We start from the raw sequence: 57,671 nt of genomic DNA, 5'->3' as shown, positions 1-57,671 counted from the left end.
GTGCACCAACCATGATCACCAGCAAAATTGTGGCCTGCATAGTCAACACACCATAGGACAATCTAAGATAATCTCCGGCCAAAGTTCCTTTGTCAAAAACGGCTTTGATGATGAAGGTTAAAACCATTACTATGAGATAGGCAGACCCTACCGTCTTAAATATTTTAATGGTATCCCGAATGCCTGTCTGCCGAACAATACCTCGAAAGGTATCATAACATAAAAACATCAAAAGATAGACTGGCAATATAACAACAACTTTTTTCAACATCAATGCAATATCAAATACACCCTTGAAGTTGTTGACCACATAATTAGAAAATACGTAGCTTGCAAATACAAACCACATATCAATCATTAAAATGACCCATCTTGGATTGTCCTTTCTCAGGCGCTTTCTTAAATCTCCCAGAGAACCCATCATAGCTTTTTGTCTTAATTAATTAAAATGTTACTGACCGTGTCTGCGACAAACGAACACGATCTGATATGGCTTTATTATAATATTTTATATTGGAGATGCAAGATAGTTAAATTTTTACACCTAAAATACTCCTTTGATAAAATATCATTAAAAAAGGACCCTATTCATTCGATCAGTTTATCACCGTGGACTAAGCAACTATTATACCGAAACTGTTACATTGAAAAAAATGAGCATTAAAATAGTATAATTAAGAGTACAGGCTAATAAAAGAACAATTTGTTAACATCAACTTTCGAAACAATCTAATGGATAATATAGCTCTGAAGATACTAACGTCATTATTGGCATATTGTTTGCACTAAATAACAAATAGTCATGGAAAGGAATTAAAATTTTACATCTCCGCTTAATATAGACTGAAACGCCGCTCCTTAACTGAACTACTATGTACAACATAATTAATTTACATCATGGGATTTTTTAGCAACCTATTTGGGAAAAAGACTTCATCCATTCGATCTTTGGCACAGTTGGAATTTCTAGAAGTAGACATGCACAATCATCTTTTGCCTGGCATTGACGATGGAAGTAGTTCTGTCCAACAATCATTGCATAATATCCAAGAACTTCAACGCTTAGGCCTTAAAAAGTTTATCTGCACGCCACATATCATGTCGGGTGTCCATCAAAACACCAAGTTTAGTATTGAAAATTCGAGAGATTCGCTTATCGATGGACTAAAAAAATCGGGTAAAGATGTTGATATCTTTGGGGCGGCAGAACACATGATTGACGAAAATCTTCCTTTATTGATCAGAGAAAATGAGCTATGTGTGATGCCAGGCGGTTACGTTTTGATTGAGATGTCTTATCTATCCGAATCGAAAGCATTGTTTCATACCATTTTAGAGATCCAAAAATTAGGATATAAGCCAATTCTAGCCCATCCGGAGCGATATAATTATTACCATAGTAATTTTAATATTTATAAACAGATCAAAGATGCAGGCTGTTTACTGCAGCTAAATCTACTTTCTTTGAGTCGATACTATGGCGTCGATGTGAAAGCCATTGCCATGACCCTCTTGAAATCAGGTATGTATGATTTTGTAGGAACCGACCTTCACCATCAACGTCATCTTGACGCGCTGAAAAATATCGTTGAGAAATATCCTATCCGTGAGATGTTGAAAACTTCGCCCATCTTAAATGAAACACTTCTTGATCATATCAATCAACATAAAGCCCAAGTTATTGCTGGTTAAGTAATCGTAACGGATGCAAAACTTCCCTTATAAAAGTGTCTTAAAATACGCTATTGTCTTGGAGAGTCCTTCTTCAAGTTGAACTGTGGGACTCCAGTCTAAGCTTTTCTTAGCAAGCTGAATATCTGGCTTCCTTTGCTGCGGATCGTCTTGGGGTAAAGGCAAAAATTTAATTTTTGATTGTGATCCCGTTTGCAAGATAACCTGCTCCGCCAATTGCAAAATAGTAAATTCATTGGGATTACCGATATTGAGGGGTCCGATAAAAGACTTATCTGTAGCCATCATTCGGATCATTCCTTCCACCAAGTCATCTACGTACTGGAAACTGCGGGTCTGATTTCCTTCACCATAAATAGTAATATCTTTATTTTGTAAAGCTTGCATAATAAAGTTAGATACTACCCGTCCATCCTGGGGATGCATGCGTGGGCCATAGGTGTTAAATATCCGAACGATCTTTATCGCCACATGATGTTGTCGGTGATAATCCATAAAAAGTGTTTCTGCGCATCGCTTTCCCTCATCATAGCAAGATCGAATACCGACAGGATTAACATTTCCCCAATAGCTCTCATACTGCGGATGAACCTGTGGGTCGCCATACACTTCACTGGTAGAAGCCTGTAGAATACGAGCATTCACCCGCTTGGCAAGACCAAGCATGTTGATAGCACCCATAACCGAAGTTTTGATGGTTTTAATCGGATTATACTGATAATGAACAGGACTTGCTGGACAGGCCAGATTATATATTTCGTCAACCTCAGCTAAAAAAGGTACCGTTACGTCATGCCGTACAAGCTCGAAATAGGGATTATGCAACAGATGAACAAGATTCGATTTATCCCCTGTAAAGAAATTGTCCATACAGATAACTTCATTCCCATCCTTAAGTAAACGTTCACACAGATGAGAACCTATAAACCCAGCTCCACCTGAGACTAGTATTCTTTTTTTTAGGTTATACATAAATTTATAATATCAAATTTTTAGTGATTATCTATGGTATGCTCGAGCGGCACACAAAAGCCAAAACGGGATCCTCGATTTTCTTCCGACTCAAAAAAGAATGTTCCACCACCACGCTGGATAAAATGATAAACTATCCACAAACCTAAGCCTTTACCTTTCTCACGCATAGGGGTGATCTTACCCTCCTCCTTCATTTGATCCAATAGCTGACGCTGCGCATCCACACTCATTCCTACACCAGTATCAATAAATTCGACCATAGCATCATCCCCATCGCGAGATAAATTGAGCTTGATTAGCGAATTTTCGTGACTGAACTTCACAGCATTGATCAAAAGATTTCTTAATATACTTTTCATGATATCTGCATCAAAAAAGATCTGCAAACCTGGTTGTAATGTTAATTTTATTTCAATATTTTTCAATTTAGCTGTTGGTTGAAGTGTCTCCACCACACCTTTAATCATTTCATCAATCTCAATTTCCTGTGGCATATAGCTTAACACGCCCAGGCTATTTTTAGTCCATTTGAGCAAATTGTCCAAGACACTAAAAAGCTGTTCGGCAATATCATTACCTGTATTGACCATATTTCCATATCCGGTATTACGTTCTTCAGCACTCATGGTCAAAATATTTAAGATCATTTTGAGTGAAGAAATCGGACTTCGTAGATCGTGAGCAAGAATAGCATACATGCTATCGCGGTTTAATATCGCTTCCTGAAGCTGTGCTGTCTGCATTGCAATTGTATGGCCCGATTCAATAAGCTTGATTTGATGTTTGATGCGCTGAAGTAATTCCTTTTTATTGAAAGGCTTCGGAATATAATCTACACCGCCACTATCAAATCCACGTACCACATCATCCGGAGATTTTAAGTTCGTAATAAATAAAACTGGAATATGCTTATACAGCTCCATGGATTTCAGTTCCTTGGTTAGATCAAATCCGTTCGTATTCCCCATCATGACATCCATTAAAATAAGATCTATCCTTTGCTGTTGCAAATTTTCAAATGCCCCTTTAGCACCGGAAGCAGTGAATACGTTGAAGTGCTCACGTTCTAAAATCTCTTTTAACACAAAAAGATTAAGCTCAGAATCCTCTACGATCAGAATATTATACATTGAAAAATCGATTTCCATAGATCATTATTAGCTTGTTTAGACAATGCCTAAAAGGATGTTATTCCTTTTATAAAATTCATAAATCAATATTACAGGAATAATTGCTTCGATAATTTGTGTAGCAAAAATGTTATCTAACATCAATTTATTTTAAAATCAACCAACACAGGAAGATGATCACTATAGTCAACATTTCCTGTTCTGTAATTTATAGCCCGAATTTCGTCTCCAGAAAAGAATACAAAGTCAATGCGAAAGAGTTTCATTAAATTACTGTAAGTATATCCATACCCGTTACCTGCTTCGCGAAACGCATCCTTCAAATTTCCTTTAATTTTATGATAACTATATGAATTGGGACTATTGTTGAAATCTCCGCACATAAGCATCGGAAAAGGAGATTTATCCATCACGCTTTTTAGATGATCTGCCTGAGGGCCTCTTAATCTAAAATTTCTCGATAAGGTATTGAGAGCACCCAGCCAATTTGCCCTTCTGTTTTCCGCAGGAATTAGATCTCCTTTTACCTGATTCCAATTTGTTGTCTGCAGGTGGCAGTTGCCGATCCGAATTTTATGTTTCTTATAAGAGAGATCTGCAAAGATCGCACAGTTAGGGCGTTCATCAAATGAAATGGTCTGTACCGAGTCCAGCGGAAATTTACTTAAAATAGCAAGTTGATTCTGCCCTGATTTGCTCCCTGTCATTATGAAATATTGAAACTGGCCAAATGACTGCTTGATTTCCGACACGGAACAGTCGGCCGGAACTTCCTGTAAACAGAGTGTATTTATATGTTGTGATTCGATATAAGCTGCGATCTGCTCCATAGATGATAGATTATAAACCATTTTAAACTCACGAACATTATAGGTCGCTACACGTATATCCGTTGTTTCCTCCCATTGCTCCGGATTGTTTTGAACGATTTTTGTAAAATAATGAAAGTTGGCCAATATTGCTATGAACGGGCAAATACTATACCAACTATGTTTATACAATCCAATAATTAAAAATACGAGATTACAGCATAAAAGGGCAGGCAATAACACACCGACCCACTGAAAGAAAACGGTCGTCTGCGGCGGTATATACAAGGCCAAAAACGAAAATGAAGTGACGAGTGCGACCAATACAACAATGCATATCATCAATAATACCGAGATCTTGATCGGTTTATACGCTAGTTCTTCTGCCATATAGCAAAATTTATACTTGCTTGCCAATAGGCAAAATTATAATAAAAGTAGTGCCTTGTCCTAATTCCGACTCTACCGTTATCTCTCCATTCATCTGCTCAACAATACCTTTACAAATTGCCAGCCCCAATCCGGTACCCTTATCGAGGGCATTGATCTTATAAAACCGCTTAAAAATAGAATCTTGCTTTTCTTTAGCAATACCGATGCCGTTGTCTTTTACATAAAACTCTATATGATCTTCTCTTACTCTATAACCAACATGTATAATACCATCAGGTGGTGTAAATTTTAAGCTGTTATTAATTAAATTGACCAGGACCTGAATGACCCGCCCACGATCCAGCCAAACCACTAAATCCCTTTCGGGAATGTCAAAAATTATCGCTGGCTGCTCATCATTTGGCAGAAAACTCAATGATAATTCATTCAGTATTCCTTTGAGAGAAACATCTGAATTCTTTAGCCTGACTTTCCCTGCATCCATCTGCGACATCTCCAATACATCCGTTATCAACCGCAACAACTGATTACTATTTACATTAAGGAGCTCTCCATATTCCCTTCTCAATTCAGGATCTGTTGTTTCTGCAATAATACCTCCAAATCCAATGATTGCACTGAGAGGTGTCCTAATTTCATGGTTCATATTGGAGATAAAGGCAGATTTTAACCGCTCAGATTCTTCAGCAGCTTCTTTTGAACGCAATAGTTGTTCTTCATAGCGCAACTGATCCGAGATATCCCGCTTGATGATCCAGACAATATCCTCACCATTGCCATTTTTGATCATCAGAGCACTGCATTCTGAGCCGATAATATCCAATTCCGGATATAGGGTATCACAGCGGTATTGATAATAACCCGAAGCAGAAATGATTTTTTGCACCGATAAATCCCAAGCTTCTTGTGTGGTGAACTCACGCAGACATTCAAAGATCTTTAAGTCAGTTATATCTTCCTGTTCATTCAGACCATTTTGCTTCCGGCATGCTTTATTTGCAAAAGCCATATTACCATTTTTATGACATGCAAAAATACTATAGGGTGCATTATCAACTACCGCAAGCACCATTTCAAGTTCATTTCTATTTTTAATGAAATCACTTACATTTTGCGAAAAACCTTCTATTATACATACATTGTTTTCAAGGCGTTTGGCATATTTTGTCGCCCGCACATAGGTGATGGGAACATCAGATTGCTTTATACGGTATTCAAATGTACTATTCTCTATGGAATCATTATGTAGAAATGCCTCCATTCCTTTTCTGTCATCTGGATGGACATAAGTCAGTAACTCCGCCAAAGTGATCTTCTCAGGTGCTTCCAGATTTCTTTTGTGTAAATTAGAATAACCATTATGTATTAATTCTTGACGCTGTAGATCATAAGTCCAATGCCCAATCATGGCGACCTTACCCACCTCAAGTTGTGCGGTAAGAGCCGATTTAAGACGGTACTTCATGTTACTGCGCTGCGTAATATCCCGATATTGGCAAAGCAGATGTTCTTCGTCAAATTTATGAATGACGAACTTAAAATAGTACATTTGTTCGTCTGTGGGCAGGTCATAGTTTACATTCGAAGTCTCTCCTGTATGACGGCAAAAGGCAAGTTCCCGCTTAATAAGAGTCGATGTAGGCTGGGGAAATAGCGACAAAATATGTTGACCGATTACATCAATATTAGGATTTAAAATTGGATTATTTGTTTTCATAATCGCGTCCACACAGATATTATCATTATTGATTAATAATAATGTATCGCAGGTTATATTCAATACTTTTTCCAAGTATCCTAAATCATGTAATATTTTTTTCTCCGTCATATTTTTAAAACTATTTCCTTTGAGATTTCTCCCAGCCACCGATAAAACCTCTATTAAATAAGTAGTAAATACCCCGTATCACATTCATGTTCATAAACAGAAAGTAGTATGGGATATAAAATACTTTGTAACTATTCGGATCATCCTTCGTCGAATAACCTAAAACAGCACAAATATAGAAAAGGCATTGAAGCCAGAAAATGACATTAAATACATTTAGCAATGATGAACTCCAATATCCAAGAACTGCAGACAAAGGTAAAAGTGCGAATAGGGCAAAAGGAGTAATGGACCATCGTAACACGCGATGTGATATGTATTGAAAACTCAGCTTCCCAAATTTAAATCCATTTAGTAAAGGCAACAGTCTTCCAATCGACTGCCATCCCCCAGCAGCAATACGTCTTTTCCTTTTTCCTTCCTCTTCCATATTCAGCGAACCATATTCAACAGCATAAGCGTCAGCTGTGTATGCAATACGGTAGCCTTTTTGTGCGATTCGCATTGACAGCATAAAATCATCCAACAGAGTATCTTCTTCCATTGGAGCAAATAAATCCGTACGTAAAGCAAACAATTCTCCAGCGGCACCGACAGCAGAATAAAATTCAAAGTCTAGCTTTTTCAAGAGAGATTCATATTTCCAATACGCTCCTTCCCCTTTTGACGAAACTGTATCATCATCATTAAAAGCAACTCTTTTCTCTCCGGAAACACAACCGATCGATGGTTCGTAAAATTGGCGCGCAATAATCTTCAACGCATCTGCATTGAGTAAACAATTCGCATCACTAAAGACCACAATTGGAGTTCTCACATTTTCCATACCATGATTAACGGCGGCTGTCTTACCTTTCCTTAAGGGCGAACTAATAATTTCGACCATGGGGTACTGTTTTAACAACTCATGACTATGGTCGGTACTTCCATCAATAACCCAAAGAATTTTTAATTTATCTGGAGGATAATCGAGTTCGAGGCAATTCAGCATTTTCTCCGGGATGACTGCAGACTCGTTATAGGCTGTAATAAACAAAGTTAAAACAGGCAAGTGATCTTCTGCCGCATTTTGATCGTCCATCTGAACCTTATTCGGATATCGGAATAATTTGGCCAATATAAAAATTACTACCGCGTAACCGATATAAGTATATAGCACCAACAAGAGGGCACTCCAAAAGACAATATGCAAACTCATCTGTACTAAATAGATAACCTATTTTCTTTTATCACTGTTAATCAAATTCGAATCTTCGTCCCTATAGCTATCCGACTTGGAAAAAACTAACATTAAATTCTTAAACGCTTTTTTACAACGAACTTTAAAACTGTTAAATAAAGATCCGTCTGCTGCAAGTGTTCCATAGCCCGTTATTGCTTTCGCTTTTCTATTATGGACAAAAACAATCCGACCAAATTTTTTTAGTCCCAAGGCGAGGGATCCGTCTTCTCCCCGTATGATATCAGTCCGGATTCCAACCCTTTGAGCTAATGCTGTATGGTAAGCAAACACCAAACCCCGAACACTAAGTTCTGGCCTGTTTATCGATTGGATGAACAGAAAAATGTCGCGTACACGCTCATAAATCCATAGTGAAAATCGGCTATGAGTCTTATCTGGAATATAACCCCAGGAAGCGCTTGCTGCCACTACACCTTGTCGTTCTAATGCGCTTACCATTACATCCACATATCCGCTTGGATAAAGGGTGTCGGCATCGATATTAAGATGATACTTCCCTTGGGCATGATTCAATCCACATTGCCTCGCAAACCCACAGCCGCTTTGTTTCTCATTATAATATCGAATTCCTGCTTTCTTAAAAATTTCCTCCGTTTTATCCATTGAATTATTATTTATACCGATAATTTCAATAGGGTACCGCGATTTAAGATCACTTAATGACCATAAGCAAGCCCATAAGTTCTTATCTTCATTATAAGCGATAACAGCTACAGTTACTAAAGGCTCATTCGCTTCAAATCTTTTGAGCTGTTCCACAATCGTATTGATTGTAGACTGAGATACTTGATCCGGCTGCACCTGATAAACCGATAAATACTTCCTATACCATTCGTTATTCATAGCTAATCATTCTACTGGTCGTATAGATTCGAAAAGTTGCTGCCACTGTTTTGCTATATTTTCCAAATCAAACTTTCTCACATCATTTCTAGCATTTTTTCCCATTTCTTTTCTGCGTGCATCGTCTTCAATAAGTAGACAAATTCCGTCTGCCAACTGTTTAATATTACCATTTTCTACCAGTAATCCATTCTGCCCATCAACGATAATATCACGGGGACCACATGGACACATAAAAGACACGGGCGGAACACCATAAGCCATTGTTTCTCCCAAAACCAGTGGGAATCCCTCATATCTTGACGATAAAACAAAGATTGAACTTTCATCATATTTTTCAGCTATTGAAGCAGTTCCATTTTCTAAAAAGCAACTTCCCGACAGCCCCAACTCTTTTACCATCGACAAATACATCGCCTTATCCCCCCCCCCATAGATTTTTAATATCCATTCCGGATGCTTTTTCGCCACCATTTCCCAAGCACTAATCAGTAAATCAAATCCCTTTTGATAAGTCATTCTTCCAACTGCAATTACTTGTTTATTATTGAGTAGAGCAGCTTTATCAGGATAGAAAGATAAGGGATTGGAAATAACCGAAATATTGTTAAGTTCATGCCAATATCCTGCATCCTCATTCGTTAGCACGACAAAAGCCGATAGCTTTCGCAGATTCTTGATGAGTTGTCCCTGCCACAATTTTGATATTCCTCTCTGCATAAAGCCAGGAAATCTTTTATCTGTAAACTGACGATAGACTAACCTATTAAAATGTAATTCGCCAACTTTCAAACTGCCGTCTTTTAAATCATTGATAAAATTGATGTCCCGTCTCAATAACGATACAGTAATATCGGGCTTTATAAGACATAATTGTTCTCCAAGTCTCGCTTTAAACAGTCGTTGCTTTTTCCGATAGCTTAAGGTTCGCTTCAATAAAGGTAAAGAAAATATACCGTCAAAGTTGATATCGAGGTGATGCAATTTTATTTTCTCATCTAAAGGATAATAGGGCTCTGATCCTTTTCCGTCAGTGACAAAAATATGAATTTCATAATCAAATTTTTTGACGAAATAGTTTACCTTTGCTGTGAGCACCCTTTCCATGCCACTGGGGTAAAACAGGCCCGGAATAATGTAAGCAAGCTTAAGTTTCCTTTTCATATTGTTTAATCACCTTTCGTATTTTTCCTAAAAGATTCAAATAGTTCTTTCCATTGCGCTGCGATATTTTCCATATGAAATCGAGCACTATTTAGCTGTGCTCTTCCTCCCATTTCCTTTCTCAGCAGATCGTCTTTTATCAAGCTACATATTCTTTTGGCCATCTCCTCAACATTTCCATTTTCCACTAAAAATCCGTCTATACCATCCCGAATTATTTCACTTGGTCCTGATGGGCAATCAAATGCAATACTAGGTAATCCACATGCCATGGCCTCAACCAATACCATACCAAAGCCCTCATACCGTGAAGATAGCACAAAAATAGAGCTATCACAATATTTCTCTTCAATCACCGTGGTACTGGGCTTTAATTTGCAACGCTCGGTTAAGTTAAGACGATCGATCTGATCTTGTAGCTCAGCGGGATTACCGTCGCCATAGATTTTTAAGACCCAATCGGGATAACTAGCATTCACGATAGACCAAGCCTCTATTAACAAGTCAAATCCTTTCTGAGGAACATATCTTCCAACCGCGATGACTTGCTTCGCTTGGCAAGTAGATACGCCTTTAGGTCTTAAAACTAAAGGGTTAGGTATCACGTGCACGTTTGAAAGCTCTGGCCAAAAACTCTTTTCCTGAGCCGTGAGAAAAACGACAGCATCCATCAACTTTAATTTTTTGAGTCTGACACGGTCTTTTCTTTCCCGTAAAAAGCGGCTCATTCCTTTCGGAAAATTGGGATGATAAAAATCCTTCGTTACATGCAACTCTGCCACCTTAATACTACCATCCTTCAGCAGTGGTAAAAAATTGATTTCCCTTCTAATTGTAGAAATTACGATATCGGGCATCTCCTGTTCAAGGATTTTTAGAAATCGATTTTTAAACTTTCGGTAACGAGAAGGGAAACGAAATAACTTAAGCAAGGGCGACTGATCAAATGGATAGTCAATACAAACATTTAAATCGATATGTTTCACATTTTCCGAAAGCGGAAAAAAGCTGGGCTTATTTAGCTGCTCCGATGTCACCAAAATAACTTGCGCATCCGGCAGATGATTGGCAAAATAATTTGCCTTAAAAACGATAATCCGCTCCAATCCACCAGAAGTATACAATGAAGGTAAATAATACAAAATTTTCATCTTCTCAAAACAGCTTTTTTAAAATCTGACGTTGGTAAAGATCTTCGTCATGTATCACAACCTGATCACCGCCAATCACTTCATTGACATATTTAGACGTTATATTAACTTTATGTTTAGCTCCCATCATTAACCATTCGTATTCAATATCAATATGCCCGACATCTATAGCCTGATAACCCAATTTGCACAGGTCATAAGCCAATACAGTCGCTGTGGGGCCCAAAGCGATTAAGATTAGACTATTTTTTGCTAATTTACACGCTTCCTGAAGGATCACATCGTACTGATCAAATGCGCCCTTGGACCGGCATAAGATTCGCCCAACACTTTCTACATTATCAAAAAGATCATTACCTATGCCTAAGCGACTCTTTTCTCCCTCTATAAATACGATATCACGCTTGCTCCAAATTTGTTTTAACAGGCTAAACCAGTAGACAGATTTTTTCCGGTCGCTGAAATCAATATAGGGCCTTGTAATAAAAGTATTTCCATACCTCTTTCCTTTCTTAAGATATTTATCCCATAAATCGCCATACAAATAAAAATGTGCCCGCCAAAAACGACGCGCCCGCCTATTGTATCTATCTAGGTCAACAAATGCATCCGAGATACACACGATGTGGTTTGTAAGATCACTTGTTAGTACCTCAGCCAATCTTTTAGAAAGCTCACCGTCATCATGCTGAAAACGTATTCCCTCTCCACCAATCAAGAGCATTTCACCGTCGCCAAACCGACTAACTGAAGACTTCTCGGAAATAATATGCTCAATAGTTTCTTCAATTGTCATAACCAATGGCTTCACACGCTGTTCCCTTCCTGTTAGAAGTTCCAACATGTTATACCATTCTATAATCACATTATAGCGAAACTTATCTTTAAATTTATGTAGGAATGATAGCATTAGCTTAAATTTAAATGATCAATAACTTTTTTCATTTGATTGCGCCAAGATAATTCATAAACATCATTTCTAATGCTCAATGGCTCCCAATCTACGGACGAACAATAAGATACAATCTGTTTGATATCAATAGGAGATTCATCTGGTTTGGCCTTCAATACATAAGGCTTATCTTCGAAATCAGAATCGATTTCTGAATACATAAAAGGTATCCCCCTAGCAGCATACTCCCTTGTCTTTAATGTTCTAATAAATGTTATCCCACTACGATGTCTTGCAAGACTTCCGATAGCGAAATCAGCTTGGTCAAACATTAAATCGAGCTTCTTACCCCATAGCGCACCATGCAGGAAAACATACTCCTGTACTCCCGCCGCTTCGATAGCCGAAAATATTTCATTTTGTTCCCTTGATCCACTCAGATTGCCAACGATGTTGAAGAAGACCTTGCACGCCGGATTTCCCTTATAATATATCCCTAAACCTTTTATAACCCGATCAAATCCATGCCAGAAATGGATTTCCGCTACCCCTAGCAAATGAATCTCATACTCATCATGAGTTTTTTTAACGCGTAAGGGAAGTTCATCCAAATCAATACCATTAGAAATTTTGATAGTTTTTGCACCGAAAATTTCTTCCTCTTCGGTAAATGTTACAATACCATCTAATACAGAAGCCATAGCTTTTCTAAAAAAACGATCGGGCACCTGCATTATCTTGTCTATCAAACGAATATATTCTTGATCATAAGGATAGGTCGGAATTTCCATGACAACTTTCGCACCAGTTTGCCTAAATTTACGCACGGCGTTAATCAAAAAAGGACTCGAGTTATGATAAGAACGCATGTATATCAGATCAAAACGTTCACTTGATACATAAGCAGTTAAGCCCCTAAAATCCCAGCGCTTTCTTGATTTGGCCCAGGGCCCTTTCCCCAAATCAGCAATAGTTTCGCCATCTACAATCCATGCACGATGCCCGCTGTCCAATACTTCGTAGTAACATAGTTTGACCTCAGCACCACATTGCCGGAGACCTTTAACCTGTCCAAATATCTTTTTACTAATACCATTATGGGCACTAAAACCATGAAAGACTAGAAATAAAACTTTTAGTTCCATATGCTCCATATCTCTAATTATTTCTCTTTAAATATAACGCTATATAAGACCTATATCCTGCAAGCCAAACAAAAGCGATAAAAAAAAGAGAAGATACAACGATCTTGACAAACAGTTTATGCCAGACAATTTCAGTCCTCAAAAATATTCCACACATATACAGCAGAAACGTCAACAATAAACCCGCCATAACTGGCTTTGCCAAAAGATAAAAAAAGCAAAGAAAGTTTCTGTTAAAGACCTTTGTATACATGATGGCATAAGTAAAGACAAATGTGATACAATTTGTTATGACAAGACATCCAGCGACTACGGAAATAGATTCAAAATAAAAAATCCCCAGCAATATACCACATACATTCAACAAGGCCGAAAGTAATCCGGAGAAAAACAAATATTTAGTATCTCCAGTGGTTTGAAAAATCGACCCTGATGAGGACAGAATAAGCTGTAGCCCCACATTAAGGCTTAGGATCTGAAATACAGGAACTGCAGGCCCCCATTGCGCTCCAAAAAATAGGTAAATCAGATCTTCGCCCGCAAAGTAAAGAAAGCTTGCAAGCGGAAATCCAATTAAAGCCAATAGTGCGATGAGTTGTTCCGTCGCAGCGATTAGCTTCATTTTATCCTCTTTTTTTAGACTCAATATGGGATGTATCACCGGTGTAATAACTTGTGTAATATTTTGCAGTGGTAGCGACATCAATTGATAGGCTTTATCATAATAACCCAAGATATTGATTCCTAGATATCTTCCGATAAGCAATGTGTCCGAATTTTTACTAAAGTAATTTACGATGTTGAATAGAAATTGAAAGGTAGAATAGCGCAAAATTGGCCGAATTGTATTTAAGGATATCCTCAATTTAAAAGGCAATGGAAAATGCACATAGGAAACGATAAAAAGAAGTATACTATACAGAATGGGATTAATTAGGAGCGCATATATACCAGCACCATAAAACGCAGCACTTATTGACACTGCCCCTAGGACAATCTGAATAATAAAGCTTCTGAGAGCAATAAATTTGAACATTCTTTCCCGATAAAATAAGGCATTGGGTATTACCGAGCTTGCTGTAAAGAATAGGCCAATCGCCAATAGCCTGATTATATTTCGAAGCAAAGGCTGCCCATAATAGCCGGCTATCAACGGAGCAATCAAGACAAGCATTAATGCCAGTATAAATCCTAAATAACAAGAAATAGAAAACAGATTACCGAGTTCATCTTTAGTCAAATTTTTATATTGGATCACGGCAGGAAAAAGACCGATATCTGCAATCAAATTCAAAAAAGCTATAATAACCATCGCCAGAGCAATTACCCCAAATTGCTCTGGCGACAAAAGCCGAGCAAGAACTGCAGTCACACCGAGGGAAATGACCAAGTTAGCATATTTTGCTATTGCGGTAAAAAAAACGCCTGATATAACCTGTTGTTTGGCATTTTCCATTAGCTCCCTGTATATTTTTTAAACAATAATACGAATAGTGTTTTTATCCTAACATATTTGCGCCAACTTCTTAAAGATAAGATAAGAATATAAATTCGATTTTTCCAGGGCATAGCGTAGGCTTTCCATACAACAGCATTGATAAAATAAATAAAGTTTCCTTTTGCCTGAGATATCCCTACATTTCTTGCTGCTGACGCCCCTCGATTTACTTGCGAAATAACCCGCAATCTATGATCTTTCGAAGCCCATTGCTCCAAACGGGATAAGCTACCATCCGTAGAACCATCATTTATTACTAATAATTCAAAATTTTCAAAAGTTTGGTCCAATATACTCTTTACTGCGCGATCAATATATGCTTCAGTATTGAAAACTGGCATTACTACGGTTATTTTAGGATAATTATTCATGATTTCTAATCCATTTTTTTTGCTGATCGTCCCATTTTTTAACCACTTTAGCCGGATTTCCGACCACTACAGAAAAAGGTGGAACATCTTTGGTCACCACTGATCCAGCACCCACAACACAATGCTCCCCGATAGTAATTCCGGCTAATATTACTGCATTTGCCCCTATCCATACATTATTATTTATCCTTACGGATGAGACTTCTATCCCCTGTTCTGCGATCGTTATATCAATATTTTCATATTTATGATTGAGCCCCGAAATTAATACATGTTGTCCTATTTGTACATAATCGCCAATCCATACAGGTCCTATTACTGTATTTCCAACGCCAATCCTCGAATGACTACCAATAATAAGATCGCCTACAGCATTGTTAATTAAGGAGTACGACTCCACCACAGTCCGAGCGCCGATTTGACATTTTCTAAATGGTACCAGATCTTTACGCACGCTACAATAGATCACAGCCCCACGTCCTTTATGTACATATAAAAACTGAAATAATCTTAAATACCATCTCGGACGCGTTCTTACAGGATGCATTAACATCCTATGCAGCAATTGCTTTATGCGTGGAGAACGCATTATTTTTTCCTTTAGCCCCATATTAACTTTGATACTTTAGCAACATACTGTTCAATTAATCCTCTTTACTTGGCGCAGTACCATGTTTCGTATGGATAAAAGTCGACCGTCCCGAACGAAAATGGATTATACTGCTTACCATCGCTAAAAATATACGTGGCAAGGTAAATATTGCCAGAAACAATTGCTTCGTATACATTTTTTTTGGAATGGCCAAAGCTAAGCTCATCATATACAAAGTAATTAAAAAAAGCCATTTTAGGGAAGATATATCGACGACAAAAAACGAAATCAACAAAAAGAGAGGAATAATACCAAGCATAATAATTCGCGGAGGCATAGACCACTGGAAAATTTTGTCGATTAAAGCCCAATTCCCGGACACAAGTGCATGTCGCGTCTGTTTAATCGCAAGACAGAAGATATCGATTTGTGAAGCGATCCAACGCCGACGTTGTTTCGAGAAATCGTCACTATATTGGATTTTTTCGTCTAAAATGACAACATCTTCCAAATATATCGTGTTTATGCGATCTAATAAGAGGAAATATTCTAAAAACTTATCTTCTCCCATCGATTTGATTGCTGCTATCCTTTGCTTAAACCAGTTAAAATCAAATGCCATACCCGAGCCAATCAACGCAGCAGGCAAACCAAGACGAGCATGTCCTAAACGAAAAATTGAATTATTAATTTCTTCGCTTACACCATCCAGAATTGCAGTCGCCGTTGTATTATTTTTAGCCGTACGATGGGTTTGAATAGCTTTCGCCCCAGAAGCAAAAGCATTATTGAGTTTGCTGAGAAAGTCAGGAAAAACAATATTGTCCGCGTCCATCACAACCACTACATCAAACAATTGTGTATCCAACCTAGACATTGCTGCTGTTAATGCTGCAGCTTTCGACCGCTGGCCTTCATCTGGATGAATAAGTGAAATACCCATTGCCCGAAGCTGATCGTTAGTACGATCTTCCATGGCGTCCGAAATAACTACGATTTCAAACTTATCAATAGGATAATTCTGTGCTTTAAAACGTGAAACGCTTTCCCTAATGACATTATCCTCTTTGTAAGCGGGAAATAATATGGCAAATCGCAGTGATGTAACGCTATCCGGGAAAATAATCTTTCTTCTTATTCGGGATGCGAACGCGAACAAAGCTACATAGCATACCCACAACGTGAATGCGAAGAAAAATAAAAAGTCAATGTACCAAAGGATTGTTATAAGCATAACAGAATATATTTATGAATGACTTACTACCATCAGCCAACGACAGGCAGACCAAACCCCTTTAACCATCGCCGCAGCCAGTTTGAACTTCAATTTAAACAAAAGTAAACACAAATGCATTGGAAAAGCCACCAAAATCAAATAACTAAGCGCTAGTAGCCGCAAACTATTTTTTCTTTGCCTATAGGCAAAAATTATTCTATTTCGCGTGATATAATAGGTTTTAAGGGGACTACCGATTCCAGTAGAAGCGCTCTCTAGATGAACGATCTGGGCTGCAGGGAAATAAAATAATTGAAAACATTTGGTAATGCTATTCGACCAATCCAACTCTTCATAATACAAAAAGTAGCATGTAGGCATGTTGCCAATCTGTTCAATCACAGTCTTTGGAACAAACATAGCGGCACCATGAAAATAAGGAATCTGAACAATTTGATCGTATTGACCATGGTCTATTTCCCGATGGCCAATTTGTTTATTCCTGATCGTAATCGGAGTCAATGGAGTACTTCCTGCAAACTGAATTAAATTACGGGGTGTATGATACAATATTTTGGGAGAAAGCCCACCTACTTTTGGGTTCGCTTCGCAAAATGAAATCATGGATTGAATTTGTAAAGCAGCGTCTTTAGGTAATAAAGTATCGTTATTAATAAAATACAAATAATCGCCAGAAGCAATTTCCAGTCCTTTATTATTTCCGCCCGCAAATCCCAAATTTTTCACCAAATGCGCTCCCTTCACCAAGGGATAACTGTGCCGAATCAATTGAAATTCGTCTGTATCCGAAGCGTTGTCAATAACAATGACTTCAAAACAAATGTTTCTGAGATTATCAAAGATTGTCTGCAACAGATTTATTGTATCAAGGGCACCATTAAAATTAACGGTAATAAATGAAACTTTAGGCTGAGATATTTGCTCCATTTTGTTCACTTTGTTGTAAATATGGGCACATCATCGCAATTGCCATTAAAATATAAATTGTCTCACCTGTTGGGAATTGATGCAAGACTTCATTTCCATAACCGGCTAACATCATCCCTGCTATACCTGCCGCCGCAGCGCTACAAAATCCGCGAATCATGGAATCCTTTAACTTGAACCAAACAAGGTAAAAGCAAATCGCCAAACACGAAATCCAAATCAACAAATAGAGTACCAACCCAATTATACCCGTCTCTACCCAGATAAAAACAAAAGAAGTATCTGTTGGAAGGCCATGTAAAAGATCTCCCTCGTTAGCATTCTTTGCGGCGCCCAAACCTAAACCAATCGGAAAATTACGCATAAATTTTTTCATTTTGGCCTGATTTTCCTTTCGTAAGTTAAAGGATGCATCCTCCTTAAATTGAAACGCTGTCCGCATCCTTCGAATGTCGGCGTTACTATTTCCAATAGTTGTTAGCGATAGGAAGCAAAAGACACCAATAAATAGCGTTGATCCTAATATCATGATTCGCCATTGTTTTAACAGCAGAATATAAAATGCATATCCAGCCATTGGAATTGCCATGGCAGAACGGGTGCCGGATATCAGCATAGCGTACATCGCCAAAATAGTGACTGTAACGTACAAAATCCGCACACTTCTATTTTTCTCATAGAAAAACAAAATGGAAAAAACGACCATTCCAAGCCCCATATGGCAGCCAAAATTAGCAGCATCGGTAAAAAATGAAAAATAGCGGACACCGCTATAGATGAGATGCGTATGGGCTCCAAGTGTATAAAGCCAAATTCTTTCATCTGTGTCCAACCCGATAAATTTTTGCCCAATTGCCTTTAGAGCCGCTAGTAATACTAAAATCGCCCAAAAAATAAAAAAAGATCTGAGCTTCGATCTATCTTTAAAAATATAATAGATCAAAAATTGAAATAAACACAAATAAAGTGCCGTGCTCCGGATAGCAGCAATCCAGTTACCGAAGATACCATCCGGATTAAACACTTCAACAATACAATAGGCGACCCAAGCTAAAGAGATAAAGAAATACAATGGTATTTTCAGCTTAGCATTATAATTCCGATAAAGATGATTTAATGCGATTACAATAAAATTAAATAGGATCACAAGATCTACTAAAATACTCGGTGGCATGGGAATTCGTACATAGCGTAATATACCCATGACGAAAAAACATACAGCAAATAAGAAAAGAAAACTAACAAAAGGATTCCGAATACAAATAATTAAAAAACAAAGAAGAAAAGGTGCGAGTGCAATTCCAACACTAGGCAAGAGACCTCCGGATACGGCCAAAAAAGTAATCAGCGCACATCCTAAGACAGCTAATAGCTTTAAACCAATGTTATCAAAAAAAATTTCCTTCGCCATTTCCTTTTTGGTACCATTTAAGCTTTAGATGCAGTGATTCCCAATTGTGAAAATCTATATTCCAACTTTCTGAAGAAACTATAAGGCGGCAACATTCCCGTAAATGTCTCTGTAGCAAATCGATCCGCATTCATAAGACATATTAAAACAGGCACTGTCCCGCTTCGTTCAACGATCTCCTTAAATAATTCATCATCTTCCTCCTTCCATGCGGACTCTGCGTCCAACAACAATAGATTTACAGCTGCCTGAGAGAGGTAGAATGGGGGGACAGGGATATCAAATGCATTTGTATGACCTACAAGTGTGAAATCATTTTCGTCAAGCTTGATTCGTTCCAAGAGGGTTGATTCGATCAAAAATTCACGAGATTTGGCATTAAAGTCTTTTCCCTCTTGCAGAATACCCACCTTAAGGCCTATCGTATCCCATTCATCCCGAATATATTGCATGAGATTCCCACTATCAATCGTTTCATCCAACTTTAATATATTAATAAAATTGACAGCATTTCCTCGCTGATAGTAGTTGAACAACTGATTTGCCAAAGATTTTGATGCCATTCTTTTGATCTGCTCACTATATCGTCCCATTTTTTTATTCGGAAATGCGCCGACGGTATTTCCTTTTGTGACACGATCTGTTCGCTGCTTATCCCGTAAAGTTCGATCTAGCAATTCCAAGACCAGAATGCAGCCCAGTAAAAACGCCAGGGTCGCAAAATAAGAACCTATAACCAACATTTTACGTTTGGTTGGCTTGGAGTTAAGTGGATAAGTTGCCGGATTGATTACTTTTAATGTGGCAGCACTCATCTCCAAGCTCTTTAGGCGAAGCCGCGCGGCATTCAACCCACCCAAAACGGAAAGATAGCTCTGTTCAGTAAAATTAATACCGCGTTCTTGACGTTTGAGTAATGAACCTATTGGGGAGTAATGCGAGTACATTTTATCCAATTCACCTTTAAAATCATCCACTACTTTAATATCTGCTTGCGCCTGATCCAGTTTCAATAATTCGTCAATCCACAACGTCACATAATTTGCATTCGGATACCCATTTTTAGTATATTTCTGGCTGGAATAATCCTGAATAAAGTTGCGGAAATCCCGCTCCTGATTTTTTAATTTCGATTTAAGATCTTGAAGTGTCGACGCTGAATTTTTGACCGTGTTTAATGAATCAGGCTGAGTGGATTCAATTTGTGAAATTGAATAATTTAAATCCGATATTTCATTCATTTTGGCCAAAAATTGAGAATTGCTTTTAATACTTTTAATGTTAGCATCTATTCCCGACTCTAATTGCGCTATACTCGCCTGCGCTCTGTTTCGTGCAGATAAGGCATCCTGTTTACGGATTTCATAATCTTTGTCCAAAATTGTAACAGCCTCGGTTTGTTTATCGTAATGAATTACACGGTTTTGCACATTGAATTTGGTAAGAGAATCCTCTTTCATAAATAAGTCTTTTCCAATGCGGGCCAGTTCCGCTTCGAAATACTTTATTACATTATTGGTATTACTATATTGAAGAGTTTTATATTCGTCCCCAAAAACCTCGCTCAGTATATGCAATGTTTGATAAGTGATGCCAGCATCATTATTTTCATAATAAACATGCAAAATATCGCTATTATCGATCTGTTTAATATCTATTTTGCTTAAAGCTCCATAGCTAAAATAAGGATGATTCCAATTAAATAAGCCATAGACAAAATTTTTGGCATCCACCTTTTCATATCTTTTTAAATTTTCTACGGTACGTTCTTCGGATGTTTTATCGATTAATTTTCTGACAGCGGGTGGTGTAATAGCTAACAGTTCACGGAAATGAGCACTAGAAATATAAATATTGTCTTTCTCCATATCCCCATTAATCATCGTTCTAGCGAATAGTTTTAAAGACACTACCCGCATCGTTTCTTTTGACCCGATGGTATTGATCACGTTTAACAATGAATTTTTAAGGATATTCCAGTCTTGCTTGCCATCTTGGCTAAGTTCAGTACCATTAGCAGAGATTATGCCTGTATAAATAGTCATATCTGATTCGTATTGTCTATTCATATTTCTGGTGAAATAAATAACAATGCCCATGACCATCAGTGGTAATACAATCAACCACCATTTAAATCTGTACAAAGATTTTATAATGTAAATCACTATACCCATCTTTATTTACTGATAATTTTAGTTCGACTCAAAATTTCCAGATGTAAAAGCTCTGCTGTGATCGTACCTTCTGTTATTTTAAAAGTTTCATAAGCGTCCACTTCCATTTTCTTTGCTACAGTGAGAGCAGCAATTTCGGCATTACCATTCGCAAAATCCGCTTCTAGAGATTTTACTTGTGCTTGTGTTAATGTCAAGTTTTCTGCTATCTTTTTCAAGACAGACATTGCGCTGGTCAATTTAACGTAAGAATCGATAATGCGAAGTTTCTGCTCGTCAAACCATTTTTCCATTTCCAATTCAGTAGAACGACGTTGCATCTTTTGTCGTTTGACACGATTAGATCGATCAAATAAGTCATCAAATGGCACAGAAACCGTCCCGCTAACAAAGCGGGCATTTTGCGTCGCCCCGGAATACTGGTAAAACAAGGGTGTGTTTTGATCTGTGAACATTGAATTCACCCCTATATTTCCATATTGCCAGGATCCACCAACCTTAAAATATTTTAGCCAGCTTCTCTTCTCAGTTTTTAGTTGATTATCCTGCTCCATCATCTTAGATTCAAACATCTCAACACTCGGGCTCTTCTTGGCATTTTCAAAAAGTTCCTCCAGCGAGGGAAGTAAAAGTTTCGTATAATCTAATCCTTCCGCTGGCAGGGTAACACTTTGCCCAAAACTGAGCGAACCAACAGTAATTAAGAATAAAAGCATCAGGATAATTTTCTTCATATTCAGACAACAACATTTTATAGACATGAGCCCGTTATATATTTTCATTTAATTATTTACCATTCCTAAAACTTAAACATCCGCTTTCTGGATAAATGCAGAAAAGGTTTTATACAAAATTTTCAAATCCATCCAGATCGAATAATTTTTGGCATAATTAATATCCAGCTGAATTCGTTCCTGGTCGGACATACTTCCATTATCTCCTCTTTTCTCCACTTGCCATAATCCCGTTATCCCTGCAGGCGCCATAAAACGTTCAACACTATCATCCGTTGTCAACATCTCGGCTTCATACAATGGTAATGGTCGATTTCCAACAATAGACATATCACCGTTGAGGACATTAAATAATTGCGGAAGTTCATCAAGACTATATTTCCGAAGAATACGACCAACCTTTGTGACTCGTGGATCTTTCTCCAGCTTAAAGAAAGCTGCTTTTTTTTGCTTGTTGCCAGTATCTGTACCTTTGACCACCACCTCGTCGCCTATAAGCACATCTCGGAGATCATCTAAACTGAAATACTGGGCTTCATTACTGTCATGAATAGTAGAGGCATTTGAAACAACAGCTCGTGTTGTATCCGCATACTGGTTGAGCGCCATATATTCCTTCAATCGTTTATCTGCATCCGGATACATCGATCTGAATTTATAAAAATCAAACATAAAATAACCCGAACCGATCCGTTTGGATTTATATACCGCAGGCCCTTTACTTTCCACCTTAATTGCAAAATAAACGAATAAGAGAATGGGAGAAAGAAACAAGATTAAAATCAATGACACAACGATATCAAACATCCTTTTACCAAAAGGAATACTAATTTTAGGAAAAGAAGCTGTAATGGATTCAAATTTTTCAGTTTGCGCCGTAGCTTCAAAATATAAATGTATATATTTTTTTACTGATTGAAATACATCTCCATTTGCACGAGGGCTGATGGTGTTTGTAACCCCGGCATCAAAATAGGATTGTTTTTCAAAATGCGAAAAGTCATTTCCGACCAAAATAAGTAAAATATCCTTGCCATGCGTGGCCAGCTTGGCCAACTGTGCTAGATCTTTGGAGAGACTTTTACTTTTTTCGTAGAAGACTACCGAAAAAAATTGATCTTTTTGCTCCTGAAAATACATATTCATGGTCTCGAAAAAATTAAAAAATTTCAAATCCACGCCCAAAGTATCTTGAACTTGTTCATGAAAATAATCAAAAGTTTCGATATTATCACCAAAGTATATATAATCGCTATATTGAGGCATTATTTCAATGCTTTTTTAATCCGCAACTTGAGCTCAAGCGGATTAAAAGGTTTTAAAATGAAATCTTCCGCTCCCGCTTCAAGCAGGTTGATCCGTGTATTCGAATTATCTTCGCCAGACAAAAAGATAACAGGGATATCTTTCAGAAACTCGTTTTGTTTGATCATCAGCAGTAAATCGTAGCCATTCATTTCAGGCATTGTATAATCAGAAAGAATCAAATCGACCCCATTTCCATCTTTCAACCAATTATAAGCATCCAACGCATTATTGAAAAAGCGAAAATCGTAATCCGCGTTTAAGTACAACGTAATTAGCTGGCCTATAGCCAACTTATCATCAATTATTACAATCTTTTTTTTCATGGATCTCCTACGTTTTTTAACGGTAATTAACCAAATAAATTGTATGCTTTAAAAACAAAATTAATTAGTTTTAAGTACCCCATGAGAGGGGTACTCTTTTAGATGTAGCCTTTTTTCCTCTTATAGCAATATTTTTCTATTTCACATACCAATTGGTATCCTGAGAACCGCTACTCAATGCCCAACTTTCAAATTTGGGATAAACACCGGTTATTTTTTTATATTCATTTGGATAAACAAACGACCCAGGTATACATAATCCCCATGGCTCTCCTTTTGACGATCTAAAAGGATCATTAGCAGAGAGCTGTCCTTTTGCGGTTAGGTTCTCCACTAACGCTTTATTCATTTTATCAGTTGCTTTATATCCAACCAAATGAATTTCAGTTCGTGAACTTACTTTATATCCATTTGTAATAATAAAAGAGTTCAGGTCCGCAAAAGTAAAATTATCCAAAGGAGATGTAAATTCTATTGTGATCTCAGATTCAACCGGTTGAAAATTACCGTTTTGTGTTGAAATGAATTGTGTATCCGAAATACCAAATGCCTTATGCGCATCATCACATAATGTTACTACAGCATACTTTTGGTTAGATTCTACACCGTTGGAGCCCAATGGTAAGTTCTGTCCAACCAAATTCTCATTTGTATATTTTACAGATTTCACGTTGGTGGCCAATATACCATCCAACTGAATAGCTGCAGCAAGTCTATTTTTGGCGCCGACAGATCTAATTTTATTTACCAATTTGAGTTTAGTGATTTTATTTGCAGAATTTTGAACTTTTGTGATAGCCACATCCACCACAAAGTCATTCATATCATAATCTCCAATTGACGGCCAATTATCTTCAAAAGCATACGAATAAGTACCCAACTTAACTTCAGTTACTGTTTGATCATTGGGATTACCGCCAGCTGCATTATTACCACCAGCATTACACGAAGTACCCGAAATTACAACTGTTGATTTATCGTAAGGAACTATTTTTGCTGGGCTATTAACCACATAATAAGTATTATATTGCTCATTGGGCGTATGATCAGAGCAAGCAACCTCTACATTACCTGAGTATGTAATTGGCGTTCCCCCCTTTATTAGTTCAACCTTTTTCAAACGTGCCAGTGCTTGACCAGAGGAGGGCCCCATCAAATTGTTAGACCAAGTATCAAAAGTGACTTTAGTTGTAACATCCAATATAGACGAAGCAGCCAAATTTATCTTTGTTCCGGTAGCATTTAAATCTTCTAAACTTAATAATGAACCTGAAGCAATCGAGATCGTAGCCCCGTTTGTTTTCATAGTTTTAATTGTAGTATGACATACAGCCTCTAATGTTGCATTTGTCAAAGTCGCATTTTGCACAGTAAGTGTGCCCTCATTGCGTACGACTGTACCATTTGTTGAACTGCTCAGATTTTGGATTGTCGCCACACCATAGTTTGTAAAACTTCCATTAGTTACTGTCGCCTCATTAACATCCAATGTTCCATAATTTATATAAAGCGAACTGTTTGTTGTTGTCATTTTAGACAAAGAAGCAGCGCCATAATTTTCAAACCTTCCGTTGGTATTTTGGGTAACATGAGCTAACTGAATTGAACCAGCTTGCGCCACTATTAATGTATTATTACCCCCCAAATTGAATTCATTGCCTGTATTTTTCCATACCCCCTGAACATATATTTTTACATTACTGGAACCATTATTAGCATTAATGGTACCTGTAAAGGTAACTCCAGACTTGACGACATAGGATTTATTTGATTCAACATATATAGAACCATTACCATTTATTTCAACAGCATCGCTAGGAACGACTACGGTTGCAGCTTCTGCAGTCGACGCTGCTGCCTTCAAGCCTCCACTGCCAAGCAAGGCAGACGATGTAGAACCACGCAAAACGCTCGCTTTGCTGCTTGATCCCGCTTTTGTACCATCGACGCTGATTGTATTTTGTTGCCCAACTTCAACCATACTGATTGCAGCAACACCCAGCGGAGAGGTTTCTCTCAAATAGATGTATTTCGCTACGGTGGGAACCATCAGCTTGCCAACGAAATCCTGACCAGATTTTGCCTGTCCTGCAGCCAAAAGGTTCGCTTCCGCACCAAGGGCTGGATCGTTATCAAAAATCTCTACCCGATAGAAGTATTTACCGCTAAATTTATCATCAACGGCAACGCGCACATCTACAGCTCGAGCCGAGCTCCACATAAAATCTGTTGGAACATTAACCCCATCTGTAAACAAGGACGAAGAATCGGAGCCAGTATCAGTTTCGTTGTACAAGTCTTTTACTTTTGAGCAACTTGCCCCAAAGAGCGTAATCCCTGCTAGACCCACCAAGAAGAGATTTAAGCATTTTCTGCTATACATAATTAAATAATAATAGATCAAATAATAATAAATCGATACAAAACAGCACCATCGTTGACCGAAACAGATTTTATACGTGGCTTTACAAATAATCTAAGCTAGAACTGTTTAAGCAAATATATAACTAATTTTAGGGAGTCTACTACAAAAATCGCAGCTACAGTGTAAATTGCAAATCTTGTAGCGGTTCAACTACAAGGCTACAAAAAAACATAATATAAACTACAAAAGAGATTATAACTAACAAAAAGATGTTTACCTACTATTGCTGATTACTCTTTCGGTATTCTGTTGGTGTCACCATTGTTTCTTTCAGAAAAAAGGCGCTAAAGTTATTGACATCAGTATATCCAAGTTCCCAAGCAATCTCTTTAATGCTGAGGGAGGATTCAACGATTAGCTTTTTACTAATCCGCAGTAATTCTTCCATAATAACTCCTTTCGGCGTCACCCCTAGCGTCTCCTTGGTGAGATTGGTCAATTTTTTACTTCCTATATTTAATTGATCCGCGTAGAAAGCAACCTGTTTTTCCTTTTTTACATGTTTTTCAACAAGCTCCTGAAAACGTCGCACCAATGATACTTCCGTCCGCTGCCCCAGCAGTTCGCCCGATTGACGATCTTCTGCATATATAGCCGCCAGAAGCACAATCTGCTTCACGATATTATGTGCCAAATCCCGATAAATTTCCTGATTATAATTCTGCTTGGACAGTTTCAGCTGCATGCCTACAAATTCATAGTAGGTCGCGTATTCTTTGGGCACGCTAAGTGTTCGATAGGTATATTCACTTTTGTTAAATGACTTGAAGTTTCGAAGGAAGGCCGTATCAACCTCGGTACGTGCAAAAAAACTTTCCGAAAAATAGATAATCAAAAATGGGCGCTGTTCATTTGTGTTGGCTTCGATTTGTATCCCGCGCGGAATCAAAACTAGACTATATTCCTCAATCTCAGTGATCTGTTTATTGATCTGCATGCTACAGCCGCCACTTGACACAAAAAGAACGACATAGTTCTCTTTTGCTGTTGCATCCTTAATTTCCGAAGACTCCCGTTCTACACCAATAACCCGATGAACTCCAAATTCCATAATAATTATTTACCGCATGTAATGCCTGAAAAACATTTTACGTGCTTAGGCGTGAAGCAATTTAGTAAATAAATCCCGAACACAAAAACTCGCCTCATATTGTATCACAGTTTTATCTGTCTTCATTTTCAAGGCAACCTTATGGTAAGGAAGCAGGTATTCCCGTCATCAGAAGCACATTTCATACATTATTTTTCACAAATTATAATTGATAGATCAGCCTCCAAAAGCCACTAAGTGTTTTTTCTTTGCCACTAAGAGGCAATCCCACAGCCATACCGATAGCCAATTTGTTGTTAAGTCCTAACTTAATCTGGGGATGCAAAATTGTTCTTATCTCATCGGAAGAAATTTCCTGATTGACCTCAATACCGATAAAATGGTCTGTCTGTCCTTCTCCCCCTTCCGCGCACCAAGATCCCGTACAAGATCATTATATAAAGGTTCGGCATGATGTATTTTATCGGGCAGGGATTTATTTTCTTGGGCAAGGCCAGCAATTGAAGTGGCGAGGGCACATATAAATAAACATGCGCGCAAGCACCGAGAAGTAAGTTTATTGTTTTCCATATCACAAACCTCGATGTGAAATATGGAAAGACTTGGGAATGTTCTTTTCCTGCTTCAGTAAAGAAATAGCAATGTATAATTCCTTAAGATATATTGATCATAAGCCCGACCAAACATACAATAATGCAGCGCAAAATGTTGGCACGATTAACCGTTAACACCGATTATCACTTACTTCCTCTTTTCCATCAGCAATCATCGCATTGACGTCGGCCATATCCCCAGCTTCCAAGTGTTCAATATCTTCAGCCTGCTCTTCGGAGTAGCGATCAATAAAGAATGTACAGCCCATCGGAAAATGATCGGACCCCACAGAAGGATAAATAAACAATTTGTCGATAAATACGGTTGGACTATGAAACAATAGATCCAGAGGCACTCTGAAAAACCAATAATTGGCATGAAAGGTGGAAAGAACGCCACGTCCGATGCGTGCATCGATCAATCTGCTGGTTTTCTTGAACAAGAGCGAAGATTTGGCCCAGGCCACATTATTAAAATCTCCCGTGACAACTACGGGCATTTTGTAATCGCGCACCCGTTTAGCCACACTGAGCAGATCGCCATCCCTTTCTTTGGAAGTTTCCTCTTCTGTCGGACTCGGCGGCGGTGGATGCACAGCAAAAAAGATAAAACGATGTCCATCGGCAGTTTCCAGTTCAGCTTCAATACTGGGAATATCATCTGCTACAAAATAATGCACTTGACATTTGTTAACCTTCAGATTGGTATAAAAATGCATACCGTAGGTATTGTCCAGCGTAACCTTCTCAAAATTGGGATAAGGCTTTTCCAGTACACGTAAGGCTTTTTCCCATGCGGCATCACTTTCCATGGTCAAAAAGATATGTGGCTTTTCTTTCTGAATCAGGTCAATAAAGCGATCATAAGCCGTATTGAATTGCAGTACATTACAGGAGATCACTTTGATACTATCAGAAGCATCCTTGCCCTTTTCATATTTTTCGCGACGCCAAAATTTGGTGTAACGTATCAATAGATAGGCATGGTATACAATCAACGCCAACTGTACACCTTGCAACCACCATAGCCAGGGGTCTTCAGTCACAAGATAAAAGCCCAAAGCCAATGTGGGCACCTGAAATACCAGCAGCTGCAGCTTCACAAATTCAGCTACCCGAAAGATCCAATGCTGGCTTTGGGCAAAGGGTAATATACTCAGTAAAATTAATAACCCTGAGAAAACAGTATAGAAAATCAGCATATCGTTCGAGCAAACATTTTAAACAAACTTAAACAAATTACGGTTATTTCCAACAGACCATCATTTATCAAGCGCTCCTCAGCTATTAAATACCCAATTGCTCGCCCTTCATATAATCCACGCGTGTCATGGCTAATGCATTCGGGAAGTTCGTGTGGATATACGCAATCATTTGTTCCCGAATATAACAGCTTAGATAAAACAAAGCTAAAAATAAAAAATGATTGCTATTTCAATCATTTTAACTACTTTTGTTTATAATAGCGAACAAAAATAATATATGAGCTCTAAGAAACAAATCATTTTCCCTAAGTTAGCCAAACTTATGGAACAAGTAGGCGAAAATATTAAGTTAGCAAGAAAGCGTCGTAAATTAACAACTATTCAAGTTGCAGAGCGAGCTGGAATTGCGCGTTCAACCTTATACCTTATTGAAAAAGGAGATACAAGCGTCGCATTTGGCGCATATTTAAATGTGCTCCGGGTATTGGGGCTACAAAATGATGTATTGCAATTAGCAGCAGACGATGATTTAGGAAGAAAACTACAAGATCTCGAATTATTGAAGTAGCAATCAATGGCACACAACAAGTTTGATATATACGTATATGCGCACTGGAAAGGGATGGCGGAGCCTAAACTTATAGGGACCCTCTCAGCACATTTTGCTAAAGGTAAAAAGGCATTCAGTTTTGAATACGATAAAATATGGTTGAAATCGGAGCAACTTCAAATCTTAGACCCTGAAATACAGTTTTTTTCAGGAACACAATATGCTAGCGAAAAAGGAAACTTCGGTATATTTCTAGACAGTATGCCCGACACTTGGGGGCGAACACTCATGAAAAGACGCGATGCTCAGTTGGCAAAGGGGCGTGGCGAAAAGCCCCCTTCTTGTATGATATTGATTTGCAGATAAGATTGGCATATCAAGAGCAGAAAAAGAATTAATGAGTAGAGCATTTAAAACACATTTCTAGATCATCCATCACCTACCCCTACTATTTTCAAGAGACCATCGTTTATCAAGCGCTCCTCAGCTATTAAATACCCAATTGCTCGCTCTCCTGATAATCCACCCTTGTCCTGGCTAGCGCATTCGGGAAGTTCGTGTGGATATACGCTATCATCTCCTCGCGGATAAAACAACGCAGGTCAAAAGCTTGCCCCGAATTGCGGCAGCTCATCAGGCAGCGGATCTCCATGGTACGCTCTTTAAAATCAGTTACCTGAAGCACATTGACTTTACCGTCCCAAAGGGGGTGTCCGGTAAGTAAGGCTGTCAATTTCTCACGCAATAGCTGCACAGGTACGGTAAAATCTGTATAGATAAATACAGTACCCAATATTTCAGAAGTCGTACGTGTCCAATTTTGGAATGGTTTTTCGATAAAATAGGTGATGGGCAATACCAAACGGCGTTTGTCCCAGATATTGACTACTACGTAAGTGAGATTGATTTCCTCCACACGCCCCCATTCCCCTTCAACAACCAAGACGTCATCCATTCGGATAGGCTGTGTAAAAGCAATCTGAAAGCCAGCAAGTAAATTTCCCAAGGACTTCTGTGCAGCAAAACCGATGATAATACCGCCAACCCCCACGCCAGTAAGCAAGCCAGCACCGATTTTCTGCATGCTATCAAAGCTTAATAGGATAATCGCCAAAGAAATTACGATGATGAGGGTGACGACCACTTTTCGTATAAAGACGATTTGCGTTCTAATCTTTCGTTCGCGCAGGTTATTCTCCTTATTGATATCAAAACGATGATAGAGATAATCTTCAAAAACCTTAATCCCCTGTATCAGCACAACAGCAAAGAAACCGACCAATAAAAGTTCATTGGTTTTGGTCACGACGCGGAGGGTCCTTTCGTTAAATTGTGCGAAAGGCAACAAACTGTTAAAGACAATTAATGGGATAAATACACTCAGCACACGGTTAAAGCGACGGATAAAGGAACGGAAAAGGGAATACGATTCCTGTTCAATGGCCTGCCTGCGCAATAAAGGAATAAATATCAGCTTAATCAAAATACCAATCAAAAATGAAAATAGAATTAATGCAATATTCCAGAGCCATGCGGGCCATTTCTGTGAAAGTTGAATTAATGTTTCGTTCATCATACTGTTCTTTCTTTGTGTTAACACTTGTCTTTATTAAAGTATAACTGCTCAGCAGGGTTAACGTTTGTTTTATTTTGAGAAAGATTGGTTAAATAAACAGCAAAGAATACGGCCATGCACTTTGCTAAGCACATGAATGTTGATACGCCATAATAAAAAGACATGCACAATCCCAAAAATCAAGAATTCTTCAAAATAAAAATTAAAAAAAACATTATTACACAATAATATTAAGTGATAAAACCAAAAAAAACAATATTAATAAGCATAAACGGAAAAATAAAATGAAAAATAGAGCAATTATATGCTAAAACAAAAGAAATAGAGGCAAAAAGAAGTGAAAAATCAAATAAAAATAAATTTTTATCAAAAAAAACAAATAAAAAACAGATTAAATTTTGCAAAAAACAATAATATACCCTATATTTACAACACCTTAATAGGTTTATAATTGGTTATTTAAAGGTTTTCATCTCCCCGATTGAAAACCTTTTTTTTTATTTTATATTTAACCATCAAAAAATATGTTCTTTGAACATTCTTTACAGCAAAATCCAATCAATCTCTAGCAAATCACCACAAATATGTCCAAGAATTTGATCCCCTTAACTTAAATTATCAGCATTAACAGATAAGACTATCCTCGAACAGCCTTTTGGTATGTTTTTTGAGCCCAAAGAGCCAATGACAGACAGGTGACTAACTTTATGTAGTGCATTACTTAAATATACTATGTAAGAGGTAATCTCCGTTTATTAAGAAATTTAAAAGATGCGGAACATCAAACTTTCCAAAAAAAATTAAACCAACAATATAGATAAACAATGAGCAAGAAAAAAGACAATTCTAGATGGCTGAATGTGGCCATATCCTGGGGAGCGAGTATCGTCATCATTGGGGTACTATTTAAGATTCTACATATCGGTGGCACCACAGCCAATTATATGATCGGAATCGGTTTGGCTGTAGAAGCCTTCCTATTCTTTTTAATGGGCTTTAATCCCCCTCCTGCAGAACCAGACTGGACACGTGTCTATCCTGAATTGGACGATAATTTTACTGGGGAGCTACCTCAAAGAGGAAAAACTGTGGTTGCCCAACCTGCAGGCCCATCGGCCACAGCTGCTTTGGACAAAATGTTCGCCGATGCAAATATTGAACCCGCAAGCATTGAAAATCTCGGTCGTGGCCTACGTGATTTCAGCGAAAAAGTATCCGCTATCAATAAGCTTTCAGATGTTTCACTTGCGACAGAAGAATTCACCCATAAGCTCCGAACAGCAACTTCTAAGTTTGATAACCTGAGCCTAGCGTTTGAAAAAGCTTCGCAAAACCTAGTCGCCATGTCGAATACCTCTGGCGATACGTCCAACTACCACGAACAGGTAAAAAGTTTGACAACCAACCTAAGCCAATTAAATGCGATGTATGAACGTGAGTTACGCGATTCGGCCTCACATTTACAATCGATGAACAAGTTTTATGAGAACCTAAGCTTTACTATGCAGAACTTCAACGAATCGCTGGATGATTCCAAAGCATTTAAAGATGAAGTGGGCAAGCTAGCAAAAAACCTCAATGCCTTGAATGCCATTTATGGCAACATGTTGAGCGCGATGAATCAGCCGCGTGTGTAATTAATTCTTGTATTACTTAAATCAAAAACAATGGCATTAGGAAGAGAAACTCCAAGACAAAGGATGATTGGCATCCTCTATCTGGTCCTGCTCGCCTTATTGGCGCTCAATGTACCGGATTCCATCTTGGATGCATTCAAAAATATCAATAACAGTCTCGAAACATCCAAATCGAATGTGAGCACAGCCGTTCAACAACTGTTCGCCGCGTTCGAAAACACCAAGTTAAAAGAAGAACCCGCACGTGCCAAACCAATCTACGACAAGGCAAAAAAAGCGCAGGCTATTATTGGAGAACTCAATCAATATATTGGTTCTTTAAAAGAAGAGTTCGTTAAACAAGGTGGTGGATACGATGAAGAAAAGGGCGATCTGGCCCAACGTGAAAACGAAGACATTTCACCGAATCTGATGATCAATGAGAAAAAAGGAACCGTCTTAAAAGACAAAATCAATTCAACACGTACCAAACTGTTGGCCCTACTGACACCTGAAGAACAAAAGATGGTCTCGTTCTCTTTGGAGGCTAAAGATCCGGAGAAATCTATAAACGGTAAAAAATCCTGGGAAGAAATTAATTTCGGCAGTGGTACACCTTTGACCGCAGCGATGACTATTTTAACCAAAATTCAGACCGATGCACAGAATGCAGAGTCCGACGTGGTCAAACTTATTTTAGGTAAAATGGATCAGGCCGTTGTGAACTTAGACAAATTTGCAGCAGTTGCTGTTGCCCCGACCTCCTATTTGGTCCAAGGGCAACCTTATAAAGCCGAAGTGTTTTTGACGGCATCCGATTCAAAATCTGAACCGGCCATTTCTGTTAATGGATCATCACTTCAGGTGGTAGATGGAAAAGGTGTTTATTCGGTCAATACCAGTCGGGAAGGTATCTATACCTGGACCGGTGTGATCAAAGTAAAACAAACCGATGGATCCTACAAAGAATATCGGACCCCTGTACAAACCTACCAAGTTGCACGTCCTTCAGCGGTCGTATCGCCAGACAAAATGAATGTACTTTATATCGGTGTGAACAACCCTATTTCGGTATCCGCGCCGGGTACTCCCACAGATAAAGTTCGTGTCAGTATGAGTGGTGGTAGTATTTCCAGTGCCGGTGGTGGTAAATATAATGTGAAGGTAAGTTCACCGGGTACAGCACATATTTCAGTATCCGCGGAGGTAGCACCTGGAAAAACACAGACCCTGAGTTCGACAGAATTCCGTGTGAAACGCATTCCTGATCCTATTGCCAAGTTTGCTGGTAAAACAGGCGGTTCGATGGCTACTGTGGCACTTAAAGCGCAGAATGCTCTTTTTGCAAAACTGGATAACTTTGACTTTGATGCTACCTTTAAAGTTACCAAGTTTACCATGATTATTGCCAAACCACGCGCAGACGCCATCGTTTTGTCGACTTCGGGCGGGCAACTGAGTTCAAGCATGTCATCTGCATTAAATGGTATTGTACCTGGCACACGCGTCATCTTTGACAATATTGTTGCTGTGGGTCCAGATGGAACTTCCAGACAGCTCAATGCAGTTGCTTTGACTGCAAATTAATGTAAACGACCTACATCTACTTAACAAGCAACTGCCCCTGCATAGAATGCAGGGGCAGTTGTTAACAAACGTAAGCCCTGCTCTTTCTGGGAGCAGGTTTTTTTTATTCAGATAAAATGCGATATAATTCTAGGTTTAGGTAATACACGTTACGGCTCACCGCACGTTTTTCGAGTATGCCTATATCGGAGAGCTGATCAAGATATTTGCGAGCCGTATTTTCGGCATAGGCCCCCTGATCCGTTAAGTGTTTAACACGTGTAAAAGGTTGCGTGAATATAGCTTCTACCAAGAGTTCGGGCCGCATTATATCTCCTTTTTGGACAATAGCATCCAATATCGCATCTTTGGCCGCAATAATATCATTGATTTTGTTATAGGTCAATATCGCGGTTTCCTCTACAGCTTTCAACATATACAAAATCCAATTTTTCCAGTTACCCCGCTGAGAAACACCAGCAAGACCATCGTAGTACGCTTCTTTATGCTCCATGATATATCGGCTCATAAATAAGATGGGGTAATCGAGCAAGCCCTTCTGTGTCAGATAATGAATATTAAATATACGTCCCGTACGGCCATTGCCATCCCTGAAGGGATGAATTGCTTCAAACTGGAAATGTCCAATGACCATTTTTAAAAGTGGATCCAAAGGATATTTTGTATCATTATTGAGAAATTCAATTAAATTATCCAGCTTTTGTTCTACCAATCCTATCCCTCTTGGGGGCGTATAATGTGCTTTTCCTGCGTTTGGTCCAGATCCCCCTTGCTTGATATAGATCTGTGCAATGGGCGTTCTTATACCGTCAGAGAACTGACTAACGATGCGATACATGCGGATAAAATAATCGCGGTCAATGATTCCCCCATTGGATAGATAATGATACCCATCCCACAGTGCTTCGCGATAATTTAGAATTTCTTTGGTGGCTCCTTGTATCTGTTGCTGCTGAGACTCACTGAATGCTTGATACAATTCATCGTCTGTCGTAAAGATATTTTCTATCGCACTCGAAGCCTTAGCCTCTTGCAAACTAATGGAATTGATTAAAATACCCTGGTTTGGTATGACAATACTTTGCCCCTGTAGACGGCCTATTGCCGCTTTAGCATTTCCCAGTTGCGCATATATTTGGACAGTCTGATAGTATTCGGGAGCTATCGGCAATTCAGGAAGCCCATTCCATGGGGTATTTCTATCGGGACTAATGATATAATGCCATATGACAAATATACCAAGCTTACCTTAAAAAACACTATATTTTAAGGTAATACCTATTTTAGGCCTTAAAGTTGCTATTTAGCAGATTCATCGCCTTAAAAAACATTACATTTTAAGGTAATACCTATTTTAGACCTTAAAGCGGTATTCAGGCACCCTCGTGATCCGCGACAACATAGTAGCTGTCGGTACAGATTAAACTTCCAGACAGCTCAACGCCGTTGCTTTGACGGCAAATTAATGTAACCGACCTACATCTACTTAACAAGCAAATGCCCCTGCGTAGAAACAGGGCATTTGTTTTTTGTGGTCATTCGCCCCTCATATTTACTGTTCACCCCTCATATTTGCCATTCACCCCTCAATTTACAGCTGTACCTCTGGTAGCATCGTCCGCACGAAAGAAGTATCAGCAGGGTTGACATTAGTTCTCGTTCGAACATGAACACAATTCTACCAGTAAAATTTTATGTCTTTAAAATCAATCATTATATTTAATAAAATAAACCATAGTTAAAACCACTAAAAAGAAATACAATTTGACACCTATTGAGGAGAAGATAATACAAGATGCTTTTTCAAAAGTGCAGGAATTTTATAGGCAGCATGGACGCTCCCCTGTACGCCGTGAAATGGAAAATATCAATACAATTGCCCGGCGCCATTTTGGCACCTGGAACAATTTTATTCTTGAGGCTGGTCTTAAACCCAATGTAAACAAGACGCCCGAACAAATTAAACCCGAATTATTGGCCTTATTAAACGACTTCTACAATGAGCAGGGCCGCATACCGATGAACAAGGAGTTTTCATCAAAAGCCACAAGCATCAATAAATATTTCGGCTCATGGAACAAATTTATTGCAGCGGGAGGTTTTGATCCCAATGACCGTCGGGTACCATCTATCGGAAAACTCAAAAATTCACTGGTCAGATTCTATATCAAACACCATCGCTCCCCAACTATTTCAGACTGTCTCCGTAAAAATGGACTATATAATGATCAATCATACATTACCCATTTTAAAGTCAATAAATGGGCCGACGTCCTTGAATATGCAGGATTGAACGCCTACTTTAGAATAACCACCATGACGGAATCTGAGGCGAAAGAAAATGTGATCAGGTTGATAAAAAAACATAAAATTAAATATTACAAAGATTACCAACGCCTTAAACCCGATAATTACCCATCCGTGTGGTACATTAAAGAAAAATTCGGATGGAATAATTTATGTTATATAGCCGGAACAAAAATTCCTGTCACCAAATTCAGCATAAAAGATCATTATCTGAGTTTGGCAAAAGAACTGAAGCGCACACCAACGACTAAGGAACTAGAAGCCAAAATGGGGGTTACCTCAGGGGCTATGGTCTGGAAAACAGGCCTTCCACTCAATAAATTTTTGCAGTCCGTTGGTCTGAAACCAGCCCGCCAGTCCCCCTGTAAGTGCAAACTGAGCAAAAAAGAGCTAGCCGACCTCTATAAACGTAAAAGTATCGAACATGGTTACACCAACGGTATGCCACGCTCAAAACTAACCGAACTAACAGGCTACACCAGAGATATTTACGAAAGTCGTTTTTTTAATATGAATGGACTACGTCTGGTCTGCGGTTTCGAACTAATACCAGCAAGAAGCAAAGCATATTCCGAAGAGGAGCTACGCAATATCCTCAAAAAACCACGATACGCAAAAAAGAGTTAAAGATTAAGATCCACCTTAAAAAGTTCATTTTAAGGTGGATTCTAATTCTGGTGGAGTCCAATACAAGCTATTTCTTCCTGAACATACGATTTAACCATCGGCTCAATAGAAAGCTGACGAGTGTCCCGACAAGGGCAGTCAATGCACTGTACAATAGTCCGCCCACGGAGAACGAAGCCCATAGCCCGCAAATAGTGCCGCCAATTGTTGAAAGTTTAACATCACTCCAGCGCATCCGCCCCTCCTTTCCCGCGGGTTCGTTTAACCGCCTTTTTATCCATATCGGGATGATCAGCCTGTGGGCTATAATCCAGTACATCAACTTGGCTCCGTCCGTCCGGCATATTTGCCGAAGCTGTCCGCTCTTCTGTCGCTGGTTCGCCCGTATCCTTTTCCAGGACCGAGTCCACAATACCAAGCCCGAGCGCGATATATTTAGCGATATTCAACGCCTTATTTGGCAACTTAACAGGCGCCAGCAGGATCACCTGTAGGACCTTTGTAATTTTATCTATGATTTTTTTCATATCTCATTTGTATTTAACTCGCGTTAGGCTGTAAACTTGTTCTCGATCGTTAAGGTGACTTGCCCCATTTTTACCTGTTCAATAATTGTCTCATACAACTGTTTATAGGCTTCGGCCGACTGATAGACACCCCAATCGTCATTACTTTTATGAAAATAGGTTCCGACCAGCAGGCAGCCTTCCGTATCTTCATGCGTATTGCCGATATGAATGTACACGAGACTGAAATTGGGGATCGTCCTAATTTCGATCATCCCCTGATGCATATCCGGGAAGCGTTTTTTATAAGCTGTATTCATGCCACCCCCTCGGTTGAGCCCAAGTGTGTAGGTTCCCGCAGGAATTGCTGTCCGACCTTTTATCTTTACATCACGTACAGTGTCTTCGAGACCATAACATTGGAAGGTGCCGTTGATGTAGAGTTCGGACAGGGTACTATTATTCCCCTGCCGAACACGTTTGAGTGTCAGTTCCATACGTTACGGATTGCCATATACTAATTCATAGGTATATTCATGCCCGGGCGTATCCGTTAGGGTTACCCGGTACTTCGCGTTTTCGAAATTCGAATTATCGGCCTGCACCTGGTACATCCAGGATACCCCTTGTCCGTCCATGTCCTGCGCCATCCCTACTTCCAGCTCCAAGTCATTTGCATCGAAAATTCCGACCTGTACTTTCACCACCTTCATCACATCCTTTACCATAAATAAAATCTGATCCATGGCATTGCCTTGGTAACCACTATCGTCCCAACGACGAATGACCGGTGCCGTAAAGTAATCTTTAAAGGCTACATTGAAGGCGGTCTGGTTGATATTAGCCTTGGCCTGATAGGCCGCCTTTAGGTCAGGATCCTGTATCGCCGTACGTGCATACAACGAAGCATCCATAAAGCGATTTTGTACATCAAGCTGTTTAACTGTGGGTGCTTTTTTATTTTGAAAAGTCGGTCTGCGGGCGATGATTGTCTGATCGCCACGTTGCCGAAATACGAGCATCTTGCCTACTGTCCCTGATGCTCCCTCCATGACGACATTACCTTTTGATTTTGCCATTACTTGTGTTTTTAATGTTAAATAATCTGTTGACCGTCACAACAAAGGGCGCCCATCATTGCGTTGACGATACAAATATGCACTCGAAAGCAAGCGATGTCAATAGCTACAGGTAACTGCGGTGAAATACGGTAGAATACGATGGAAAACGGTTAAATACGACACCTGCACATGAGTTATCCTTGAGCTTAACAAGGGCTAAGGTAGGGTGATCGTTTAGTCGAGGTAGTGTGTTTCTTGTGTCAAGCTAGAGTGAAGCGTAAAATTGCCCAGATCCGGCACTTCTAAAATCCGGGCAATTGTCTCTTCCACGCTACTTGTACTTTTTAGGGTTTGCCTTAATATAGGCAATGATTTCATTTTTAAAGTAATAATCCTTACCGTCCAGATTGTAGCCCGGGAGCTGGGGTTTGATCTGCCCCAATTTGGTATCCCTGATATGCAGTAATTCTTTTATATCGGTATTATCCAATAGTTCGGACGTTGAATTGATCAGGTTTTGGCTTACCTGGCGCGCTTCCTTGGCGATCACCTGCACCGCCTGTACGAGCGCGCGTAGTTCGGATCTTACTTCTTCAAAAAATTTTTCCATAATCTTAGTTTATTTTGACTATCATTCGGTTTATTAATTCAGTTTAATTCATCCCCACTATCCGTCTGCTCATTCAAACACGTGCAGCTTCTGCCGGAGTTCCTTGATATAGCTGCGGGTCACGGCGAACGAGCGCTGAGGGCCCTCGCTCATCACAATTTTACGCTTCAAAAAGGAAACAATAAAGTTCATATTGACTAGGGTCGATTGATCCACCTGAACAAATTCGGTTGCTGGTAAAAAATCGACAATTTCTTTTATGGTCTTTTTTGCCTTTCGCGGAACTGGTTTGCCAAACCCATCCAATCTCATATTTCTTTCGAAAAAAGCCAGCTCATTGTCCCCTTTCACTTTCTGCACGAAGTAAATATCACTAAACTGTACCCTTTGACACATTTTATCGGTCATTTCGATAAAGGCGAATTCAGGCTGTGGCACACATTTAAGATTGATCGGAACAGCCAAACGGCGAAACGCATTTTCTAGCGCTCTGTAGACCATCGGAAACGTAGCCGGTTTGGGCATAAAGTCCGCCGCATCCAAATGATAAGAGCGCAGCGAAAACGCTTCATGCTCCGTCACAAATACGACCTCAGGTCTTTTCTTAGCATCGATAGACTGGTAAAGATCCATTCCATTGAGCAAGGTATCGTCGGCCCTTTGATCCAGCACAACATCCATAAAAAGCACATCATACTTGCCGGAGTTGATTTTCCGTAAGGCATCTTTTTTATTATCCGCCACATCGATAAGGAGATCCAAATCTGTTTCTTCTAAAAGAGTTTTTAATTTTTCAGCATCAGGTCGAAAATCTTCAACGATAAGAATAGGGATTATTGGCATATGGCATTATTTTATAAAATACTCAGTTAAATCGCTTTTCGGTAGTTTTGGAGCAGCGTAAGCTGGACGCTGAAAATGGGATTTTGTTCGCGATATTCAATCCGATATGTTCCGGGCAATACCGCATCAAATAATTCCTGCAGCAACTTATTGCCCACCCCAGTATGTCCCGCTGAGCGCTTGCCGCTGACATAATTGATCATCTGGAAATGCAACTGACCATCTACCCGCGACCATTCCATGATAATTTGACCCTGTGCTCCCCGAGGACTATAATTCAGGGCATTTTCAAACCACGAGAGCATGGATGCAGCAATGATAGAGCGGCTCCAATCGGTCGCAAGGAGGACTTCTTCCCCCTTAAATAGCATCAGGCGGTCTGTAAAACAGGAAGCCATCACCTTGAGCTGCTTCCATTCTTCGGCAATAGCTACTTTGACTTTCCGGTTTGCCGTCACTGCAATGATGTATCGAAATAGTTCCAGTGTATCGTTTCGGTGCAGCAATTTGTTATGCTGCACGATCTTGATCCATTCTTTCACGAAATGCTTAGAGAGACGTCCCGCCAGCCTGCCGGCATCCAATTCCATGGTGAGCAATTGAAACCTTAGCCAATAGGAACAATTTCTAAAAACGCTGTGTACAATTAAGGCTGTCCCCAGTACCAATAAATTGCCTACCATGATCCTATTGTGGAATTGCATCAAATGATAATCCGTCAGTTTTCCGGCAAATGAAATGCCGTGAGCAGGAAGCCACGAGTAGGTATAATACACCCAGAAATCTATACTCAGGTATTGCCAGCAGCCCAGCACAAGCAGTATGACCAGTTTAAGATAAATAGAACTTAACTGCAATAAATTTATCGCCAGCCAATACATAGCGAATGAAAACAAGTATGGTCCGGTTAAGGCCAACAGATGTCGCATGGTCAATCGATGCCAAACCTGAATATTCAATTTGAACAGCAGCAGCAGCAAGAATCCTGTTCCGATAAAAAATAAGATGTATCTCCGCGTGAAAAACTGGGTTATTTTGGTCCGTCTATCTTCCATTATATCCTATTTTAAACGTTGGCTAAATTGTTTTTTCTATAATTGGTGTACTTTGAACACTTAAATTACAAAAAACAAAGCGTAAAGAATAAATTAATTAAAAATAATATTTCGCTAAAAGGAAACATCATCCTTATCAAGAAATTATACAGCAACTCATTTACTTGTTTTCATACTTTTTACCCTTTTAGCAAATTATCCGTTTTTAGTTCGAAAAATTGACGGTTTTTCACGTCGAAAAAAAAGGCACGTTCTTGTAAACATATAGGCATTACCCACGTGAGTGCATCTTGTGAAACGACCTTTCTCTCTTTAAGATCCGGATGATAAAAATGAATCAAGGGCCAGTTTTCCCATGCTGTCCATTCCTTCATGACAATGCGGTTTATCGCCCTGTTTAATTTTCCCTTGAACCTCTTCATAAACCCATCAGGTTGCTCCGCTCTTTTACAGCGCAGCCCTTTTGATAAAGCCAGATTCCACAGTCCATTGTTCTCACTTTTTTCCATCAGCAGAAAAGCGAGGGGAATATGAAACCGGAAGGCAAGCTGGGCGATACTCGCGTGGAAATACAGTCCACTAGCTGCGACGGGGACCTTAAGCAAAGATCGGGTCCCTTTAGCAGCTAGGCGATTCACCCCTTCGTCCGCATCAAGGTATACCAGCACCAAACGCTTTTCATTTAGGTCCGAAAGTATATTTTTGAGCACTGTACGTCTTGAAGCATCGATATAGCGCAGGCTATCTGCTTCGAGATTGTTTAGCTGCATCAGGAGTTCAGTCTCTTTTTGTTCCTTTTTAATGATACCGGGCGAAGCTAGTACAGAGATTTTATAGCCTGCTGCAAGCAGATAGCGCGGTATCAGACGGTATGGGCCATAATGGAAAGAGATGACAATCCCACTAAGATCAGTTGGAAGCATTTCAAGACAAGAGGCGTCCAACATTCGGTCCAGTTGGACGGGTTGCAGCATCTTGGCAAAAGACTTTCGGTAAGCGCTCCATCTCAGGTAATTTATTTCAAGATCTTCTACCGTAAATTCCGGAAAAAAATTCCATACGTTGGCAAACCAAAACGGTTTGGTCAATTGATTATTGTTCATTTAAATTGTGGTCTAGAAAAATTAGGTTATTATTCAATCAGTGAACAGCATCGCCTTCCGACGGAAAGCGATGCTGAATTAGCGTTAAGGTATTTCTACCCAGCATTTTTCATCGTCAACGACATCTCCCATTTCCGGAAATAGTTGCATCATCTGAGGCAAAGTTAACCCCAGTTCGACGATAAGATCACTTGTCTGTATGTTGTCGTTCATGTTTGAATTGAATTAAACATCGGCCTGCAACGATACGGGTCAGGCCACTCCCGCTGGCTGTACATGCACTAAAATTGTATTAGCTAACGATCAAATATGGCTGAAATCCTTAAAAAAGAGGAAAAGAATGATATGTTACCCAAAAAGAAAGCTAATTGCCTTCGCCGAGGTAAGGGATAAGAAAAGAGGTCAGATATCCTTGTTTTTTTGCATGATTTCGATAGAAATCGGTCATCTATCATTTTTTTAAGTATTTCTCAAACCTCGATTTTACTTTTATAAACATGGATTGAGCCTTTTATAAAACCTGATTAACTGCATATCCAATGATCAAAACTTTTCATTTTATATTGCCCCAGGTGCCCCAATTTACCAAGCAAGTAAGAGCATTTTTGCCCAAGCTTCCCGATTCACAGTTACAGCGCTATGAGGATGCGAGCATCCAATTGCTAGAAGAATATATTGATTACCATAGCGTCCTATTTTATCGCGTGCAGGTTCAGGTGCAAAGTACGTTTCAATTGTCCGTGCAAACCGATAAATCCGATTATCATCTGCTGTATAATAGGCATTCCGTTTCGACCATTAACATAGAACATACAGCAAATAATAGTCACGTGCAGCTCCCTTCTGGATATGATACTTATGCCTACATTCCCAAAGGCAAGATGCAAACGGTTCTGTTGCAGGGAGAATATTTGATCTACGGAGTTCTGGTCGATAGAGGTTATATTAGATCAGCAATATTTAAAGAAGACCATTTCCTATTTAAATTCAGCACAGCACGTCTACGCGACAAAAAGCGACTCTACCAAAGTGCCCTATGGCCAATCAAAGAAAAGACAAGCTATCAGCTTTCAAGAATTGAGGAGCATTTTTTCAATTATCATAAAGACAATGAAGCTATGGCTGTAAAACTTGTCTATGACCTATTTGATATCGCCATTTATAAAAATTTTGAACACTATGAAAAGATAGATCCCGATCAATTCCTAGCCGAAAGGGCCGAACAAATGATCCGGGATCAGGTGATGCAGACTTTTAGCAGCTGCTCCATTCATGCGATTGCAGAACAGCTGCAGGTAGACATGAGCAGATTGAACAAAATCTATAAAGCCATCTATAGTGAAAGTCCGAAACAGACCTGGACTAGGCATCTTATCCTTAAAGCACAAGAGTTATTGCTGGCAGGACATTCGGTTAAAGAAGTCAGCAATTATTGCGGGTACGGATCCCAGCAGAATTTTTCAGCTTTTTTTCGGAAACATACTGGTATTTGTCCGAGGGCATATAAATAAAAAAAAATCCCTATCCATCCCCCATATTTGGCATTTGTCCCTGAAATCAGACCTTTCGTCCCATAAATGAGCGCTATCCTTAAATAATAAAAATACAAACTCGAAGAAAAGACGGGGCACCACCGCACAAAAAATCATACAACGGCCTACCTAAAATTCAAACATCTTTCGAAAATTACTGCGCTAACTTTGGTATAAGATAACAGATCGGAGGACAGGGAGATGCCCGTCCGGTCATTAGGAAACACCTCCACGGCCGATCCAGGAGGATAATAAGGATAAGCAAAAATAATAAACTTAAAAACATTAGAAATGAAAACATTAGCAAAAAGAATCATCGGCACCATGAGCATTGGTGTGATGGCATTAGGAATTTCGTTGAGTGCAAATGCGCAAAGTATTCAAAGTGAAAAAGAAGTTAAAGGAGAGAAAGAAGTAAAGATAATAGCGGCGAATCAGGTATGGTCATACCATGGCACATCCTCAGACTCTCCTACCGATCCCAGCAAATACAGCTTGGGGCCAAGTGAAGAATGTGAAGGTGCTAAACAAACTGTTTGTCAGATCAATGCCCCTGCCAATCCATCAAATCCCTCACAACCCGATATGACGGCACTTGTTACCCCATCGGGATCATCTACCCCAACAACTATCGCGCTCCGCATCAGCACTGCCAATAGTAGTAAAACACCAAATGAAACTGTCACCGATTTCAGGCCGTTTTAATTCAAGCTATAGCTCAAAGAAAGTAGCGAAGGAACTACCCTTCGCTATTTTCTTATCTATTCTATCCCAGTTATATTTTTAACCTCAATGGGAATATTAAAAATATAGTCTTTACTAATGGGCTTCAGGCTAAATTCTTGAATCTTTCCGTCAATCGTGACCTTGCGAACGATTTCCTTTTTAAAACGTTCGTCTTTATTTAGCCGTCTCAAATCCGACCACCTTAGCCCTCTGCGGACCAATTCTTTGCGCCTTTCCCGAATAACTGTCTTCAATAAGACTTCGATGTTACTTTCCGTTATTGGCACAAAGAATTGCTTCTCAATCCGATTTTGTAAGAGCTCATTGAGTTGTTGCTTAGCTAGCGTCGCATTGCCCAGTCGCGTATTACTTTCAGCAGCATTTAATAAGACTTCAGAAGTTGTAAGTCCAACAAAGAAAAGGTAGGTTCCCGAACCTACGTAATGACCCTTAAACGTGTAGCGTCCATCGGTCCCTTTTTTATAGTTCGCCCGAAACCTTAAGTCATGAGTATCATACTTACTCAATAAATCATCAGTCATATAGGAGCCTCTGCTTCCACCAAACATGGTTGTACCATTTGAGTACGCAAAAAACAAAGTTTCTGCATTCATAGCTGGATAAGGAAAAGATGCATCTACACTCATTGTATTAAGATCCATCAACTTATCGTACCGTATCAAGACCAATTCAGCATATTTCTTTGCATTTTCGTAATCTTCCATCGCCATGTAGACTCTTGAGAGTGCAGCATGAGCCGAAATTTTATTAGGTCGTGTCACTATCCCTAATTCATTTGGAAGCAAGCCAGCTGCTTCCTCCAAATCCTGAATAACCGAACGATAGCATTCCCCTACTGTTGACCGCTTGGTTTTGTCATTGATATCTGAGCTTAACTTGATGGGTATTCCCGGTACATTATTATTGCCTTTTTGATCAAAGGGTGCAGCATATATCTGCAAGAGTATAAAGTGCATAAAAGCTCGATGGAATAGCGCTTGTCCTTTAATATTGTTAGGATCGAGGCCTTTTAAAATTTTAATATCCGACAATCCATCCAATACCGTATTGGCTATCGCAATAGCCTTATAGGCATCCCGCCATAATATCAATTTCTCTGTTGCCGAATATAAATCTGGGTTTTGAAAGGTATACACCTGCTTATCAAACACGTCAAGATTATTATAACCAGCATCCGTAAGGAGAAAATCGTCCGTGCAAGCTTCCAAGAAAAAAGGATAACTTCCGAGATTCAGCTGATTTCCTGCATCTAACAAGGCTTGCAAATCCTCCAATGTGGATGGCACTGTACTTGTTTTATTTGTTTTATCCTCCAGAAATTTATTACAGGAAGCCATACAAAATAGGCTTACTATGAGTAGTTTGTAAATATATTGTTTCATGACACAAGTATTAAAAATTAATATTCCCACCGACTGAAATTACACGCGGAGCAGGCAAATCCAAATAATCAGGATCGAGATTTTCCTTATTTTTTCGCCAGATCAATCCCACGTTATTTGCTCCAATGTAAAGTTGACCCTTGATCTTTTTGTCGCTTAGGCCAAAGTTGTAACCGAACCTAATATTTTGCAGCCTAATGAGATCACCTTTGACGATATTATTGGAAGAGTGCTGATAAAACAGATCGCGATAACTATCGTTGGGGTATTGCATCGCTGGAACTGTTGTCACCAATTCGTCTCCTGGCTGCTGCCATCTTTTAGCAAAATCAGCATGCCCATCCCAGGAGTCAAATAGACTACCATAGACAATGGATTTCTTCTTAAAATAGTGGCCAAATTTGAAGAGCAGACTAAAATCTAGGTAAAACTTGCCATAACCTATGGTATTATTCCATGCTCCGTATATTGGAGGTAAGGCAGTGCCATGATAATTTAGGTATTGCAGTGAATCCGTGGTCAGCGCCTGATAATCTTTCGATATTTCGCTATTTTTATATCCCCTTGGATCGCCATTGACGGGATCCAGTCCAGCAGATTTATAAGAGAAAACTGGGTACAGAGATTTACCCAATAACGGCATAAGCGTCCTCCCACCATCTAGATACAGGCTGGTTGCTCCGATTGTCCCTCTATAATCAGTCACTTTATTTTTGTTATAGGAAAAATTGATGGAAGACTGCCAATAACCTTTTCCGAAACTACCATTTGAGGCGAGGGTCAAATCGATCCCATGAGTTGCTATTTTACCAACATTTTTTGTCAACAGCGAATAACCTGAAGTCGGATCAAAGGGGTCATCAGAAAGCAGGTCGAAAGACTTTTTCCGATAATAGTCTACATTAGCCGTTAATTTACCACCGTATATTGAGAAATCCAGACCAAAATTTAAGGTGCGCACTGTTTCCCATTTGAGCCCGGGGTTTGGCGGGCTTCCGATCAAGGCGTAAGGTAGATTTGAGTATTTAGCATTGCCGACATAACCGATCACAGTTTTATTGAGGGCTCCAGCGGGCTGTACACCACCGTAGCCAAAGGTTGACCGTAGTTTAAGATAATCGATCCAATCTGCACCTTGCATAAATTTTTCCTTTGCCACCTGCCAAAGTAAACCTGCCGACCACAATGGATTCCACTGGCTGTTGACATTCGTTCCGAACGAATTCGCAGCATCCTTACGGGCAGAAAAAGAAAGCCCGTATTTAGCCTTATATTCATACAAACCATTAAAATACATTGATAAGGTTCTGGATAATGTACCCGAATAAGCATCCAAGGGTGTCATATACCCATATCCCAGACCTCCATACAAGTTATAGATGGTGTTGTAATCAACACTTTTGCGGCTGAGCACTTCGGCATTGTAACCATAGGAGCCCGAAGAGCGCTGGTCGATATTCCTGGTATACAGCTCTGTACCGATCAGCGCATTCAGGGCATGCTCGTCTCCAAAAGATTTGTTGAGGCTCACCTGCACCCTTCCTCTATGCGATTGCATCTCATTATCACCATTTCGCAGTATAGCACCAAATGGAAAATCGTACAGTTTTGCCCCACCGACAATTCGCGTATACTTATTGATCAAATCCCGCACCTCAAAAGAATCCTCTCCGGAAAGCGATTCTGATTTGCTACTACTATTCTCATAACCATAGATCACATCGGCCTTTAAGAAGGGGAGGATGTCATAATGCAAGTTAAAATTTAAATAAAGATGCCGATTCCAGGACTTGTAAGTCGACTTATCCCGATCCGCTAAAGGTCGGTAGGTCCAGTCCAATAGACCGTCAGCATTTGCCCTTTCAAGAAAAGATGAATTATAAAATCTCGGGATCGACAGGAAGTTTCCTTCGTCATCCACTAGCGAGGCATAAGGATACAAATTATTTTTTCCACCCCCGGGAATCATCGGATAGCGTGGTGTCGAAGAGAAAACCCGATCCCGTCCATTGATCAGAGAAATCATATTTTCTATAGACAACTTTTGCCCGAGCTTCCAGCTATTTGTAGCCCTCAAAGTTAAACGGTCATTATTTGCTCCTTTTGTATCCCCTCTACCGCGATCATAGCCAACCGAATAGCGATTTCTATTGGTTGCATTACTTGTGGAAATATCCAAAAAGTACTGTTGATTTACCGCAGCTTGATAAACATATTTCAGCAGGTCATTTCGATAATCGTTCCCTTCTAGCGCTTTCAATCGCGTATTCAGATCAATATCCGACAAGCTCCCCGCTTTATTTGCATACAGCATGTCCACGACAGGCGAAAATATCGTCGTCTGATTATAGGCGCTATTATATGCATCATCATAATACTTATTATCAAAGAGAAAACGCTCCACTTCGATAAAATCCCTACTATTGATCGTCTTGTTATAGAACAGGTCAGGCTTTCTGCTGACCATTGTTGTCGTTGTAAAATTGATAATCGGCTTATTGCCTGCCTTTCCTTTTTTGGTCGTCACGACAATCACGCCATTTCCTGCTCGGGATCCCCATATACTGGAGGCTGCCGCATCCTTCAATACGGAGACAGATTCCACATCATTAGGATTAAGATCATCCAATGTACCATCGTAAGGGAAATTATCAACAACGATGAGGGGCTGGGCCGCTAATTCAGAAAAGGTGTTTATCCCGCGTATATTTAGCACCGATTTTCCGCTCCTTCTATCAAACTGCAGTCCGGATACTTTACCTTCAATACGATCCAAGATCCCTCTGCTCGGGATTTTATTGAAGTCTTTATTAGATACCACCCCGAAGCTACCCGTCGCCCGGTCTTTCGGGATGGTCTGATATCCCGTATTCACGTGTACCTCATCGAGTCTATTGTCTTTTCTATCCAATAGGATGATGCGATTTGTCACATTGGTATCCCAGTTTATGTTTTTGGTTTCAAATCCCATGGCCGAAAATGTAACAAACCTTATTGCATTGGAAGAGGAGAACTCAAATCTACCCAAGGAATCAGTCCGATAAGCAGGTGCAGTTCCCTCCAGTTTAAACGTAGCGAAAGCAATAGGATTATGATCCTGATCAATAACATTTCCTCGATATTTACCCTGCGCAAAGACCGATTTACAGCAGACCATCATTAAGATCAAACTAATTAGACTTTTCATAGAGACGATTATATTTGATAAATGTTTCAACATTTTCCATTTCAACCAACCGTTTTAAGGTCAATGCTACCACTGTACCATTTTGGTCCACCCAAACATAAAATGGGAACGTACGATGAGGAAACAGCTTGATCAGATAATCATCGGCATACACGGTGCTAAGGTCGTTTGTCCGCAGAACATCGATAGGCATCTTGTGAATACGTTGATAGGTGTCTAATTTACCATATGAGTTTACGAGCAAAACATTAAGTTCCTTACCAAAACTCTTTTGGATTTTAATCAAATCTGACATACCACTGATGCAAGTACCACAGGTAGTAGACCAAAAGTCAAGAATAAAAGATTTGCCTTTGTACTTAGATAGTTCTACGAATGCTGTGTCCCCTTGATTATAGATTTTCACTTTTCGGGACCAGAAATCTTGAGGTAATTTATTTCCGACGAGTACCGGTTCCACGGTAGCAGACCCATCCGCCCCGCTGTCCTTGCAGGGCGTTTGGGCAGATAAACTAAACATAGAAACCAAACACAGCAGTATCGCTCGTGCTCGTTTGCTTTTAAAAGCCTTGTGTAAATTATAAAGTATTGTTTTCATCATCTTAAGGTTTTGATTGGTTAATGGATTGAAAAAAATCGTTGATTTTTTTGGTCAGCTGGAGTTCCTTCCTATTGAGGTCCAGTGTTGACAGTTCTATTTGGCTTGTATCTAAATGACGGCTATGCGTCAGGAAATACGCCATCAGAGCACGCAGGATATCGGACAAAAAAAGCGTCTGCTGTACAGCCTCTAATTTGCTTTCAGTAGCTGCGCCGAGGGTTTTGCATTTGAGGTCTAATGCGTAGAGGTACTCGCGTATTGTGACTAGCGGATAATTATTCCAAAAGTTTTCGATACATTTCAATGGATCGTAACTGTCTTCATGGATCTCATAGAATGGCCTGTCAAGATGCAGGAGATCTTCATAAATGGCTTTCATGTGTTTAGTTTTTAGCTGTGACCATAGCACATAGCTCTCCCTGTCCGACCGAAATCAGCTTTTTGCGGGAGCATGAATGGGCTCAGGTCACAGCGGTTAAAAAATAAGAAATAGGTTATCGGGCGCGGTGCAGGACAGTTACACGTAATTTGATAGAGACGATACCGCGTCCGTTGGTAAAATAAAAAACCGACCTTTCACATAACATATCTATGGATGTATTTCTAAAACCTTTGCTTGACAATTCTAAAATCCCTATTTTTAAAGTGCGAAATTAAAGAAAGAGGACATGACATTGTCGGGGCATTAGCCTTTAAAAAACAGGTCGGCAAAATCAGCAATTGACAGTTTATGAATAGGCCATTAAGGCTTTTTATATCCATTCGATACCCAGGGGCTATCGGCCATTGTTAATTTTAGCTCTTAAGAAGCTATTCTGGTGGGCAGTATTTGTTCTTGATGAGCAGTGATACTGCAAGCCGACGAAGCTGATCCTTGATCTGCCGTCGTTCTGTTGTGGTTAATGACACTTTTTGTCTCATAATTTACTAATTGGGTTATCAACAAGAGTCTCAAGGGGAAAGTAGGAGGCAAACATTTATAAATATAAAAGAGGCAAGCCCCACTATCTTCCACTGAGCACAGGTACGGCAAAGAACCCAGACGCAGTTTCCAATAGGGGAGCTTACCCCTCCTTGTTGTAAAGATACAAAAAGCATTGGGGGTCGCAAACCCTACGTCTCACGTCTTTTGAAATTTGCCGTTTCGTGCCCGAGACTAAATCAGCGAACTGATTATAATACAAATATAACAATACAAAATATAATCGCAAAAAAAATTGCGATATAAATCTAAGAAGTTAACCAACAGAAATATAAAATGAAGTTTGAAAAGTTTTTGAAAACTTTAAATAAAGAGTTTGAAGCGATTTTATCGGAGAAAAAACCTTTAGAGTCTTTTCAAGTAAATAGTGATTTATCAGTAGTAAAAGGTCGAAATTTTTATAATGCTGTAAAACTACTATCGAACGACTTTGACAAAGACTGTGAAAATGCATTATCCGAAATCGCCAGCACAGCCCATAGAAAATATCTTGCAAAACAAAAAGGCAAAGTAAAAAACGATAAGACGTTGAATACCTACCAAAAATTTATTACTCAATTTGTATCGTCACAAGCAGAAGTCTCAGAAAAAGCAGGCATTGAAAATACAAGATTCACGAAAGTACTAAATCAAACTGCAGATGATTTTTATGCTCATGAAGTTTTTTCGATTGCAAAATCTCAAAATATGAAACTGATAGATGCATTTGAACAATTATACAAATAACTATTTACGAATCCTATACTAACTCTAAACGAAAGAAGCGACACGATTAATACTGCCAACACGTCAACTCCTTCTATGGCGAACGCGAGGGGCCAATAATTGGATTAAGCTAGGATAACCCAAAACGGGGGAAACAAACTGCAAAAAGATATTTTTAATTTTTCAATTTCAGAAAGTTATTGCTACAATATCCTAAACCAGTTGAAATAAACCAACATCTAAAGAAGCGCTTTAATTTATTAGGGTTCTTTTACAAAAAGCTATAAGACAAACTTCATTTATATCAAAACAGATTTTTTTCGTCATATATTTAGTTTATAAAAGGCACTCATCTCTAATCACTTGATACAACGCCTAAAGAATTTTGGTAACGAGAGAGAGTCAGGGATATTTTTGTATATTAACATTAAATTAATTTTTCAATGGACAAACTAGGAAAAGCAATTAGATTACTGAGACATCAAAAAGGCTGGCACCAAGGTGATGTTGCAAAGCGATTAGAAATATCAATTGCTGCACTTTCTAAAATTGAAACCGGTGTTACAGATCTAAATATCTCTCGATTAAACCAAATCGCAAAGGTATTTAATTTGACTCCCGTACAGCTATTATCTTATTCTGAAACAGAAGAAATTAAAGAGCATGCTGATGAGTTAAAAGTAATTTCGGAAAAGATACTCTGCCGTGATGGCGAAATTATTCAGCTTCAGAAAAAGCTTATCCAGCTATATGATCAATTGTACAAGCACAATAACGTTTAAATCTCCACCACAAGATTTATTGAAATATATCAACACCCAGCTCAAATAGCCTCATTTCGATTTAATGTTTATATAAAAAAGCCACTCCCTTCCGGAAATGGCTCACAATAAATATCTATAAACTTTAAAAGTATTTGATTACAGATTTTCGATTTCTCCGATAGAAAGCCCAGTGCCCTTAGCAATATCTACAATAGGTAGCCCCATTTTCTTAAACTCTAGTGCAATGGCAAGAGCTTCTTCAAGCTTACCTTTTTCAATGCCTTTCTGAATTGCTTTTTTTTCAGCTTTATCTAATAATTATTCTTGAGTGCCCATTTGATAGAGGCACTATCTGATAAAAAATAGAAACACATCACTTGGTATTGAACGTTTAGGCTTAGTCAAGGGCGAGTATGGAGAAATTAACGAACAAATGAAAGCTTAAGTAATTTTGCTAAGGTAATTTTCGTCGCCAGCCTTAAAAATGAAGATATGACACCGAAAATTGGACCTCAAGTGTACCCAATAAGAAAAATCCGACATGAAAATGATGATACCGGTTTTTACACCTATCAAGTGTATACTTTATCAAAAATATTTCAAATAAAACCAAGTCAACTTTTTGACTACTTCTACGGCGATGGCGAGCGACCAATAATTGGGTTAAGCTAAGCCAGCCCAAAAAAATGGAGAAGCAGACATAAAAAAATATTTTTATTTTTCCAATTCCAAAAAATTATTTCTATATTAGATCAGCCGGTTGAAATATACCAACATCTAGCGAAGCGCCTTATTTATTAGGGCGCTTTATTATTAACGATAAGATTTTTCATAATTTATATTTATAAAGTTTCTCCTCTTTTATCAGCGACGAAAGGGGAGTTTTTTGACCATATAGCATCCTTAAAATGAAAAGCCACTCCCTTCCGGAAATGGCTCAAAATAAATATCTATAAACTTTTAAAAGTATTTGATTACAGTTTTTCGATTTCTTCGATAGAAAGACCGGTTCCTTTAGCAATATCAGCAATAGGTAAACCCATTTTCTTAAACTCCAATGCAATGGCAATAGCTTCTTCACGCTTTCCTTCAATCTTTCCTTTTTGAATTCATTTTTTTTCAGCTTTATCTTATAAATATTCTTGAGTGCTCATAGTATCGCTTCTTCCTATTATTATTTCTATTTCTTTTTCAAACTAAGATAAATTGCCTACAAAAAGCAATTTATCGATCTCTCCTCTACCATCGAGAACTAATCTATTGAGGAAATATACCCAAAACTTCCTAATTATCAAAACTTACGTAGTAAGTTAGGAACAGTAATGAGCCATGCTCATTACAGCATCATTTCCTATTAAAAAAATATTAAATCAATGATAATCATATAACCCTTGTCGCGTATCCTTATCCATCTCCCGGTTTATCATTTCATCATAAAGATCGTGCTTAATCGCTTTCAGGCCTTCGTCGCTTATTTTCTTGTTCTTGATAGCCAAAAGTGCGGTAAGGACAATTACAGAAAATGGATTCTTATTTGATCGCAATACCGACTCTTCCTGATCCATGACCTTGTAACTGTTAAAATCGTAGCGCAATGAAGTTCCCATAAATTCTTGCCTATATACCAATAGATTTTCACAAGGGATCATCTATACGCCTTCTTCTTGGACTCATAATTATTTATCAACTGGTTAACAGTACAAAAATAAGAAATAGCAACACAAAAAAACTAATTTAATTAGCATTTTGTTTGAAGCTTCACGCCCAACCTGTTTTGGGTCTTGTATCTTTAATACGAATGACAGCGCGAGAAGTTATAGTTGGAAAATAAAAAAAAATAAATAGGGTCGGTTATATTTATTTTGAGGGGGATTGGGCTAAAAGATATCCTCATTATAAAAAAACAGGAAGAACAACAGGAGTCTCGGAAACTTACTTCTCAGGATGCGCATGGCCTGATGTTTATGCTGCTTTACAGTACCTTCAGTAATATTCAATTGCTCAGCAATTTCTTTATTGGATAGCTTTCCATCGCGCGAGAGCTGATATACGGCTTGCATTTTGGGAGGTAGCAAGGCTATCTTCTCTTCCAATATACGCTCAAGTTCACGCAAGAGGACTGTTTCCTCAGTGTCGCAGGTATTTTGATGTTGAAACGCCAAATAAGAGCTGACGTATTCGTTAAAATATTTGCTACGATTCATATTGGAAAGGATCCTATTTCGGAGTACCGTATACAAATATCCCTTGATGTTACCTGTTGAATCAATACGTTCAGGCCGATGCCACAGCTCCATAAACAATTCCTGCACAGCATCGTTTGCCATATCCTCCTCTTTGAGCAAATGAACAGCAGCAAGGTACATTTTCGAAAAATGACGTTTATAAAATATTGTGAACGCCTCCTCATCGCCTTTTTTTATTCGTGCAATCAGCACACTATCTTGAGCTCCGGCTTGAGTTTCAGAATAGAATCCTTCCATACTGCTTCTCTACTAAAATACAATATCTCCAATTTGACTAGGTTCTCATAATCAATTTAAGTAAACAAAGTGAATATAAAAATATGACAAATGCAAAAATAGTTACTAAGAGTGATCGAAAGCACAGCTATGAGTCACTCTTAATCTTAAAATAGCGCGCGTTGAAAGCATCCTTATCAATCCGTTTAAAAGGAATAAATCAGCAAAAAAAAACTAAGTAGGCCATCGTGAGGTAGATGAAATCAGTTCTATTTGAAAAAAAAAGCGGAGTTGAGTGTTTAATTATCTAATTGATCAAGGTCAAATAAAATTTTCTATTTTAAATATAGGTTGCTTCCGTTACCAGAAGCAACCTATGTTTGGAAACTATTTTCCTATATTGTACGCAACCGGAATCGGATAGCCCTTTCCACGTAGTGCGGCAATGGGTATAGCCATTTCCTGCTGACCGATGACTTTCCTGGTCACCTGCCCCTTTTCCTTCCGGTTTTCTTTGTCCGCATCTCTTTTCTGCGCACTGTCTCCTTTTGTGGCCTGATCGGGATGATCAGCCCCGGCAATTTTGTTGCCACGCGCATCGGTATTCATTTCCGCCAAGGCTTGGGTCAGGCTATTTTTTTCCTGCTCACTGAGTTTTTCAAATTTGACGCCATAGTTATCGAGTACACGGGTCGCATTTTCGACAGTATTGGTACCACGCTCGTATATATCTCTATAAATATGCAGCTGACCATCTTGCGCAACGATGGTTTCATAACGCAGTTCTACCAGCACCGGCTGTGTAAGTTTGACCGATTCTGTTTTGGTGTTTTTCTTCTCATAGTCGGCAATTTTCTCCGCTGAAATTGGACTTCCCGATACTTGAGCAAGCTGCTGGGTAAAATCCTGCACCTGTCCATCCGTGAGGCCCACACAACCATGGGAAGCAAAAGCACCAAGTTTGGACACATCTTTTCCGCCATGAATCAACGATGGCATGCCAATGGGAATTTTGATCGGTCCCAGTGGATTTAATTTGCTTCCGGCAGGTACTTTCTCACCAGGACTTACCTTGCCCTTTACCCAAGGTTCATCCGGTGGTGTCCAGGTCGGATTAAAAATGATATTGGTTGCCCTACGTACGCCTGTCGGCAATGGAAACTCCGGGTAGCCGACCCCCACCTTGTAGGTTTTGATCAACTTGCCCTGCTGAAATACATCCATACGGAAGGCAGGTGCATTCACAACTACCCGTGTATCTTCGGGTACCTGATTGGGTTCTAAAGGCAGTGTATTCTGCTCGTCCGTATAACGTGCTGCAATAAAATGAAAGAACTGACCAGCTTTCTGTTCACCAAGGATCCGGACAATCTCTGTTGTCGCCTGTTTGATAGATTCTTTAAATGATTTGGTCGAGGGTTCAGCGTCCTCACTTAGCTTTCCAACAGCGGCACTCGCCGCCTCTTTTAAGGCTTTGATCTGTTCTTTATTGAGCTGCAGATCCGATTTTAAAGCGGGCTCGAAATCTTCTTCATAAAAAAGAGCATTGAGCCAGGCAAGGGTAAAGTCAGTATTTTCCGCCTGCTCGGTCATTGTCTTTTCTGCTTTACTTTTCGGCTGCTGCTTGGCATTACGGTCATGACAACCCGCCAGCATAACAATCGCGAGGAAGCTTCCGCATACATAGGTGGTAACCCACTTTCTAAGGGGATAGGATAACATCATATTTTTCATATACTTTATCAACAAGTCTGCAACAGAAAAAGTTTAGCCTTTTTAAGCTCACCCAAGGCACATATAGATTCGTTAATGTATAATAGATTATTTGGAATATAACTGGTCTCCTTTAAAGTATAGCTTTATTCGTACAATATAGTAATAGGAATTGATTTGAAAGTACTCATATTAAAGGTTGTGTTTTTATATAAGATCACCAGATTGTACTGGCCTGAAGCCCATTGACGTTCGCCATTAATTGGATTTCCCAAACCGTCTTTTTCGGCACCGATCATGATATCATCTCCACTCAGCGTTCCATTGACCAACTTATAGGTATTTACCTTAGCTGCGGGTCCCAATTCCCGATGTTCAACCAGTGGTGCTGTCCCAAAAGTGGACTAGGCGTAGCGGCTTGCCGTTGTATTTATTGCAGGCAGCACCGGATAGCTCAATGAGCTCATCCTTAAGGATCCCCTTTTCCAAGAGTGCTTCACTCTGATATGATTTGATAACCTTGTAATTCATGTTGGTTTTACTCCTGGTAACGAAATAACAGCCCCTGCTGTCCAAATCCCCAAGCCAGCTGTAATCCACGTAGCCACGGTCCACTACCACCACGCTTCCCTTAGAAAAACTGTAACTACCGGCTCGCTGGCTCTCATGTACTTTTCCATCGGTAATCTGCATAAAAACAGGTAGGCAGCCATCATAATCCAAGACAGTGTGCAGCTTTACGGCACCTTTGGTGCTCCTGAATTTAGCCCAGTCAAAAATATTCTTGAGTGCCCATTGTATCGCTCCTTCCTATTTTTGATTTAATTTCTTGCTCAAACTTAGATAAATTGTATACAAAAAACAATTTATCGATCTCTCCTCTGCCATTGAGAATTAATATATTGAGGAAATATACTTAAAACTTCCTCATTATCAAAACTTACGTAGTAAGTAAGGAACCGCAATGAGCTATGCTCATTACAGCATCATTTCCTATTAAAAAAAATTAAATCAATGATAATCATATAGCCCCTGTCGGGT

At 39.2% G+C, this 57,671-nt stretch carries 55 protein-coding genes (1 of these 55 running past the window's edge); 10 read left to right on the top strand and 45 right to left on the bottom strand.

Translation table 11 applies throughout. The features are described from left to right. Window positions 1-424, bottom strand: partial view of a polysaccharide biosynthesis protein gene (locus tag B4Z47_RS20465; RefSeq protein ID WP_286727802.1) — the start only. Its footprint begins 1,577 nt before the window's first position; only the first 424 of its 2,001 coding nucleotides appear in the window; it begins with the start codon at window positions 422-424; its stop codon lies off the left edge, out of view. A gap of 473 nt (window positions 425-897) precedes the next feature. On the opposite strand from B4Z47_RS20465, the gene B4Z47_RS20460 reads away from it, so the two are divergent. After that, on the top strand, window positions 898-1,692 hold the full coding sequence (locus tag B4Z47_RS20460) for a tyrosine-protein phosphatase (RefSeq protein WP_286727801.1): 795 nt from the start codon (window positions 898-900) through the stop codon (window positions 1,690-1,692). 27 nt (window positions 1,693-1,719) lie between these two features. Here B4Z47_RS20460 and B4Z47_RS20455 read toward each other — a convergent pair whose 3' ends face one another. The 24 genes from B4Z47_RS20455 to B4Z47_RS20340 all read right to left on the bottom strand — a co-directional run bounded on the left by B4Z47_RS20455 (window position 1,720) and on the right by B4Z47_RS20340 (window position 29,111). Then, window positions 1,720-2,664, bottom strand: coding sequence for a UDP-glucuronic acid decarboxylase family protein (locus tag B4Z47_RS20455; RefSeq protein ID WP_286727800.1), 945 nt, complete (start codon window positions 2,662-2,664; stop codon window positions 1,720-1,722). Window positions 2,665-2,684: 20 nt separating this feature from the next. After that, window positions 2,685-3,797 (bottom strand): hybrid sensor histidine kinase/response regulator, encoded by a 1,113-nt coding sequence (locus tag B4Z47_RS20450; protein WP_286727799.1) that lies wholly within the window; start codon window positions 3,795-3,797, stop codon window positions 2,685-2,687. A 140-nt stretch (window positions 3,798-3,937) separates the two neighbouring features. Then, window positions 3,938-4,996 (bottom strand): endonuclease/exonuclease/phosphatase family protein, encoded by a 1,059-nt coding sequence (locus B4Z47_RS20445; protein ID WP_286727798.1) that lies wholly within the window; start codon window positions 4,994-4,996, stop codon window positions 3,938-3,940. A 10-nt stretch (window positions 4,997-5,006) separates the two neighbouring features. Next, window positions 5,007-6,827, bottom strand: coding sequence for a PAS domain-containing sensor histidine kinase (locus tag B4Z47_RS20440; RefSeq protein ID WP_286727797.1), 1,821 nt, complete (start codon window positions 6,825-6,827; stop codon window positions 5,007-5,009). Between the two features lie 10 nt (window positions 6,828-6,837). Next, entirely contained in the window at window positions 6,838-8,025 is a 1,188-nt protein-coding gene (locus B4Z47_RS20435) for a glycosyltransferase family 2 protein (protein ID WP_286727796.1), read from the bottom strand. Window positions 8,026-8,043: 18 nt separating this feature from the next. Further along, window positions 8,044-8,913 carry a glycosyltransferase family 2 protein gene (locus B4Z47_RS20430; protein ID WP_088159929.1) on the bottom strand — a complete coding sequence of 290 codons (870 nt, stop codon included), beginning with the start codon at window positions 8,911-8,913 and terminating at the stop codon, window positions 8,044-8,046. Window positions 8,914-8,919: 6 nt separating this feature from the next. Next, complete coding sequence (locus B4Z47_RS20425) at window positions 8,920-10,077, bottom strand: glycosyltransferase family 4 protein (RefSeq protein ID WP_286727795.1); 1,158 nt, start codon at window positions 10,075-10,077, stop codon at window positions 8,920-8,922. Between the two features lie 5 nt (window positions 10,078-10,082). After that, complete coding sequence (locus tag B4Z47_RS20420) at window positions 10,083-11,228, bottom strand: glycosyltransferase family 4 protein (protein ID WP_286727794.1); 1,146 nt, start codon at window positions 11,226-11,228, stop codon at window positions 10,083-10,085. Between the two features lie 4 nt (window positions 11,229-11,232). After that, window positions 11,233-12,138, bottom strand: coding sequence for an SP_1767 family glycosyltransferase (locus tag B4Z47_RS20415; protein WP_286727793.1), 906 nt, complete (start codon window positions 12,136-12,138; stop codon window positions 11,233-11,235). Further along, entirely contained in the window at window positions 12,138-13,265 is a 1,128-nt protein-coding gene (locus B4Z47_RS20410; protein ID WP_286727792.1) for a hypothetical protein, read from the bottom strand. The genes B4Z47_RS20415 and B4Z47_RS20410 overlap by 1 nt, the downstream gene beginning before the upstream one ends. Window positions 13,266-13,278: 13 nt before the next feature. Beyond that, a complete protein-coding gene (locus tag B4Z47_RS20405) occupies window positions 13,279-14,721 on the bottom strand; it encodes a lipopolysaccharide biosynthesis protein (protein WP_286727791.1) in 1,443 nt (480 codons plus the stop codon). After that, window positions 14,721-15,134 (bottom strand): glycosyltransferase family 2 protein, encoded by a 414-nt coding sequence (locus tag B4Z47_RS20400; RefSeq protein WP_286727790.1) that lies wholly within the window; start codon window positions 15,132-15,134, stop codon window positions 14,721-14,723. The genes B4Z47_RS20405 and B4Z47_RS20400 overlap by 1 nt, the downstream gene beginning before the upstream one ends. Further along, entirely contained in the window at window positions 15,127-15,681 is a 555-nt protein-coding gene (locus tag B4Z47_RS20395; protein ID WP_286727789.1) for an acyltransferase, read from the bottom strand. The genes B4Z47_RS20400 and B4Z47_RS20395 overlap by 8 nt, the downstream gene beginning before the upstream one ends. 97 nt (window positions 15,682-15,778) lie before the next feature. Then, complete coding sequence (locus tag B4Z47_RS20390) at window positions 15,779-16,960, bottom strand: glycosyltransferase family 2 protein (RefSeq protein WP_286727788.1); 1,182 nt, start codon at window positions 16,958-16,960, stop codon at window positions 15,779-15,781. A 12-nt stretch (window positions 16,961-16,972) separates the two neighbouring features. After that, complete coding sequence (locus B4Z47_RS20385) at window positions 16,973-17,890, bottom strand: glycosyltransferase family 2 protein (protein ID WP_286727787.1); 918 nt, start codon at window positions 17,888-17,890, stop codon at window positions 16,973-16,975. Next, complete coding sequence (locus B4Z47_RS20380; RefSeq protein WP_286727786.1) at window positions 17,868-19,301, bottom strand: O-antigen ligase family protein; 1,434 nt, start codon at window positions 19,299-19,301, stop codon at window positions 17,868-17,870. The genes B4Z47_RS20385 and B4Z47_RS20380 overlap by 23 nt, the downstream gene beginning before the upstream one ends. Window positions 19,302-19,318: 17 nt before the next feature. Then, window positions 19,319-21,475, bottom strand: coding sequence for a GumC family protein (locus tag B4Z47_RS20375; RefSeq protein ID WP_286727785.1), 2,157 nt, complete (start codon window positions 21,473-21,475; stop codon window positions 19,319-19,321). 2 nt (window positions 21,476-21,477) lie between these two features. Then, entirely contained in the window at window positions 21,478-22,209 is a 732-nt protein-coding gene (locus B4Z47_RS20370) for a TolC family protein (RefSeq protein WP_286727784.1), read from the bottom strand. 72 nt (window positions 22,210-22,281) lie between these two features. Further along, window positions 22,282-23,475 carry a sugar transferase gene (locus tag B4Z47_RS20365; RefSeq protein WP_286727783.1) on the bottom strand — a complete coding sequence of 398 codons (1,194 nt, stop codon included), beginning with the start codon at window positions 23,473-23,475 and terminating at the stop codon, window positions 22,282-22,284. Further along, on the bottom strand, window positions 23,475-23,840 hold the full coding sequence (locus B4Z47_RS20360) for a response regulator (RefSeq protein ID WP_286727782.1): 366 nt from the start codon (window positions 23,838-23,840) through the stop codon (window positions 23,475-23,477). Before B4Z47_RS20360 ends, B4Z47_RS20365 begins: the two co-directional genes overlap by 1 nt. Window positions 23,841-23,976: 136 nt before the next feature. After that, on the bottom strand, window positions 23,977-26,223 hold the full coding sequence (locus tag B4Z47_RS20355; protein WP_286727781.1) for an LruC domain-containing protein: 2,247 nt from the start codon (window positions 26,221-26,223) through the stop codon (window positions 23,977-23,979). Window positions 26,224-26,485: 262 nt separating this feature from the next. Beyond that, entirely contained in the window at window positions 26,486-27,316 is an 831-nt protein-coding gene (locus B4Z47_RS20350; RefSeq protein ID WP_286727780.1) for a helix-turn-helix domain-containing protein, read from the bottom strand. Between the two features lie 333 nt (window positions 27,317-27,649). Next, the gene (locus B4Z47_RS20345; protein WP_112375382.1) at window positions 27,650-27,886 is read right to left on the bottom strand and encodes a hypothetical protein; all 237 of its coding nucleotides are present in this window, start codon (window positions 27,884-27,886) and stop codon (window positions 27,650-27,652) included. Window positions 27,887-28,040: 154 nt separating this feature from the next. Then, on the bottom strand, window positions 28,041-29,111 hold the full coding sequence (locus B4Z47_RS20340) for an endonuclease/exonuclease/phosphatase family protein (protein ID WP_286727779.1): 1,071 nt from the start codon (window positions 29,109-29,111) through the stop codon (window positions 28,041-28,043). A gap of 280 nt (window positions 29,112-29,391) precedes the next feature. On the opposite strand from B4Z47_RS20340, the gene B4Z47_RS20335 reads away from it, so the two are divergent. Together B4Z47_RS20335 and B4Z47_RS20330 are read left to right on the top strand one after the other, a co-directional pair. Then, a complete protein-coding gene (locus B4Z47_RS20335; RefSeq protein ID WP_070570037.1) occupies window positions 29,392-29,682 on the top strand; it encodes a helix-turn-helix domain-containing protein in 291 nt (96 codons plus the stop codon). 6 nt (window positions 29,683-29,688) lie between these two features. Beyond that, on the top strand, window positions 29,689-30,030 hold the full coding sequence (locus tag B4Z47_RS20330) for a HipA N-terminal domain-containing protein (protein WP_208734241.1): 342 nt from the start codon (window positions 29,689-29,691) through the stop codon (window positions 30,028-30,030). A gap of 124 nt (window positions 30,031-30,154) precedes the next feature. On the opposite strand, the gene B4Z47_RS20325 is transcribed toward B4Z47_RS20330, so the two are convergent. Further along, entirely contained in the window at window positions 30,155-31,240 is a 1,086-nt protein-coding gene (locus tag B4Z47_RS20325; RefSeq protein WP_244294461.1) for a mechanosensitive ion channel family protein, read from the bottom strand. 824 nt (window positions 31,241-32,064) lie between these two features. Here B4Z47_RS20325 and gldL point away from each other — a divergent pair. Both gldL and gldM read left to right on the top strand, forming a co-directional pair. Beyond that, window positions 32,065-32,877 carry a gliding motility protein GldL gene (gene gldL, locus B4Z47_RS20320; protein ID WP_088159910.1) on the top strand — a complete coding sequence of 271 codons (813 nt, stop codon included), beginning with the start codon at window positions 32,065-32,067 and terminating at the stop codon, window positions 32,875-32,877. 30 nt (window positions 32,878-32,907) lie between these two features. Then, window positions 32,908-34,443 (top strand): gliding motility protein GldM, encoded by a 1,536-nt coding sequence (gene gldM, locus B4Z47_RS20315; RefSeq protein WP_088159909.1) that lies wholly within the window; start codon window positions 32,908-32,910, stop codon window positions 34,441-34,443. Between the two features lie 103 nt (window positions 34,444-34,546). On the opposite strand, the gene B4Z47_RS20310 is transcribed toward gldM, so the two are convergent. Next, complete coding sequence (locus tag B4Z47_RS20310; protein ID WP_286727778.1) at window positions 34,547-35,614, bottom strand: Fic family protein; 1,068 nt, start codon at window positions 35,612-35,614, stop codon at window positions 34,547-34,549. A 593-nt stretch (window positions 35,615-36,207) separates the two neighbouring features. Between B4Z47_RS20310 and B4Z47_RS20305 the strand changes: the two genes are divergently transcribed. Continuing rightward, window positions 36,208-37,377 carry a homing endonuclease associated repeat-containing protein gene (locus B4Z47_RS20305; protein WP_286727777.1) on the top strand — a complete coding sequence of 390 codons (1,170 nt, stop codon included), beginning with the start codon at window positions 36,208-36,210 and terminating at the stop codon, window positions 37,375-37,377. 67 nt (window positions 37,378-37,444) lie between these two features. Here B4Z47_RS20305 and B4Z47_RS20300 read toward each other — a convergent pair whose 3' ends face one another. The 9 genes from B4Z47_RS20300 to B4Z47_RS20260 all read right to left on the bottom strand — a co-directional run bounded on the left by B4Z47_RS20300 (window position 37,445) and on the right by B4Z47_RS20260 (window position 42,768). Then, window positions 37,445-37,612 carry a hypothetical protein gene (locus B4Z47_RS20300; protein ID WP_286727776.1) on the bottom strand — a complete coding sequence of 56 codons (168 nt, stop codon included), beginning with the start codon at window positions 37,610-37,612 and terminating at the stop codon, window positions 37,445-37,447. Next, entirely contained in the window at window positions 37,599-37,904 is a 306-nt protein-coding gene (locus B4Z47_RS20295) for a hypothetical protein (protein ID WP_286727775.1), read from the bottom strand. The genes B4Z47_RS20300 and B4Z47_RS20295 overlap by 14 nt, the downstream gene beginning before the upstream one ends. A 23-nt stretch (window positions 37,905-37,927) precedes the next feature. Beyond that, window positions 37,928-38,380 carry a DUF5675 family protein gene (locus B4Z47_RS20290; protein WP_286727774.1) on the bottom strand — a complete coding sequence of 151 codons (453 nt, stop codon included), beginning with the start codon at window positions 38,378-38,380 and terminating at the stop codon, window positions 37,928-37,930. A 3-nt stretch (window positions 38,381-38,383) separates the two neighbouring features. Further along, window positions 38,384-38,962, bottom strand: coding sequence for a hypothetical protein (locus B4Z47_RS20285; protein WP_070570023.1), 579 nt, complete (start codon window positions 38,960-38,962; stop codon window positions 38,384-38,386). A 313-nt stretch (window positions 38,963-39,275) separates the two neighbouring features. Next, entirely contained in the window at window positions 39,276-39,554 is a 279-nt protein-coding gene (locus tag B4Z47_RS20280; RefSeq protein ID WP_070570022.1) for a hypothetical protein, read from the bottom strand. Between the two features lie 69 nt (window positions 39,555-39,623). Further along, the gene (locus tag B4Z47_RS20275; protein WP_286727773.1) at window positions 39,624-40,397 is read right to left on the bottom strand and encodes a LytR/AlgR family response regulator transcription factor; all 774 of its coding nucleotides are present in this window, start codon (window positions 40,395-40,397) and stop codon (window positions 39,624-39,626) included. Between the two features lie 26 nt (window positions 40,398-40,423). After that, window positions 40,424-41,452: a hypothetical protein gene (locus B4Z47_RS20270; protein WP_070570018.1), complete on the bottom strand. Its 1,029-nt coding sequence runs from the start codon at window positions 41,450-41,452 to the stop codon at window positions 40,424-40,426. Between the two features lie 179 nt (window positions 41,453-41,631). After that, entirely contained in the window at window positions 41,632-42,555 is a 924-nt protein-coding gene (locus B4Z47_RS20265; protein ID WP_286727772.1) for a hypothetical protein, read from the bottom strand. Between the two features lie 84 nt (window positions 42,556-42,639). Beyond that, window positions 42,640-42,768, bottom strand: coding sequence for a hypothetical protein (locus B4Z47_RS20260; RefSeq protein ID WP_262511799.1), 129 nt, complete (start codon window positions 42,766-42,768; stop codon window positions 42,640-42,642). A gap of 326 nt (window positions 42,769-43,094) precedes the next feature. Between B4Z47_RS20260 and B4Z47_RS20255 the strand changes: the two genes are divergently transcribed. Both B4Z47_RS20255 and B4Z47_RS20250 read left to right on the top strand, forming a co-directional pair. Then, on the top strand, window positions 43,095-44,066 hold the full coding sequence (locus B4Z47_RS20255; protein WP_070570014.1) for a helix-turn-helix domain-containing protein: 972 nt from the start codon (window positions 43,095-43,097) through the stop codon (window positions 44,064-44,066). A 360-nt stretch (window positions 44,067-44,426) separates the two neighbouring features. Then, window positions 44,427-44,792: a hypothetical protein gene (locus tag B4Z47_RS20250; protein ID WP_158638869.1), complete on the top strand. Its 366-nt coding sequence runs from the start codon at window positions 44,427-44,429 to the stop codon at window positions 44,790-44,792. Between the two features lie 56 nt (window positions 44,793-44,848). Here B4Z47_RS20250 and B4Z47_RS20245 read toward each other — a convergent pair whose 3' ends face one another. Genes B4Z47_RS20245 through B4Z47_RS20230 form a run of 4 tightly spaced genes read right to left on the bottom strand, consistent with a single transcriptional unit; the run spans window position 44,849 to window position 50,383 of the window. Then, window positions 44,849-46,171 (bottom strand): RagB/SusD family nutrient uptake outer membrane protein, encoded by a 1,323-nt coding sequence (locus tag B4Z47_RS20245; RefSeq protein ID WP_286727771.1) that lies wholly within the window; start codon window positions 46,169-46,171, stop codon window positions 44,849-44,851. Between the two features lie 55 nt (window positions 46,172-46,226). Then, window positions 46,227-49,403: a SusC/RagA family TonB-linked outer membrane protein gene (locus B4Z47_RS20240; RefSeq protein ID WP_286727770.1), complete on the bottom strand. Its 3,177-nt coding sequence runs from the start codon at window positions 49,401-49,403 to the stop codon at window positions 46,227-46,229. Continuing rightward, on the bottom strand, window positions 49,387-50,004 hold the full coding sequence (locus tag B4Z47_RS20235) for a TlpA family protein disulfide reductase (protein WP_286727769.1): 618 nt from the start codon (window positions 50,002-50,004) through the stop codon (window positions 49,387-49,389). The genes B4Z47_RS20240 and B4Z47_RS20235 overlap by 17 nt, the downstream gene beginning before the upstream one ends. 1 nt (window position 50,005) lies before the next feature. After that, window positions 50,006-50,383, bottom strand: coding sequence for a hypothetical protein (locus tag B4Z47_RS20230; protein ID WP_286727768.1), 378 nt, complete (start codon window positions 50,381-50,383; stop codon window positions 50,006-50,008). Between the two features lie 879 nt (window positions 50,384-51,262). Between B4Z47_RS20230 and B4Z47_RS20225 the strand changes: the two genes are divergently transcribed. Together B4Z47_RS20225 and B4Z47_RS20220 are read left to right on the top strand one after the other, a co-directional pair. Then, window positions 51,263-51,712 carry a hypothetical protein gene (locus tag B4Z47_RS20225; protein WP_286727767.1) on the top strand — a complete coding sequence of 150 codons (450 nt, stop codon included), beginning with the start codon at window positions 51,263-51,265 and terminating at the stop codon, window positions 51,710-51,712. A 422-nt stretch (window positions 51,713-52,134) separates the two neighbouring features. Next, a complete protein-coding gene (locus B4Z47_RS20220; protein WP_286727766.1) occupies window positions 52,135-52,473 on the top strand; it encodes a helix-turn-helix domain-containing protein in 339 nt (112 codons plus the stop codon). Between the two features lie 1,352 nt (window positions 52,474-53,825). Here B4Z47_RS20220 and B4Z47_RS20215 read toward each other — a convergent pair. The 5 genes from B4Z47_RS20215 to B4Z47_RS20195 form a co-directional block, all read right to left on the bottom strand. Next, complete coding sequence (locus tag B4Z47_RS20215; RefSeq protein ID WP_286727765.1) at window positions 53,826-54,062, bottom strand: hypothetical protein; 237 nt, start codon at window positions 54,060-54,062, stop codon at window positions 53,826-53,828. A gap of 270 nt (window positions 54,063-54,332) precedes the next feature. After that, entirely contained in the window at window positions 54,333-54,938 is a 606-nt protein-coding gene (locus tag B4Z47_RS20210; RefSeq protein WP_286727764.1) for an RNA polymerase sigma factor, read from the bottom strand. Between the two features lie 366 nt (window positions 54,939-55,304). Next, window positions 55,305-56,642 (bottom strand): L,D-transpeptidase, encoded by a 1,338-nt coding sequence (locus B4Z47_RS20205; RefSeq protein ID WP_286727763.1) that lies wholly within the window; start codon window positions 56,640-56,642, stop codon window positions 55,305-55,307. Between the two features lie 134 nt (window positions 56,643-56,776). After that, complete coding sequence (locus B4Z47_RS20200; protein WP_070569994.1) at window positions 56,777-56,995, bottom strand: hypothetical protein; 219 nt, start codon at window positions 56,993-56,995, stop codon at window positions 56,777-56,779. A gap of 10 nt (window positions 56,996-57,005) precedes the next feature. Beyond that, the gene (locus B4Z47_RS20195) at window positions 57,006-57,410 is read right to left on the bottom strand and encodes a transposase (protein ID WP_286727816.1); all 405 of its coding nucleotides are present in this window, start codon (window positions 57,408-57,410) and stop codon (window positions 57,006-57,008) included. Between the last annotated feature and the right edge of the window lie 261 nt (window positions 57,411-57,671).

Source organism: Sphingobacterium sp. UBA2610 (assembly GCF_002339225.1).
Classification (GTDB): Bacteria; Bacteroidota; Bacteroidia; order Sphingobacteriales; family Sphingobacteriaceae; genus Sphingobacterium; species Sphingobacterium multivorum.
Note: the sequence above shows the minus strand (reverse complement) of the source record. Positions and strands in the feature narration are given on the sequence as shown.

What these genes read in the sequence shown, in the direction of transcription:
- B4Z47_RS20325 (WP_244294461.1), bottom strand. Translation starts at nt 31,240, where the DNA reads ATGATGAACGAAACATTAATTCAACTTTCACAGAAATGGCCCGCATGG.
- B4Z47_RS20205 (WP_286727763.1), bottom strand. Translation starts at nt 56,642, where the DNA reads ATGATGTTATCCTATCCCCTTAGAAAGTGGGTTACCACCTATGTATGC.
- B4Z47_RS20355 (WP_286727781.1), bottom strand. Translation starts at nt 26,223, where the DNA reads ATGTATAGCAGAAAATGCTTAAATCTCTTCTTGGTGGGTCTAGCAGGG.
- B4Z47_RS20225 (WP_286727767.1), top strand. Translation starts at nt 51,263, where the DNA reads ATGAAGTTTGAAAAGTTTTTGAAAACTTTAAATAAAGAGTTTGAAGCG.
- B4Z47_RS20235 (WP_286727769.1), bottom strand. Translation starts at nt 50,004, where the DNA reads ATGATGAAAACAATACTTTATAATTTACACAAGGCTTTTAAAAGCAAA.
- B4Z47_RS20460 (WP_286727801.1), top strand. Translation starts at nt 898, where the DNA reads ATGGGATTTTTTAGCAACCTATTTGGGAAAAAGACTTCATCCATTCGA.
- B4Z47_RS20250 (WP_158638869.1), top strand. Translation starts at nt 44,427, where the DNA reads ATGGCATTAGGAATTTCGTTGAGTGCAAATGCGCAAAGTATTCAAAGT.
- B4Z47_RS20380 (WP_286727786.1), bottom strand. Translation starts at nt 19,301, where the DNA reads ATGGCGAAGGAAATTTTTTTTGATAACATTGGTTTAAAGCTATTAGCT.
- B4Z47_RS20440 (WP_286727797.1), bottom strand. Translation starts at nt 6,827, where the DNA reads ATGACGGAGAAAAAAATATTACATGATTTAGGATACTTGGAAAAAGTA.
- B4Z47_RS20365 (WP_286727783.1), bottom strand. Translation starts at nt 23,475, where the DNA reads ATGCCTCAATATAGCGATTATATATACTTTGGTGATAATATCGAAACT.
- B4Z47_RS20410 (WP_286727792.1), bottom strand. Translation starts at nt 13,265, where the DNA reads ATGGAACTAAAAGTTTTATTTCTAGTCTTTCATGGTTTTAGTGCCCAT.
- B4Z47_RS20450 (WP_286727799.1), bottom strand. Translation starts at nt 3,797, where the DNA reads ATGTATAATATTCTGATCGTAGAGGATTCTGAGCTTAATCTTTTTGTG.
- B4Z47_RS20280 (WP_070570022.1), bottom strand. Translation starts at nt 39,554, where the DNA reads ATGGAAAAATTTTTTGAAGAAGTAAGATCCGAACTACGCGCGCTCGTA.
- B4Z47_RS20385 (WP_286727787.1), bottom strand. Translation starts at nt 17,890, where the DNA reads ATGGAGCAAATATCTCAGCCTAAAGTTTCATTTATTACCGTTAATTTT.
- B4Z47_RS20230 (WP_286727768.1), bottom strand. Translation starts at nt 50,383, where the DNA reads ATGAAAGCCATTTATGAAGATCTCCTGCATCTTGACAGGCCATTCTAT.
- B4Z47_RS20400 (WP_286727790.1), bottom strand. Translation starts at nt 15,134, where the DNA reads ATGAATAATTATCCTAAAATAACCGTAGTAATGCCAGTTTTCAATACT.
- B4Z47_RS20340 (WP_286727779.1), bottom strand. Translation starts at nt 29,111, where the DNA reads ATGCTGATTTTCTATACTGTTTTCTCAGGGTTATTAATTTTACTGAGT.
- B4Z47_RS20275 (WP_286727773.1), bottom strand. Translation starts at nt 40,397, where the DNA reads ATGCCAATAATCCCTATTCTTATCGTTGAAGATTTTCGACCTGATGCT.
- B4Z47_RS20435 (WP_286727796.1), bottom strand. Translation starts at nt 8,025, where the DNA reads ATGAGTTTGCATATTGTCTTTTGGAGTGCCCTCTTGTTGGTGCTATAT.
- B4Z47_RS20335 (WP_070570037.1), top strand. Translation starts at nt 29,392, where the DNA reads ATGAGCTCTAAGAAACAAATCATTTTCCCTAAGTTAGCCAAACTTATG.
- B4Z47_RS20430 (WP_088159929.1), bottom strand. Translation starts at nt 8,913, where the DNA reads ATGAATAACGAATGGTATAGGAAGTATTTATCGGTTTATCAGGTGCAG.
- B4Z47_RS20360 (WP_286727782.1), bottom strand. Translation starts at nt 23,840, where the DNA reads ATGAAAAAAAAGATTGTAATAATTGATGATAAGTTGGCTATAGGCCAG.
- B4Z47_RS20345 (WP_112375382.1), bottom strand. Translation starts at nt 27,886, where the DNA reads ATGGAAAACAATAAACTTACTTCTCGGTGCTTGCGCGCATGTTTATTT.
- B4Z47_RS20395 (WP_286727789.1), bottom strand. Translation starts at nt 15,681, where the DNA reads ATGCATCCTGTAAGAACGCGTCCGAGATGGTATTTAAGATTATTTCAG.
- B4Z47_RS20445 (WP_286727798.1), bottom strand. Translation starts at nt 4,996, where the DNA reads ATGGCAGAAGAACTAGCGTATAAACCGATCAAGATCTCGGTATTATTG.
- B4Z47_RS20220 (WP_286727766.1), top strand. Translation starts at nt 52,135, where the DNA reads ATGGACAAACTAGGAAAAGCAATTAGATTACTGAGACATCAAAAAGGC.
- gldM (WP_088159909.1), top strand. Translation starts at nt 32,908, where the DNA reads ATGGCATTAGGAAGAGAAACTCCAAGACAAAGGATGATTGGCATCCTC.
- B4Z47_RS20210 (WP_286727764.1), bottom strand. Translation starts at nt 54,938, where the DNA reads ATGGAAGGATTCTATTCTGAAACTCAAGCCGGAGCTCAAGATAGTGTG.
- B4Z47_RS20455 (WP_286727800.1), bottom strand. Translation starts at nt 2,664, where the DNA reads ATGTATAACCTAAAAAAAAGAATACTAGTCTCAGGTGGAGCTGGGTTT.
- B4Z47_RS20300 (WP_286727776.1), bottom strand. Translation starts at nt 37,612, where the DNA reads ATGCGCTGGAGTGATGTTAAACTTTCAACAATTGGCGGCACTATTTGC.
- B4Z47_RS20295 (WP_286727775.1), bottom strand. Translation starts at nt 37,904, where the DNA reads ATGAAAAAAATCATAGATAAAATTACAAAGGTCCTACAGGTGATCCTG.
- B4Z47_RS20425 (WP_286727795.1), bottom strand. Translation starts at nt 10,077, where the DNA reads ATGAAAAGGAAACTTAAGCTTGCTTACATTATTCCGGGCCTGTTTTAC.
- B4Z47_RS20270 (WP_070570018.1), bottom strand. Translation starts at nt 41,452, where the DNA reads ATGGAAGATAGACGGACCAAAATAACCCAGTTTTTCACGCGGAGATAC.
- B4Z47_RS20350 (WP_286727780.1), bottom strand. Translation starts at nt 27,316, where the DNA reads ATGGAATTTGGAGTTCATCGGGTTATTGGTGTAGAACGGGAGTCTTCG.
- gldL (WP_088159910.1), top strand. Translation starts at nt 32,065, where the DNA reads ATGAGCAAGAAAAAAGACAATTCTAGATGGCTGAATGTGGCCATATCC.
- B4Z47_RS20260 (WP_262511799.1), bottom strand. Translation starts at nt 42,768, where the DNA reads ATGAACGACAACATACAGACAAGTGATCTTATCGTCGAACTGGGGTTA.
- B4Z47_RS20215 (WP_286727765.1), bottom strand. Translation starts at nt 54,062, where the DNA reads ATGGGAACTTCATTGCGCTACGATTTTAACAGTTACAAGGTCATGGAT.
- B4Z47_RS20405 (WP_286727791.1), bottom strand. Translation starts at nt 14,721, where the DNA reads ATGGAAAATGCCAAACAACAGGTTATATCAGGCGTTTTTTTTACCGCA.
- B4Z47_RS20240 (WP_286727770.1), bottom strand. Translation starts at nt 49,403, where the DNA reads ATGAAAAGTCTAATTAGTTTGATCTTAATGATGGTCTGCTGTAAATCG.
- B4Z47_RS20390 (WP_286727788.1), bottom strand. Translation starts at nt 16,960, where the DNA reads ATGCTTATAACAATCCTTTGGTACATTGACTTTTTATTTTTCTTCGCA.
- B4Z47_RS20255 (WP_070570014.1), top strand. Translation starts at nt 43,095, where the DNA reads ATGATCAAAACTTTTCATTTTATATTGCCCCAGGTGCCCCAATTTACC.
- B4Z47_RS20420 (WP_286727794.1), bottom strand. Translation starts at nt 11,228, where the DNA reads ATGAAAATTTTGTATTATTTACCTTCATTGTATACTTCTGGTGGATTG.
- B4Z47_RS20330 (WP_208734241.1), top strand. Translation starts at nt 29,689, where the DNA reads ATGGCACACAACAAGTTTGATATATACGTATATGCGCACTGGAAAGGG.
- B4Z47_RS20415 (WP_286727793.1), bottom strand. Translation starts at nt 12,138, where the DNA reads ATGCTATCATTCCTACATAAATTTAAAGATAAGTTTCGCTATAATGTG.
- B4Z47_RS20265 (WP_286727772.1), bottom strand. Translation starts at nt 42,555, where the DNA reads ATGAACAATAATCAATTGACCAAACCGTTTTGGTTTGCCAACGTATGG.
- B4Z47_RS20375 (WP_286727785.1), bottom strand. Translation starts at nt 21,475, where the DNA reads ATGGGTATAGTGATTTACATTATAAAATCTTTGTACAGATTTAAATGG.
- B4Z47_RS20370 (WP_286727784.1), bottom strand. Translation starts at nt 22,209, where the DNA reads ATGAAGAAAATTATCCTGATGCTTTTATTCTTAATTACTGTTGGTTCG.
- B4Z47_RS20245 (WP_286727771.1), bottom strand. Translation starts at nt 46,171, where the DNA reads ATGGCTTCCTGTAATAAATTTCTGGAGGATAAAACAAATAAAACAAGT.
- B4Z47_RS20290 (WP_286727774.1), bottom strand. Translation starts at nt 38,380, where the DNA reads ATGGAACTGACACTCAAACGTGTTCGGCAGGGGAATAATAGTACCCTG.
- B4Z47_RS20285 (WP_070570023.1), bottom strand. Translation starts at nt 38,962, where the DNA reads ATGGCAAAATCAAAAGGTAATGTCGTCATGGAGGGAGCATCAGGGACA.